General features: G+C 45.2%; 51 protein-coding genes and 1 pseudogene (1 of these 52 running past the window's edge). 37 read left to right on the top strand and 15 right to left on the bottom strand.

What is annotated here, in order from left to right; genetic code table 11:
• The 6 genes from AB4167_RS01845 to cyoE form a co-directional block, all read left to right on the top strand.
• Positions 1-1,843, top strand: partial view of an efflux RND transporter permease subunit gene (locus tag AB4167_RS01845; protein WP_372136035.1) — the 3' portion only. 1,256 nt of this gene lie to the left of the window's left edge; 1,843 of the gene's 3,099 nt are visible here — the last part of the coding sequence; the start codon falls outside the window, past its left edge; its stop codon occupies positions 1,841-1,843.
• Between the two features lie 733 nt (positions 1,844-2,576).
• A complete protein-coding gene (gene cyoA, locus AB4167_RS01840; protein ID WP_081228834.1) occupies positions 2,577-3,473 on the top strand; it encodes a ubiquinol oxidase subunit II in 897 nt (298 codons plus the stop codon).
• A 5-nt stretch (positions 3,474-3,478) separates the two neighbouring features.
• Positions 3,479-5,566 (top strand): cytochrome o ubiquinol oxidase subunit I, encoded by a 2,088-nt coding sequence (gene cyoB / locus AB4167_RS01835; protein ID WP_372136034.1) that lies wholly within the window; start codon positions 3,479-3,481, stop codon positions 5,564-5,566.
• Positions 5,556-6,173, top strand: a complete 618-nt coding sequence (cyoC, locus tag AB4167_RS01830; protein ID WP_010439790.1) for a cytochrome o ubiquinol oxidase subunit III — start codon at positions 5,556-5,558, stop codon at positions 6,171-6,173. Before cyoB ends, cyoC begins: the two co-directional genes overlap by 11 nt.
• Positions 6,173-6,484, top strand: coding sequence for a cytochrome o ubiquinol oxidase subunit IV (gene cyoD, locus AB4167_RS01825; RefSeq protein WP_004736302.1), 312 nt, complete (start codon positions 6,173-6,175; stop codon positions 6,482-6,484). Before cyoC ends, cyoD begins: the two co-directional genes overlap by 1 nt.
• A gap of 8 nt (positions 6,485-6,492) precedes the next feature.
• Positions 6,493-7,365: a heme o synthase gene (gene cyoE, locus AB4167_RS01820; RefSeq protein WP_004736301.1), complete on the top strand. Its 873-nt coding sequence runs from the start codon at positions 6,493-6,495 to the stop codon at positions 7,363-7,365.
• Positions 7,366-7,442: 77 nt separating this feature from the next.
• Here cyoE and AB4167_RS01815 read toward each other — a convergent pair whose 3' ends face one another.
• The 4 genes from AB4167_RS01815 to AB4167_RS01800 form a co-directional block, all read right to left on the bottom strand.
• Positions 7,443-7,931, bottom strand: a complete 489-nt coding sequence (locus AB4167_RS01815; protein ID WP_372058576.1) for a hypothetical protein — start codon at positions 7,929-7,931, stop codon at positions 7,443-7,445.
• A gap of 166 nt (positions 7,932-8,097) precedes the next feature.
• Positions 8,098-10,074, bottom strand: a complete 1,977-nt coding sequence (locus tag AB4167_RS01810) for an alkyl sulfatase dimerization domain-containing protein (RefSeq protein ID WP_372136033.1) — start codon at positions 10,072-10,074, stop codon at positions 8,098-8,100.
• 310 nt (positions 10,075-10,384) lie between these two features.
• Positions 10,385-11,374, bottom strand: a complete 990-nt coding sequence (locus AB4167_RS01805) for an efflux RND transporter periplasmic adaptor subunit (RefSeq protein WP_136982250.1) — start codon at positions 11,372-11,374, stop codon at positions 10,385-10,387.
• Positions 11,374-11,985: a magnesium transporter gene (locus tag AB4167_RS01800; RefSeq protein WP_372136032.1), complete on the bottom strand. Its 612-nt coding sequence runs from the start codon at positions 11,983-11,985 to the stop codon at positions 11,374-11,376. The genes AB4167_RS01805 and AB4167_RS01800 overlap by 1 nt, the downstream gene beginning before the upstream one ends.
• Positions 11,986-12,758: 773 nt before the next feature.
• Between AB4167_RS01800 and AB4167_RS01795 the strand changes: the two genes are divergently transcribed.
• The 5 genes and pseudogenes from AB4167_RS01795 to AB4167_RS01775 all read left to right on the top strand — a co-directional run.
• The gene (locus AB4167_RS01795) at positions 12,759-13,694 is read left to right on the top strand and encodes a LysR family transcriptional regulator (protein ID WP_136982252.1); all 936 of its coding nucleotides are present in this window, start codon (positions 12,759-12,761) and stop codon (positions 13,692-13,694) included.
• Between the two features lie 236 nt (positions 13,695-13,930).
• Positions 13,931-14,308, top strand: coding sequence for a lactoylglutathione lyase (gene gloA, locus AB4167_RS01790; protein WP_017084654.1), 378 nt, complete (start codon positions 13,931-13,933; stop codon positions 14,306-14,308).
• Positions 14,309-14,322: 14 nt separating this feature from the next.
• Positions 14,323-15,420 carry an alkene reductase gene (locus AB4167_RS01785; RefSeq protein ID WP_017065285.1) on the top strand — a complete coding sequence of 366 codons (1,098 nt, stop codon included), beginning with the start codon at positions 14,323-14,325 and terminating at the stop codon, positions 15,418-15,420.
• 110 nt (positions 15,421-15,530) lie between these two features.
• Positions 15,531-16,397 (top strand): DMT family transporter, encoded by an 867-nt coding sequence (locus AB4167_RS01780; protein WP_017060207.1) that lies wholly within the window; start codon positions 15,531-15,533, stop codon positions 16,395-16,397.
• A gap of 42 nt (positions 16,398-16,439) precedes the next feature.
• Positions 16,440-16,556 (top strand): annotated as a pseudogene (locus AB4167_RS01775) (cytochrome c); the annotation flags it as partial.
• A 130-nt stretch (positions 16,557-16,686) separates the two neighbouring features.
• Here the strand turns inward: AB4167_RS01775 and AB4167_RS01770 are convergent.
• A complete protein-coding gene (locus AB4167_RS01770; RefSeq protein ID WP_017060208.1) occupies positions 16,687-17,181 on the bottom strand; it encodes a peptidylprolyl isomerase in 495 nt (164 codons plus the stop codon).
• 123 nt (positions 17,182-17,304) lie between these two features.
• Entirely contained in the window at positions 17,305-17,913 is a 609-nt protein-coding gene (locus AB4167_RS01765) for a TetR/AcrR family transcriptional regulator (RefSeq protein ID WP_136982254.1), read from the bottom strand.
• A gap of 167 nt (positions 17,914-18,080) precedes the next feature.
• Between AB4167_RS01765 and AB4167_RS01760 the strand changes: the two genes are divergently transcribed.
• A complete protein-coding gene (locus AB4167_RS01760) occupies positions 18,081-19,067 on the top strand; it encodes a glycosyl transferase family protein (RefSeq protein ID WP_081325165.1) in 987 nt (328 codons plus the stop codon).
• A gap of 98 nt (positions 19,068-19,165) precedes the next feature.
• Here the strand turns inward: AB4167_RS01760 and AB4167_RS01755 are convergent, their stop codons facing one another.
• Together AB4167_RS01755 and AB4167_RS01750 are read right to left on the bottom strand one after the other, a co-directional pair.
• Positions 19,166-19,462, bottom strand: a complete 297-nt coding sequence (locus AB4167_RS01755; RefSeq protein WP_029235295.1) for a hypothetical protein — start codon at positions 19,460-19,462, stop codon at positions 19,166-19,168.
• Between the two features lie 167 nt (positions 19,463-19,629).
• Positions 19,630-19,863, bottom strand: coding sequence for a hypothetical protein (locus AB4167_RS01750; protein ID WP_372136031.1), 234 nt, complete (start codon positions 19,861-19,863; stop codon positions 19,630-19,632).
• 302 nt (positions 19,864-20,165) lie between these two features.
• Here AB4167_RS01750 and AB4167_RS01745 point away from each other — a divergent pair, with 302 nt between their 5' ends.
• From AB4167_RS01745 to udp, 4 genes are all read left to right on the top strand, one after another.
• Positions 20,166-20,582 carry a CBS domain-containing protein gene (locus AB4167_RS01745; RefSeq protein ID WP_017060213.1) on the top strand — a complete coding sequence of 139 codons (417 nt, stop codon included), beginning with the start codon at positions 20,166-20,168 and terminating at the stop codon, positions 20,580-20,582.
• 179 nt (positions 20,583-20,761) lie between these two features.
• Positions 20,762-22,225: an MATE family efflux transporter gene (locus AB4167_RS01740; protein WP_136982255.1), complete on the top strand. Its 1,464-nt coding sequence runs from the start codon at positions 20,762-20,764 to the stop codon at positions 22,223-22,225.
• 153 nt (positions 22,226-22,378) lie between these two features.
• Positions 22,379-24,736: a zinc/cadmium/mercury/lead-transporting ATPase gene (locus AB4167_RS01735; protein ID WP_372136030.1), complete on the top strand. Its 2,358-nt coding sequence runs from the start codon at positions 22,379-22,381 to the stop codon at positions 24,734-24,736.
• A gap of 282 nt (positions 24,737-25,018) precedes the next feature.
• Positions 25,019-25,777, top strand: coding sequence for a uridine phosphorylase (gene udp, locus AB4167_RS01730; RefSeq protein WP_017065292.1), 759 nt, complete (start codon positions 25,019-25,021; stop codon positions 25,775-25,777).
• Between the two features lie 213 nt (positions 25,778-25,990).
• On the opposite strand, the gene AB4167_RS01725 is transcribed toward udp, so the two are convergent.
• Both AB4167_RS01725 and AB4167_RS01720 read right to left on the bottom strand, forming a co-directional pair.
• Positions 25,991-27,157 carry a DUF1887 family protein gene (locus AB4167_RS01725; RefSeq protein WP_017060218.1) on the bottom strand — a complete coding sequence of 389 codons (1,167 nt, stop codon included), beginning with the start codon at positions 27,155-27,157 and terminating at the stop codon, positions 25,991-25,993.
• A 197-nt stretch (positions 27,158-27,354) separates the two neighbouring features.
• The gene (locus AB4167_RS01720; protein ID WP_102321272.1) at positions 27,355-29,346 is read right to left on the bottom strand and encodes a methyl-accepting chemotaxis protein; all 1,992 of its coding nucleotides are present in this window, start codon (positions 29,344-29,346) and stop codon (positions 27,355-27,357) included.
• 277 nt (positions 29,347-29,623) lie between these two features.
• Here AB4167_RS01720 and hinT point away from each other — a divergent pair, with 277 nt between their 5' ends.
• The 7 genes from hinT (at position 29,624) to AB4167_RS01685 (ending at position 36,232) form a co-directional block, all read left to right on the top strand.
• Positions 29,624-29,974, top strand: coding sequence for a purine nucleoside phosphoramidase (gene hinT, locus AB4167_RS01715; RefSeq protein WP_017060220.1), 351 nt, complete (start codon positions 29,624-29,626; stop codon positions 29,972-29,974).
• 296 nt (positions 29,975-30,270) lie between these two features.
• Positions 30,271-31,662, top strand: a complete 1,392-nt coding sequence (locus AB4167_RS01710; RefSeq protein ID WP_017065296.1) for a COG3014 family protein — start codon at positions 30,271-30,273, stop codon at positions 31,660-31,662.
• A complete protein-coding gene (locus AB4167_RS01705) occupies positions 31,662-32,045 on the top strand; it encodes a YcfL family protein (protein ID WP_017060222.1) in 384 nt (127 codons plus the stop codon). Before AB4167_RS01710 ends, AB4167_RS01705 begins: the two co-directional genes overlap by 1 nt.
• A gap of 86 nt (positions 32,046-32,131) precedes the next feature.
• A complete protein-coding gene (lpoB, locus tag AB4167_RS01700) occupies positions 32,132-32,722 on the top strand; it encodes a penicillin-binding protein activator LpoB (RefSeq protein ID WP_017107631.1) in 591 nt (196 codons plus the stop codon).
• A 205-nt stretch (positions 32,723-32,927) separates the two neighbouring features.
• A complete protein-coding gene (locus AB4167_RS01695; RefSeq protein WP_372136029.1) occupies positions 32,928-33,782 on the top strand; it encodes a phosphotransferase in 855 nt (284 codons plus the stop codon).
• Between the two features lie 108 nt (positions 33,783-33,890).
• Positions 33,891-34,430 carry an alpha/beta hydrolase YcfP gene (gene ycfP / locus AB4167_RS01690; protein ID WP_009847155.1) on the top strand — a complete coding sequence of 180 codons (540 nt, stop codon included), beginning with the start codon at positions 33,891-33,893 and terminating at the stop codon, positions 34,428-34,430.
• 512 nt (positions 34,431-34,942) lie between these two features.
• Entirely contained in the window at positions 34,943-36,232 is a 1,290-nt protein-coding gene (locus AB4167_RS01685; protein WP_009847154.1) for an NAD(P)/FAD-dependent oxidoreductase, read from the top strand.
• A gap of 111 nt (positions 36,233-36,343) precedes the next feature.
• Here the strand turns inward: AB4167_RS01685 and AB4167_RS01680 are convergent, their stop codons facing one another.
• From AB4167_RS01680 to AB4167_RS01665, 4 genes are all read right to left on the bottom strand, one after another.
• Positions 36,344-36,889: a GNAT family N-acetyltransferase gene (locus AB4167_RS01680; protein ID WP_372136028.1), complete on the bottom strand. Its 546-nt coding sequence runs from the start codon at positions 36,887-36,889 to the stop codon at positions 36,344-36,346.
• Positions 36,890-37,026: 137 nt separating this feature from the next.
• Complete coding sequence (locus tag AB4167_RS01675) at positions 37,027-37,794, bottom strand: peptidoglycan binding protein CsiV (protein WP_017065298.1); 768 nt, start codon at positions 37,792-37,794, stop codon at positions 37,027-37,029.
• A gap of 63 nt (positions 37,795-37,857) precedes the next feature.
• Complete coding sequence (gene mfd / locus AB4167_RS01670; protein ID WP_372136027.1) at positions 37,858-41,319, bottom strand: transcription-repair coupling factor; 3,462 nt, start codon at positions 41,317-41,319, stop codon at positions 37,858-37,860.
• A gap of 6 nt (positions 41,320-41,325) precedes the next feature.
• Positions 41,326-41,895 (bottom strand): hypothetical protein, encoded by a 570-nt coding sequence (locus tag AB4167_RS01665; RefSeq protein WP_017065300.1) that lies wholly within the window; start codon positions 41,893-41,895, stop codon positions 41,326-41,328.
• Positions 41,896-42,122: 227 nt separating this feature from the next.
• Between AB4167_RS01665 and lolC the strand changes: the two genes are divergently transcribed.
• Genes lolC through lolE form a run of 3 tightly spaced genes read left to right on the top strand, consistent with a single transcriptional unit; the run spans position 42,123 to position 45,261 of the window.
• Positions 42,123-43,331, top strand: coding sequence for a lipoprotein-releasing ABC transporter permease subunit LolC (lolC, locus tag AB4167_RS01660; RefSeq protein WP_372136026.1), 1,209 nt, complete (start codon positions 42,123-42,125; stop codon positions 43,329-43,331).
• Positions 43,324-44,016 carry a lipoprotein-releasing ABC transporter ATP-binding protein LolD gene (gene lolD, locus AB4167_RS01655; protein ID WP_017060230.1) on the top strand — a complete coding sequence of 231 codons (693 nt, stop codon included), beginning with the start codon at positions 43,324-43,326 and terminating at the stop codon, positions 44,014-44,016. The genes lolC and lolD overlap by 8 nt, the downstream gene beginning before the upstream one ends.
• The gene (gene lolE, locus AB4167_RS01650; protein WP_017060231.1) at positions 44,017-45,261 is read left to right on the top strand and encodes a lipoprotein-releasing ABC transporter permease subunit LolE; all 1,245 of its coding nucleotides are present in this window, start codon (positions 44,017-44,019) and stop codon (positions 45,259-45,261) included.
• Between the two features lie 205 nt (positions 45,262-45,466).
• On the opposite strand, the gene AB4167_RS01645 is transcribed toward lolE, so the two are convergent.
• On the bottom strand, positions 45,467-45,979 hold the full coding sequence (locus tag AB4167_RS01645; RefSeq protein ID WP_017060232.1) for a DUF2062 domain-containing protein: 513 nt from the start codon (positions 45,977-45,979) through the stop codon (positions 45,467-45,469).
• A 17-nt stretch (positions 45,980-45,996) separates the two neighbouring features.
• Between AB4167_RS01645 and AB4167_RS01640 the strand changes: the two genes are divergently transcribed.
• The 11 genes from AB4167_RS01640 to pyrF all read left to right on the top strand — a co-directional run bounded on the left by AB4167_RS01640 (position 45,997) and on the right by pyrF (position 57,594).
• Positions 45,997-48,321 (top strand): DNA internalization-related competence protein ComEC/Rec2, encoded by a 2,325-nt coding sequence (locus tag AB4167_RS01640; protein WP_372136025.1) that lies wholly within the window; start codon positions 45,997-45,999, stop codon positions 48,319-48,321.
• 31 nt (positions 48,322-48,352) lie between these two features.
• Entirely contained in the window at positions 48,353-50,101 is a 1,749-nt protein-coding gene (gene msbA, locus AB4167_RS01635; protein ID WP_017060234.1) for a lipid A ABC transporter ATP-binding protein/permease MsbA, read from the top strand.
• Positions 50,102-50,114: 13 nt separating this feature from the next.
• Entirely contained in the window at positions 50,115-51,122 is a 1,008-nt protein-coding gene (gene lpxK, locus AB4167_RS01630; RefSeq protein ID WP_372136043.1) for a tetraacyldisaccharide 4'-kinase, read from the top strand.
• Complete coding sequence (locus AB4167_RS01625) at positions 51,103-51,282, top strand: Trm112 family protein (protein ID WP_004736429.1); 180 nt, start codon at positions 51,103-51,105, stop codon at positions 51,280-51,282. The genes lpxK and AB4167_RS01625 overlap by 20 nt, the downstream gene beginning before the upstream one ends.
• Positions 51,282-52,028 carry a 3-deoxy-manno-octulosonate cytidylyltransferase gene (gene kdsB / locus AB4167_RS01620; protein WP_372136024.1) on the top strand — a complete coding sequence of 249 codons (747 nt, stop codon included), beginning with the start codon at positions 51,282-51,284 and terminating at the stop codon, positions 52,026-52,028. Before AB4167_RS01625 ends, kdsB begins: the two co-directional genes overlap by 1 nt.
• Positions 52,029-52,320: 292 nt before the next feature.
• Positions 52,321-53,001, top strand: a complete 681-nt coding sequence (gene cmk, locus AB4167_RS01615; protein WP_017060237.1) for a (d)CMP kinase — start codon at positions 52,321-52,323, stop codon at positions 52,999-53,001.
• A 106-nt stretch (positions 53,002-53,107) separates the two neighbouring features.
• Complete coding sequence (gene rpsA / locus AB4167_RS01610) at positions 53,108-54,778, top strand: 30S ribosomal protein S1 (protein WP_010439921.1); 1,671 nt, start codon at positions 53,108-53,110, stop codon at positions 54,776-54,778.
• A gap of 121 nt (positions 54,779-54,899) precedes the next feature.
• Positions 54,900-55,184, top strand: coding sequence for an integration host factor subunit beta (gene ihfB / locus AB4167_RS01605; protein WP_010439923.1), 285 nt, complete (start codon positions 54,900-54,902; stop codon positions 55,182-55,184).
• A gap of 129 nt (positions 55,185-55,313) precedes the next feature.
• Positions 55,314-55,586 carry a LapA family protein gene (locus tag AB4167_RS01600; protein WP_017060239.1) on the top strand — a complete coding sequence of 91 codons (273 nt, stop codon included), beginning with the start codon at positions 55,314-55,316 and terminating at the stop codon, positions 55,584-55,586.
• 12 nt (positions 55,587-55,598) lie between these two features.
• The gene (gene lapB, locus AB4167_RS01595) at positions 55,599-56,774 is read left to right on the top strand and encodes a lipopolysaccharide assembly protein LapB (RefSeq protein WP_017060240.1); all 1,176 of its coding nucleotides are present in this window, start codon (positions 55,599-55,601) and stop codon (positions 56,772-56,774) included.
• Positions 56,775-56,898: 124 nt separating this feature from the next.
• Complete coding sequence (gene pyrF, locus AB4167_RS01590; RefSeq protein WP_017060241.1) at positions 56,899-57,594, top strand: orotidine-5'-phosphate decarboxylase; 696 nt, start codon at positions 56,899-56,901, stop codon at positions 57,592-57,594.
• Positions 57,595-57,671 lie beyond the last annotated feature (77 nt).

The following is a 57,671-nucleotide window of genomic DNA, read 5'->3' as shown; positions in this document are numbered from 1 at the left end:
ACAGCGCGCTGAAGCGACCATGAATGCGTTGAAGCATTTATGGGTGCCGTTATTAGGCTCAACCTTAACTACCGTGTTGGCGTTTGCCCCGATTATCTTGATGCCGGGTGCATCAGGTGAGTTTGTGGGGGGAATTGCGATTACCGTTTCTTTCTCATTGATCGGCTCTTACATCATCTCGCACACCTTAATTGCGGGCTTAGCGACTAAGCTACTGCCGAAACAACTCAGTGATGTCGACAAGAAAGGGCAGCACCATTGGTACATGACGGGTTTGAGAATCCCGGCTTTGACGCGCTGGTTCTCATCTTCTGTCCGCTTTGGTGTCACGCATCCAATCATCACGATTGCTTTGGTGTTATTGGTACCGTTTACCGGTTACTGGAGTATGTCTCAGCTGACTGAGCAATTCTTCCCGCCATCAGACCGAGACATGTTTGAGATTCAGGTGTATATGCCACCTCAAGCGAGCATTTACGCCACTAAAAATACTTCTGAAAAAATCGACGATATCATTCATCGTTACCCTGAAGTGGAGCGTATCGATTGGCTCGTGGGTGCAAACTTCCCATCCTTCTATTACAACCTGCAAGCAAGGCAAAATAACGCGCCGTACTTCTCGCAAGCCATGGTGAAAACAGAGAACTTTGATCAAGCCAATGCGCTAATTCCACAGTTGCAAAAGGTGTTGGATGAAGAGGTGCCGGAAGCACAAATCTTGGTACGTAAGCTTAACCAAGGGCCTCCATTTACCGCGCCCGTTGAACTGCGAGTGTATGGTGAAAACCTCGATACGTTGAAAGCGATTGGTGAGGATGTGCGATTGATTTTGGCGGGTGTTCCTCATGTGACGCACACAAGGGAAACGCTGCAACCAGGTACTCCGAAGGTGTGGTTGAAGGTCGATGAAGATACCGCAAAGCTGAATGGTATTTCATTGAACCAGTTCGCAGGTATGCTGCAAACTACGCTGACAGGTCGTGAAAGTGGCTCTGTGATTGAAGGCAGTGAGTCGGTACCAATCCGTGTTCGTGTGGCAGATGAGGCGCGTGAAAACTTGGCTCACTTAAGCAATATTCGTTTGCCAATCAGTTCTGATGTCTACTCAACGGGGATCAATGTTTCGACTCTGGCAGAACTGGAATTGACGACCAGTCGCGGTGCGATTACTCGTCGTAACGGGCAACGAGTGAACACCATTGAAGGTTACATTGAAGCGGGTGTTTTACCTCAAACCGTCCTTAATGAATTCCAGAAACGCTTAGCAAGCTATCAGATGCCATCGGGTTATACGATTGGTTTTGGTGGTGAATCCGCTGAGCGTGACAATTCAGTTAACAGCCTTATCTCGAATGTCGCCGTTGTGGTGGTATTGATGGTGTTGGTGGTGGTGATGTCATTCAACTCGTTCCGAATGAGCAGCATCATCTTCATGGTAGCAGGGTTGGCTGGTGGACTAGGGCTGTTGTCGGTATGGATCTTCGGTTATCCGTTCGGCTTTACGGTGATTATCGCCATGCTTGGGATTGCGGGCTTAGCGATAAACGCGGCCATTGTGATTTTGACCGAATTGAAACTCGATAAAGAGGCTTCCTCCGGGAATGTAGATGCAGTCGTTGAAGCTGTGATGTCGTGTACTCGCCATATCAGCTCAACCACGATAACGACTGTTGGCGGCTTTATGCCATTGATCATCGCTGGCGGTGGTTTCTGGCCTCCGTTTGCGGTCGCGATTGTTGGCGGAACGGTATTAACCACGCTTATCTCGTTCTACTTTGTACCTGTGGTTTATCACTTGATGACTCGAAATCAGCGAAAAACCATCGCGACTCAAGCGGCATAACTGTTTTTTAATTTAACTGCTTTTCAATTGCCCATAATCGAGCCGTATCTGGCTCGATTATGGTGTTGTTATTCTCGATAAATTCATCCCAATTCCTACCATTGTGTTGTTCTTTTCACCGCTATAACGTTCTCAATTAGTCAAATTATCCTTTCTGTTAGTCATAATATTCTTTCAATTCGTCACAGTAGTACATCGATGAATGCTTGGTTATCTTGCTGGTGAATGAGTGGGTATTTTGAATAATCTAACCAGTGAATACCTTGTAAATGGTATGTGAATTCACAATCTTGATGGGCGTCACACTTCTATTTATTCGCTCTTTCTAATGTACCTTGAACTTGCCCTGAGCAGTGGTGACGCGCGAGTGTTTATCTACTTTTTCTAAATCCCTTGTCAGTACTGGCTCCATCTGTGTAGCACGCTATTGATGTGTGTCTTAATCGCTTACTGCTTCTTAGTTTTCGTCTTCATAAATGGAAGGTTAGTTTCCAAGTTTGTTTGGTGAGCTTTCAATTTCAACTCTTCATAATGCGCCAAATGTAACAATGTATTTCAAAGTGTAACAAATAAGTCATGTTTTCTGTGTGGTTTTAACTCAGCAGTAACGAACCTTATTGCATTGCTTTTTGAGATGCGGCGTTTCACATGCTCAACACATAAATATTCTAATGATCATGACAACCAGTACTCAGACGTTCGTTCTGAGGCTGGATAACCATCGAGAAAGTTAATGGAAGCTTCAAGATATAAACGCATTTTATCGAGGACAAGTTTGTCGAAGATTGGTTTGCTGGGAACCATTCTGATGCTCGAAGGGTGTAACTCCGCATTGCTCGACCCAAAAGGTAGCGTTGGCGTTCAGGAAAAAGAGCTGATTATTACGGCTCTGTTGCTGATGTTGATTGTCGTCATCCCAGTAATTCTGATGACCATCTACTTTGCTTACCGATACCGCGAAAGCAATACCACGGAAGAGTATGCACCAGACTGGGCGCACTCAACCAAAATTGAAATAGTGGTATGGACAATTCCAATCATCATTATTGCGATTCTAGCCACCATCACTTGGCGAACAACTCACGAACTGGAGCCATCTAAGCCTCTGGAAAGTGACGTTAAACCTATGGTGATCGAAGTGGTCTCTCTGGACTGGAAATGGCTGTTCATCTATCCGGAGCAAAACATTGCGACGGTTAACTATGTTGCGTTCCCAAAAGATGTTCCGGTGACGTTTAAGCTGACTTCAGACAACATCATGAACGCGTTCTTTATCCCGCGTCTTGGTTCGCAGATCTACGCGATGCCGGGAATGGTGACTAAGTTGAATTTGATTGCAAACCACGAAGGCGACTTCAAAGGTTTTGCTTCGAACTACAGTGGTAAAGGGTTCTCTCAGATGAAATTCACCGCATCGGCCATGCCTGATCAAGTGGCGTTTTTAAATTGGGTAGAGAAAGTGAAAGCAAGTCCTGATCGCATCGAAGATTGGGAGCAGTTCCGTTCATTGGCCGCGCCAAGTGTGGCTGAGCCTGTGACGCTGTTTTCAAGTATCCCACCATTTTTATTCACTGATGTCGTGACCCAGCACCCTGGTTCAATGAACTGTTTGCCGGAAACCCAAGGATAATCGTCATGTTTGGAAGATTAACTCTAGACTCAATTCCCTACCACGAGCCCATTATTTTGGTCACGTTAACCATGATCGCTTTAGTGGGCAGTTTAGTGGTGTACGCGGTAACCAAAGCCGGTAAGTGGCAATACCTTTGGAATGAATGGTTTACGTCGGTAGACCACAAAAAATTGGGCTTCATGTACATTGCTGTTGCGATGGTGATGTTAGTTCGTGGCTTTGCTGATGCGGTCATGATGCGTAGCCAGCAATTGCTTTCTGCAGCCGGTGAAACGGGCTATTTGCCGCCACATCACTACGACCAGATCTTCACGGCTCACGGCGTGATCATGATTTTCTTCGTAGCGATGCCTTTGGTTATCGGTTTGATGAACATCATCGTGCCGTTGCAAATCGGTGCTCGTGATGTTGCATTCCCTTATCTGAATAACTTGAGCTTCTGGCTATTTGTGGTGGGTATTATCCTAACCAACATGTCGCTTGGCTTAGGTGAGTTTGGCCGTACGGGTTGGTTGGCGTATCCGCCTTTGTCTGGCATTGAGGCGAGCCCGGGAGTCGGGGTCGATTATTGGATATGGGCGCTGCAAATATCCGGTGTGGGTACCACGTTAACGGGTGTGAACTTCTTCGCGACTATTTTGCGCATGCGTACTCCTTCTATGCCAATGATGAAGATGCCAGTATTCACGTGGGCGTCTTTGTGTGCCAACATCCTGATCATCATCTCTTTCCCAATCCTTACGGTAACCATCGCGTTACTGACTTTGGATAGATACATCGGCACGCACTTTTTCACCAATGACCTTGGTGGCAACGTGATGATGTATGTGAACCTGATTTGGGCATGGGGACACCCTGAGGTGTACATCCTAATTTTGCCTATCTTCGGTGTGTTCTCTGAAGTGACTGCAACCTTCTCACGTAAAAAACTGTTTGGTTATACCTCGCTGGTATGGGCGACGGTGGCTATCACCATCCTTGCGTTTGTGGTTTGGCTGCATCACTTCTTTACTATGGGTTCAGGCGCAAATGTGAATGCCTTCTTCGGCATCGCAACCATGATTATCTCTATCCCAACCGGGGTTAAGATCTTCAACTGGCTGTTCACCATGTACAAAGGTCGCATCCGTTTCACAACACCTATGCTGTGGACAGTTGGTTTCCTTATCACCTTTACCGTGGGTGGTATGACGGGCGTATTGATGGCAGTTCCGGGGGCAGATTTCATTCTGCATAACTCGGTATTCCTGATTGCTCACTTCCACAACGTAATCATCGGTGGTGTTGTCTTCGGTTGTTTTGCTGCGATTGGTTACTGGTTCCCGAAAGCGACCGGTTTCACTCTGAACGAGCTTTGGGGCAAACGCGCATTCTACTGCTGGATCATCGGTTTCTTGATGGCGTTCTTGCCGCTTTACGCTCTGGGCTTTATGGGCATGACACGTCGTTTGAGCCAAGACATCAACCCTGAGTTCTTCCCACTATTGGCGGTTGCGGCTGCAGGTACGGGCGTGATTGCGATGGGTGTGGTGTGTCAGTTCGTTCAGATTTACGTGAGTGTTCGTGACCGCGACCAAAACCGAGATCTAACCGGTGACCCTTGGGGCGGACGTACATTCGAATGGGCGACATCGTCACCACCACCGTTCTATAACTTTGCAAAACTGCCTAAGGGCGATGAGATCGATTCGTTCTGGTATCAAAAGCAAAGTGGCGAGTTTGATCCAACTCAGGAAGAAGAATACGAACGTATTCACATGCCGAAGAACACACCGACAGGCATTTATGTGTCTGCATGGGCGTTGGCATTTGGCTTCGCAATGATCTGGTACATCTGGTGGCTAGCGGCTGCAAGCTTAGTGGGCATCGTGGTGACGTGTATTCAACACAGCTACAACGACGATGTGGACTACTACGTGGAAGTTGAAGAGATCAAAGCGATTGAAGCGGCTCGACGTGCGCAGCTTGCAGAAGCGAAAAAACAGTCAGTGAAAGGCGATCATTCTGGTCGTGGTAACAGCGCTGACGGTGATGCTGATAGTGATAATAACGACAATAAAGATGACTTGGAGACGACGTATGCAAGCTAATACTCCGTCACACACTTATGATCTTGCACATTCGCATGATCATCACCACGAAGCTGCGGGCAACAAGTTGTTTGGCTTCTGGGTTTACTTGATGAGTGACTGTGTCCTGTTTGCCACGCTTTTCGCGACTTATGCCGTGCTTGAGAGTGGATCAATTGCAGGGCCGACAGGTAAAGACATCTTTGAACTGCCGTTCGTGTTTGTCGAAACCATGATGCTGCTGTTCAGTAGTATCACATTCGGTTTTGGCATGATTGCGATGAAGCGCAAAGACGTGACCGGACTGAAGCGCTGGATCAAAGTGACTTTCGTATTGGGCTTAGCCTTTATCTGTATGGAAGTGTATGAGTTCCATCATTTGATTGCAGAAGGTTATGGCCCTCAAGAAAGTGCATTCCTTTCTGCGTTCTTTACCTTGGTTGGCACACACGGTTTGCACGTAACGTTTGGCCTGATTTGGATGGCGGTGGCGTACCACCAACTTTCAACCAAAGGCTTGAACGACAACATGTCGATGCGCTTCCAGTGCTTGAGCTTGTTCTGGCACTTCCTTGATATCGTTTGGATTTGTGTATTTACCATCGTGTACTTAATGGGGGTGATGTAATGGAACAGCATCTAGACAGTGGTGCAACGGATTATGTGAAAGGCTTTATTGCGTCACTGATTCTCACCATTATTCCGTTCTACATCGTGTGGGCGCATGTGTTACCAAGCACAGAAACGTACGTGATCTTGTTCGGCTGCGCGTTGGTGCAAATTTTTGTCCACTTTAAGTACTTCTTACATATGGAAGCGAAATCTTCCGATGGGCGTTGGAACTTGGTGTCACTGATGTTTACCGCCATTGTTGTATTGATTCTTATCGCTGGCTCGGTATGGATCATCTACAACATGAACGTCAACATGAAGTTGTAGGCTAGGGTATGCTGAAAAGATATCTGTCTATCACCAAACCGGGCATCATTTTCGGCAACCTGATTTCTGTTGCGGCGGGGTTCTTCCTCGCCGCAAAAACAGAACCAGCCAGCGCGATGTTGTTACTGACAACATTAGCGGGTGTGGGACTTGTGATTGCATCAGGTTGTGTTGTGAACAACATCTTTGATCGAGACATCGACCAAAAGATGAAGCGCACACAAAATCGAGAATTGGTTCAAGGAAACATCAATACAGACGTCGCGTTCGTCTATGCCTTGGTTTTACTGCTGGCAGGCACAGCGCTACTGTTTCAGTTCGCTAATCCGATCTCTGCGGTCATGGTGTTGCTTGGCTATGTGTTTTACGTCTTTTTCTACACCATGTGGTACAAGCGTACATCGGTTTACGGCACTTTAGTCGGCAGTATTTCGGGCGCCGTTCCACCATTGGTTGGTTACTTGGCGGTGACTAATTACATTAGTTTGGAAGCGGTTTTGTTGTTCGCGATGTTCTGCTTATGGCAAATGCCACACTCGTACGCGATCGCGATGTTTCGCCTTCAAGATTATCGAGATGCAGGCATTCCCGTGTTACCGGTGAAAGAGGGCGTCGACAAAGCGCATCAGCACATGAAAGCCTATGTGGTGGCGTTTGGCGCAGTCTCGTTGGCGCTGTTCCTACTCGGAGAAGCGGGCTACGAATACCTCGCGGTGTCGGCGGCAGTCTGTTTTATGTGGACTAAAGTGACGTTTCGTAAGGTTGATTGCCTAAACTACATCCAGTGGTCAAAGACGGTGTTTAAGGTGTCCCTGCTGGTGGTCATGAGCATCAGTGGTGTGCTGGGGCTGGAGTTGATTCCGTTGCCTACTCTTTTTTGATTTAAGTTTGTCGTTGAACCCTCAATGTTCTGAAGTCCGAGGGTTTGACGACTTTTTATCTGTCCCGCTTTAAGCTATTACCCTTCAAAAATATCACTAAGCCAATCTTCAAGCTGCTCTCGTTTATCTTGTGGGCCATTGATGATCACTAAGCCGTTTAGTGTCGCGTGATCCCAAGAGATGGTGCCAGTTGCTAGCGCATCGAACACATCGAGTTCCGTAATCAGTAATAGATCTTCCTCGGTAGGCAAAGTATCTCTGCCTGAGACATCGACCCCCTTCTCAAATTTCACTTGGCTGTAATGACCTTTGATTGCTTCGAACAAGTTGAACTCAATTTTGCTTGGGTGGGGTTTCGCAAGCGCAGCCTTGATGGCAAAGAGTCGAAAGTGATCTGGCTTATTGAGGTTGTTGAATTCATTGTCTTGTCTGGCTGTGATTACGTTGCCAAACACCTCTAGTGAACCGGGCTCTGTCACCAAACTAAACCCGGTATCTTGATGAAGGCCGCAAGCAAAAACCAAAGATGAACTGAGTGAAAGTAGCAGAGCGAAACGTTTTAGCATCTAGAAACCTTGAGTCGAACGTATATATTTCACATCACGCCATCAGTAAAGTTGATGTGAGCGGAGGAGTTTGAATTATATAATAAGCAAAAGATAAAGGGACCGCGAAGGGTCCCTATGTTTATCCGTTTGCTATCCTAGCGAGCCCTTAACTAACGTGAGTCAGTTAACGAACGATAAGCATCAGCTCTTCAGGGGAAAGAGGCTTATCGAAGTAGCTCATGAATAGACCAAAGGCTTGAATGTCGCCATTCGAGAACTTAAACGCACCAGACTGCATGTTGGTACCAATCACTTGTTGAGCGTTTGGACCAGCCATCAAGATTTGGTTCAATACTTGACGAGAAGTGTTGATTTGAATATCAGCGCCTTCTAGTGCCGTTTCATGAAGCTGAGCAATACCGTTACGCACTTCGATAGTGAATGACTCGTTGGTATCAGAGAAGTTGTAAGTTAGCGCAGTGTTCACATCTAGCGTGTTCTCTGCGATTAACGTCGATGTCATCATATCGAAGATTTGTTTACTTGGTAGGGCAGTTAGAACGTCTACAGAAGCAAAACTGATCATGTTAGAGAAGTCACGATTACCTTCTAGTTCAGCTGCAGCATTCAACGCCCAGTTACGCCAGTTGATGTTCACTTGATCGGCAGACCATGCTTTGTAAGCTTGTGCCTTTAGTAAGCGCGCTTCCATGTCATCTTTGTTTACCGTGATAGGGTAAGAAAGAATCTCCGCTGCAAAAGTGTAGTTCTCTGCTTTCATCGCTGCTTTTGCTGTGTCGATGATGTTATCACGGCCGCCCATGATTTCTACGAAAGCTTTAGCACGCTGCTCATAAGCCATTGGCTCTAGTTGCCACGGATCGGCTTCGAAGAAACCGTTGTAGCCTACGTAAATTTGGCGAACAGCGTGTGCAACAGTACCATAATGCTCACCCAACCAAGGGTGTTCTGCAAGGTGCTTAGGAAGTTTAACCACTTCAACTAGCTCGTCTGGCGTCATACCTTTGTTCATGTGACGAATCGTTTGGTCGTGTGTGTATTGGATTGCATCACGGTAAGCCGTTAGTACATCCGCTACCGCTTCTTTGCCTTCAACAGGACGACCATGCGAGTTGATCATGATTTCTGTATCGAATTGACGCATAACGTCGATGCCCTTGAACCACATGCTTGGATCACGGAATTTCGTACCGCGAATTGTGTGTAGGTTCGGGAAGTTTTCGCCTTGTAGAACCTCTGCTGCGTGCAGGATTTTTTGTTCTGGGAAGTAAACCACTAACTCATCTTTAGTTTCAGATGGCACGTTCTCGATGTGCATTTTCACGCCAGAAATTTCGATTTCGATGTGGCTTTGGCTTGGTACAAGCAGGTTTGGTTCGATGAACGAGATAGCACCTTGCATGAAGCGTGGACCAAGGCCGTCGTTTACTGTGCCGTGCTCGCCTTCTTCTACGTGCTTAGCACCTGTGTAAGAAGTACGGTGACCAAATAGAGTACCTAGGTTTGAAGACCAGTTAGCCACTGCAGCGGTTAGGCCTTCTTCAGCGATGATTTTTACTTCACCTGATGCCACTTCTTCGTCAGTCACCCACGCACGCACACCAGAGATGTGGTCGATGTGGTTGTGAGAATAAATGATTGCTTTAACCGGCTTGTCGGTGATTTGACGGAATTGCTCTTTAACCGATTGAGCCATTTCTACCGACTCGCCTGGATCAACAATGATGATGCCGTCCGTACCTTCAATCATGACGGGTGTATCTAGACCGAAACCGTAACCAAGATATACGTTGTCATCTACTTTGATGATTGCTTGGTCCATTTTACGACCATGCTTGGTGAGGATTGGGTGAACATGGTCAGACTCAGCAGTGTAAGCTAGAGAATCGCCTGTTTTAGAAACAACTTGAATACGTTCGCCTTTTCCCCAGAACATGTTTGATTTGTGTTCGAATAGAACCTCGCTCTTGTAGCGAGCATCAAGATCAATGTTTTGGTATTGCGCAGCATTTGCCGTCTGAAGTTCTTGGCCGACTTTCGATGTCGCTTCTACAGTTGGCGTTGCAGATGCAAAACCAGAAGCAAGTAGAGTGCTCGCAATAGCAACAGGAAGCGCCATTTTTTTGAATGTATTAGTCATGGTAGTGACCTTATATTTGGATACAGGAATTGGATTTCTTGAGCCAAATGATAGAGGTGGGGGAGGTCGCTATCTACGCGCTAATAATATTTCAATCTATCGTTTTTTCGATGATTTGTTTGATAAACGATTGTATTAGCGATTAATTTTGATCTAAATCAATTAGTAAATGAGCTTGCAACAGATACAAAAATGCCCTGAAATTCAGGGCATTTGTTTTACAATTAGTCGCTAGTTCATGAGTGGCTGTGATACGAGTGAATAACAGCCAAATCATTGAATATTTAATTGCTTATCAAGAGCTAATCGTTTACCAAGCACCTAAGTATGACTTGTAAGATTGTAGGCGAACCGTTGCTGCACCGATTACATCGATGAAGCCCCAGAACGGATGTGGCTTCTCAGCCGAGATCCAAGCCGCGCCAGTTGAACCAATAGGGATGTTGTAACCTTCTGGTTCAATGATCTCAAGTACGATAGTACGACCTAAACCATTGCCGTTTCTTACCACGTGTTGACCGACGCTTTGTGGCCCCTGAAGTGGAGAAATACTCGACTCACCGGTACCGGCATTAAAGCTGTGTACTTTTGCTCGGAACACGTGGCCTGGGTATGCATCAACGAAGAACTCAGCGAAGTCTCCTACTTGAACATAGCCATAAGTTTGGTCTGAAATACGCATCTCAAGAAACTTTTTGCTGGTGTTGTAGAGGTGCATATTACCCATTACAGAACCTTCAGCAATGTTCACTATCGATACCTGACCGTCAAACTCAGCTTTAATGGTTTTCTTCTCTTGCGCCCAATTTACTTTTTGTAGATCGGCTTTTAGCGACACCAGTTCAGCGTGCAGTACTCGAAGATCTGAGTCGTACTTTTCTACGTCACGCATATTGAAGATTTCAGGTGACGTTTCAGCACGCTCTAAATCGCGATCCATCTGCTTGATTTGTTCTTCTTTCTGAACAATTGAAGATTCGATCTTGGCTTTATCTGCGGCAGAATTGATGTCGACGAGAGTGTAGATTATGTCGCCTTCTTTAACCATTTGGTTGTGCTCAACAAGCACTTGGTCGATCTGCTGACCAAAGATAGGTGACATCACCGCGTGTGGTGCTTTGACTGTGGTTGAGTTGGTTAAATCAACGGGTGCCCACAAGCGAGAGATTACTGCTAATACTGCAAGAATCGTTACACCCCCAATGGCAGCCCAGGTGTAGTTCTTGAAGTTCTTCTTAAGTGCGCCTGTCGCAAACAGTGACCATACAATTAGGATGTATGGAATCATCATCTCTTTCATTATGCGACCTCTTTTTCTGTAGCGGATGGTGTTGTTGGAGTCTTTTCTTCTGAAGCCTGTTCTTTTGAAGATTGCTCTACTGAAGACGGCTCTGTTACCGGTTGTTCAGGTGATACGTGGACTACGGAGGCCTCTGTATTAGTCGCGTCTCGTTTAGGTTGTACACCACGGCGAATCACATCACTCAGTGATTGACCAATATGTTTCCAGTTCGCTAGCGCGATAACCAAGGCGATAACCCAGAATGTTTTGCTGATGAAGAGTCCGCAAAGTGACAGTGCAAACACGATTTGTACGTGAGCGCTTTTGTGTTCTTTTGCTTTATGCACACCCAGTTCATGCAACTGCCACATGCCGTAAACACCGGCTAATACCACAGCAATTGTCACTGAGAACAAGTAGCCAGAGAAGTACTCCATCTGGAAGAAGTTCATCATCATTTCATTGGGATGATTGTTGAATTGAGACATGTCGATGTCTTTAGAATGGATTGTGCCTAATGGTGCAAGAGCCCATGCTCCCGCAAACATCACTGCCATAAACAGGCAGAATTTAATCAAGACCATCACAACGGCCCAGATTTTCTGGAAAACGATTTTTATAAAGTTCATATCTCAACCTAAATAAGGAGAGAGAAAGTGCAGCCTTGGTACAAGACTTTTAGAAGACATCTGAAAGAGGTGTTGAACTCACGTAACCGTATAGACCTACTGAGTCAAAAGTACTAGATGACAATTAAAAATCGCTTTGACCACGTAGACAACGCATTCTCGCGAATAGAGTGTTAAAAACACCTGGCGAAATCATTCTTAAGTAACGTCTACCATTGATAGGTTCGTTTGCTGCATTGGGTTTTAAGGCCGTCTTCCGTGATGTGTGCAACACCATCATCTACACATTTTTAGGTTTTCTGTTTAGGTTAAGAATTGATTTGTTGGCGAAATAATAGGAAGTGTAACTGGTGCTATCTACGCATTATTGCGATATTGAATTATCGTAATTACGATGAATTGAGTGGTTGCTTAAACGTGAGGTGGGTTTATTTGAACAGGCTCAAACTCGGCTTATAAAATATGTCTATTTAATTAGCCTGGATCATAGAAGTGGCTATAAAAGTATCAATAAGGCAGGACGGAAATATTGAATACTCCGACCAGTCTAGGGTGAGTTTGGGTGGATTAAGCGTTACTGGCACAGCGAAGAGATTTAGATTCCAATCTGGCGAATGTGGCAGCTATTCGAAAGAGTGAGTTGTTCTGACATTTTTGCTCTTTACCATATGATGCTTCCTTCTCAGTTTTGTTTTCTCAATGAGCATCCGTTGTTTCATTCTATCGCTTTTACGATAAGATAATTAAATCTATCGCCAAATGAGCACTGAATCATGAGTAATGACATTCCGAATTTTAACTTATTGGCTGTGTTTTCAGCGGTGATGGAGCAGGGCAGTTTGAGTAAGGCTGCCGATCATTTGAATACCAATCAATCGACGATCAGCACCGCGTTAACTCGTCTAAAGAAAGAGATTGGCCAAGAGCTTTTTGTTCGCAAAGGAAGAGGTGTTGCGCCTACGTCTTATGCGCAAAGTTTGTATGAACAAATTAAAGCGCCGATCAATGAACTCAATGGCGTGTTTCAGTCGATGGCTAATTTTGATGAGCAATCCTCTGAGCGTAAGTTTGTTATTTCTGCACCTGAGCACTTACAGTGGGTACTTCTCAATAGTTTCGCGGCGCTTCCTAATCAAAACTTGTCGCTGGAAGTCTTTGATCAACCAGACAGTGATGAGCGCATTTATGAAGATCTTTTGACTCAAGAGTTCGATGCGATGATCGATATTGTGGTGCCTGAACACCCAAGTATCGTCAGTGAAACACTTTATGAAGGCGAGTTTGTGATCGTGTGTCGAGCTGATCATCCACGGATTCAAGGTGAAATCAGCGAAGCTCAGTTCCTAAGTGAAAAGCATGCTGTATTAGACAGAACACGACGTAAAGTTCGCAGTTTGAATCACTACACTTCTTTGGATCTGTCCCAGCGTAAAATCGTGTTTCACGGGCGCTCGCTGTTCAGTAATATTTTGCTGTGTAGCCAATCCGATTACATCACTGTCGTGCCTTTATCTATGGCCGTGCAGTTCCAAGAAAAGTTAAGTTTGCAGCTGTTCAAGCCGCCCTTTGAATATCAGCCGATATCTCATTACCTGATTTGGTTGAAGAAGCAGAACAGCGACCCCGCTCATAAATGGTTCAGAGAACAAGTCATCAATACATCAGATTCAATGTCGAAGGCGCTTAAAGATAGGCGGTTGCGATTTTAATTGAGAGTCTAAATCTAAGGGGAGTATTGGCTTCCCTTTTTTGTGTCGCTTAGTTGGTACTAGACAATATGTTAATAACAAAAAATTATTAAAATGAGAATATTTAATAATTTCACTGATTTGTGTGTGTTCAGTAATATACCTAGCAACAGAGAAGTAGGTGGCCTCAAGGTCAACCTAAACGAACATTACTTAGCTTCTGAACGAGGCTGAGATTAAAGTATCAAGGGCGAAATATGAAATTCCTACACACAATGATCCGAGTTACTGATTTAGACAAGTCTATCGAGTTCTATACCAAGGTATTGGGAATGAAGGAACTTGAACGCCATGAAAACAAAGACTACCGCTACACATTGGTTTTTGTTGGCTATGAGCAAGGCGGCACGACTATCGAGCTAACGTACAACTGGGATACGAATGAGTACGAGATGGGCAGCGCGTTTGGTCATCTGGCATTGGGTGTAGAAGATATTTACGCAGCATGTGACAAAATCAAATCGCTAGGTGGCAACGTCACTCGCGAAGCGGGTCCAGTGAAAGGCGGCTCAACTCATATCGCTTTTATTACTGACCCAGACGGCTACCAAATCGAACTGATTCAACTAGGTTAATCGAGGATATAACAATGACAAACGCACTATTTCAACCAATTCAACTTGGTAATATCGAGCTTAAAAACCGTATTGTTATGCCACCGATGACGCGTTCTCGCGCAACGCAACCTGGTAATTCAGCAAACGATATGATGGCGGCTTACTACGCTCAGCGTGCTTCTGCAGGTTTGATTATTGCTGAAGGCACACAAATTTCACCTATGGGTCAAGGCTATGCTTGGACTCCGGGTATCTATTCTGATGAGCAGATCGCTGGTTGGAAAAAAGTGACTGATGCCGTACATGAAAAAGAGGGCGTTATCTTCGCTCAACTTTGGCATGTAGGCCGTGTAACACACCCAGACAACATTGGTGGTGAACAGCCAATCTCGTCTTCTGCACTTAAAGCACAAAACGTAAAGGTATTCATCGATAACGGTACTGATGAACCGGGCTTTGTTGATGTGGTTGAACCTCGTGAAATGACGAAACAAGACATCAAAGAGGTGGTTGAACAGTATCGCCAAGCGGCTTTGAATGCGGTTGAAGCAGGCTTTGATGGTATCGAACTTCACGCAGCGAATGGTTACTTAATCAACCAATTCATCGATTCTGAAGCAAACAACCGCACTGACGAATACGGTGGTTCAATTGAAAACCGTTTACGTTTCCTAGGCGAAGTGGTTGAAGCTATGGTTGAAGCGATTGGTGCTGACCGTGTTGGTGTCCGCCTTGCTCCGTTCACATCGTTGAATGGTACGGTTGACGCTACACCAGTAGAGACTTACACAGCGGCGGCAGCACTACTTAACCTATACAAAATTGTTTACCTACACATTGCAGAAGTTGATTGGGACGATGCACCTGAAACGCCAAAAGCATTTAAAGCAGCAGTTCGTGAAGCCTACGAGGGTGTCCTTATTTATGCGGGTAAATACGATAGCGAGCGTGGCGAAAAAGCCGTTGCTGAAGGCGTAACTGACATGGTTGGTTTTGGTCGTCCATTCGTTGCGAACCCAGATTTACCAGCTCGTATTCAAAATGGTTACCCACTTGCAGCGCACGATCCAAACACATTGTTCGGTGGTGCTGAAAAAGGTTTAACGGATTACCCAGAATACGCAGGCTAAAAACAGCTGCCTGAAGCAGAGTATTGAGATAGTATCTCGATCCTGTTGAATGTTTATAAAAAGCAACCTTGCAGAGTCGGGTTGCTTTTTTTGTTATTGGACTAAGTAAAATGATGAACGTGAAAGCGATGCGCGGAGAGCTTTACCTTCTATTTGCCACCCTGCTAGCTGGGGTGGGATGGATTGCATCTAAGCTGGTGGTATTAGAAATGCCTGGGCCAGTGTTCATTGGTGTGCGATTCCTCGTCGCGAGTCTTATTCTTCTGCCATTTTGTATTCACCATATTCGTAAGCTTTCGTTTAAGCAGATTCTGTCTCTTTGCGGCGTGGGTTTGTTGTTGTCTGCCTCATTGCAGGTATGGGTGTTTGCAGTTTCGGTGACTGAAAGCTTGTCGGAAGGGGCATTCATCATGAGCTTAGCCATGATCATTGCACCGTTTGTGTCTTGGATTTTGTTTCGAGTTAAACCTAATCGTGCGTTTTGGATGTCTTTCCCTATCGCGATTATCGGCATGCTGTTGCTGACTTTGGGTAACGGCTGGCATGTTGAGCAGAGTCAGATTTATTTCTTACTAGCATCGATGTTGTTGTCTGTTCACTTTGTTATGAACAAGCGTGTGATTACCAATATCAAGCCTATCGCATCAATCTGTGTGCAACTGTTTGTGGTGGGTGTGAGTGGTTTAGCCTTTGCTTCTATGACAGCTCAGCCGGAGTTCGAAATCACCAAAACCTTAGTCTTCTGGTTTATTGTCTCTGCGGTGATCGCAACGTCTATTCGTTACTTGCTACAAACGGTCGGTCAGCACTCCGTGAACATGGAAGTGGCGGCATTGATCATGATTCTTGAGCCTGTGTGGACGCTGCTGTTAAGTGTGAGTGTGCTTGGCGAAAGTGTAGAGATGCAGAAGCTGCTCGGTGGGGCGGTGATCATTGCTTCACTATTTTGCTATATCAAATGGTCGAGACGAAAATAAAACACTCGGCGCAAGGCCGAGTGTGGGTTGTTCTTCAAGTGCTTTTCTGAGCCTTATCAGGCGAGTGTTGAACAAGACTTGTCGAGTGCAGAGCAAGGGTTAAATTCTGCGAATAAGACGTGCAAAGGGTGTCACCGTACTTATCGTTCTCGCTGGTAACTATTCTAACAACGAGCTTTGAATACAGGTGGTAAAGTCGAACCCTTACCACCATAGTCCTATCGCACAGCCTTCTTTTCTTTATGCCATCAATTCGAATGCACTAGGGGCGGGAAAGGACGTGAATGAATTAGTCTCGAATAGTGACTTTTGTAATCACAATATCTTCGCAAGGCACATCTTCGTGTCCCCAGCGAATGGTTGTTGGTGCTTTCGCAATTTTGTTTACCACATCCATACCTGCTGAAACCTTACCGAATACCGCGTAACCCCAGCCAGCATTGGTTGTTGAGGTGTGATCTAGGAAATCGTTGTCATCAAGGTTGATGAAGAACTGCGCCGTTGCAGAATGTGGTGCATCAGTCCGAGCCATTGCCACAGAACCAATCACATTCTTCAAACCACGGTTTGCTTCGTTGACGATTGGGGCGCGAGTTGGTTTTTCTGTCATGTCGATAGTGTGACCACCACCTTGAATCATGAAACCTTCAATAACACGGTGAAATGTCGTGCCTTCGTAGAAACCGTCTTGGCAGTATTTAAGGAAGTTTTTCGACGTTACTGGCGCTTTTTCAAGGTTCAGTTCAATCTCGATATCGCCAAAGTTGGTGGTGAAAGTAATCATAGGGCTACCTAAAGTTGAAGTTTTACTGAGTCGTAATGACGAAAGTGGGTTGCAGTATAGGGAAAATAACAGCGGATACCAGTGATGGTTTTATTGTGGTTGAATTCTCGTCAACCACCAAAATCACGCCTGATATTGTTTAAGGAACATCTCGACACTTGAAGTAATGAGCACTTGCTTGTGTGCAGCACCCGGTGACGGCACATGACCAATGATTTGCGGCCAAAACGCAAAAGACTTAAGCAGACCAATGAACTGCGTGGAGGCGAATTGTGGGTCTAGTTCTACTAAACGACCGTCTGCCAACGCGGCTTTAATCCAGGTTGTAAGTCCACTTTCTGCTTGGGAATATTTTTCCATCGCTTGATGCGCCAGTTCTGCGTTATGGAAATACTCTGAGAACAAAACGCGTGACAGGTCGATGAAGCCTTCAGACTCAAGTAACTCAAGCTCTTGATTGGCTATCGAGGAAAGCTGTTCTTCAAGTGGCAGTTCTGCTTGATATGGGAAATGCGTTGCGGCCAGAGTTTTGCTCCAAATGCTGTCTAGAATCTCATCTAAAAGCAGTTCTTTGCTGGCAAAGTGATTGTATACGGTGCGCTTTGATACTTCTGCGCGACTCGATATTTTATCCATGCTGGTGGCCTTGTAGCCATGCTTAGTAAACTCTGCGATAGCAGCGGCAACGATCGATTCACGTTTTCTTTGGCTTAGCGTTTTTTTTACAGTCATCGGGATACTACTCAATATGTCGCGGTTAGCATTACATACGCTAATTTTACACCAGTAAGTTTACTTTTAGAACACCAATCCGCGTATTGGTAATTCGGTCGAGAGCAACTGAATCGCTTTGCAATGCACGGTGGGTATCATAGAATCGAAAGTGTATTCGAATTTTATTGATATCAACGGAAGAGAATAAACAATCAATGAGTAGTATTTTAGAGTGTATTCGTACAGTTGGACGAGGAGAAAGAGGGCGTAAGCCTTTATCGTTCGAACAAGCCTACCGCATCATGGATGAGTATTTAAGCGGAGAAGTCGGTGACGACCAAATGGCTATGCTACTGATGTTGATTCGTGTGCAGAATGAAACCAATGAAGAGATCGCTGGCTTTGTAAAAGCGTTTCAATCTCGAGTGCCAGATTTAGGCGCTGATATTGATTGGCCGTGTTATGCAGGTAAGCGTAACGATAACGCCAGTGGCAAGCCTTGGAACTTGTTGGCGGCAAAAATCTTAGCTGACAATGGCTATAAAGTGTTAATGCATGGCTATATGGATAAGCCGAGCGGTAGGACGCACGTTGAAAGCCATTTGCAAGATGTCGGTGTGCAAAGTGCTGAGAGCCCTGAACATGCTAAGTCGATTCTTGAACAAGACGGCATTGCTTATTTACCGCTAGCTAACTTTGCGCCCGAAGCACAAACCATGATTGGTTGGAAACACCGCTACGGTTTGAGAACACCAATTAACACGGTAGTTCGAGCATTGAATCCTGGTGGTGGCCGTTTAGGTCTGCGTGGCAGTTTCCATCCTGGCTTTCCACAACTTCATGCGGAAGTTGAGCATGTTATCGGAAATAAATCCCACTCGGTGATTTCATTCAAAGGGATGAACGGTGAGTCGGAATATAATCCTAAAGTTAGCCAAACGGTATGGATGAGCTCTCCTGACAAAGTCGAATCGTTCTACTGGGAAGAGATGATGAACCTAGAGCTGCCACTTCCTAGTCAATGTGTACTTGGCACATCGGCTGAAGAGATGGCGCTAATGGCGAATACCGTTGTCGACAGCATGACAGCTATTCTCTTTGCAGAAACGCACGATAAAACTGAGGCATACCAGAAAGCGGTGCGCCTGTGGCATGAGTATTGTGCGCGTTAGATGGTGGTTTGTAATCAATGAGAGAAGGTCAGCGAGCGCTGGCCTTTTTTATGCTTAATTTCTAGTAATGGCTTTTCGTACGTGCCCAAACAATAGAGCTACTTCACTCGCATCAAGCGATGCATTTTGTCTTCGAACTGAATCTCAATCACCTGTGAGATTTTCATCTTATCAACACGATCAAGCATTCTCGCTTGGTAATCACGTTTTTTCATCCACTCTAGCGGTTCTTTAAAGCCATCTTCATTAATCACAAACGACTGATCGGTAATAGAGTCTTCAAAGATATGAACCACCCAAATGCGTGATTGGAAATCCAATAACTCACTAAAGTAGCTTTTTAACTTAGATAAGGAATTCGTTAGATACGTTTTAGGTGGGGTTTGGGAAGACATAGTAAACCGTATTTGGACAATGAAAATCGGCAAGGGCGCCGTCTGATCATTATAGCCTTTACCCGTTAGGCTTGTCAGGTCGAATTCGGCAGCCATTCACGGCTATTGCGCTTGCTAATGCTACTATGGCTGCCAGTTAGAGATTAACCAAATCAGTGTCGGATTCACTATTTAACGAATAAGCCGAAGTCGATCTCTTGTTCTCTTTGATATTTCACCAGCTTCACTTTTAGGTCGTGTTTTACTGCTAAATCAATGGCTAAGCATGACATGCGTTTTATCTCATCAACGCAGCTTGATATCAGCGGTTTTTCTTGATTATCGATAGTGGCGATGAGTGTGTTTTCTGTGCCGTCGTTACCTGCGTAAATATACGCGTACATGTTGTTGTCGTGTTGCATAAACTTCCTAAAACGGGATTTCTAATTATTAGTGAGGTGAAGATTACAGGGTTTATTTAAGCAGGCTAGCTCGGCTAAGTAAGGTTAAGCAAGGGAAAGTAAGGCTTTGTAAGGGCTCTTTTTTTTCTTTTTTCTGGCGTTCGAAAACGTGCTCAACCCTTTGTTTGTCTCACTTTTTTGTCTTGTTAGGTTTTGCCTATCAATAAAATTGTTGAAATCCATTTAGTAAAATCAAGATTTTAGACAACAATTAACTTAACAAGATAGAAAATATATGACGCAAAGTATTTAGGGAGAACGCAATGCATTCTATTAAAGTGAAAGATTACATGACGCAGCAGGTTGTGACATTTACTCCTGATATGCCGTTAAGTCTAGCGTTAGACAAAGTGATGCGTAGCCACCATATGGGTGGGCCCGTAATCGATGATAATGAACAAGTGATTGGCTTCCTTTCAGAGCAGGATTTACTCGAGAAACTTGTGAAGGTCAGTTACTTCTGCCAAGACACACACCTTGTGGGTGACTGTATGTACCAAGAAGTGCTGTCGGTGTCACCTGACTTATCCATTATTGAATTGGCGGACATGATGCAGGTTGGAAAACCTAAAGCATACCCTGTGATCGATAATCGAAAACTGGTGGGTATTATCACCAGAACTGATGTTTTGAGAGCAATTGGCAAGAACTTGGAAGAATGCTTCAAACATCAGGTATAGTAGCGTGTTAAGAACGATTATTTTTCTCAATACTCTCAATTGAAAAAAGGCGCACTAGCGCCTTTTTTCTGTATAGCGCTTTTCTTGGTCGATCCTCTCTTTGTGGATCCCGAGCCTGTTGAACAGTTGAACAGCTAATTGGGCTTTAGCTCTTGGGTATTCCAACTTTTGGAGGTTTCATGTCAAATCAAACGGCAAAGTTTGTTGAAGGTTCAACGATGCGCCACATATTGGTGATGTCGGGGGCTGGCTCTGTCGGTTTGATGGCGTTATTTGTGGTCGACTTACTCGACATGCTGTTTATCAGTATGCTCGGACAGGTCGAATTGGCTGCTGCGGTAGGCTTTGCAGGTACGCTGACTTTCTTTTCTACCTCCGTTTCTATCGGTACTTCCATTGCCATGGGCGCATTAGTGTCCAAAGCCATCGGCTCAAAGAATCAAGAGCACGCTCGAAACCTAAGCACCAGTATCATGCTGACTGCGTTTGTTATCAGTTCGACCATAACTGCAATCATGTTCGCTTATATTCCAGAGCTGCTAGCCGCGATAGGCGCCAAAGGGATTGCGGCCGAGCGTGCTCAAGCTTACCTACAGATTTTGCTACCAAGTGGTCCATTTTTGGCGTTAGCGATGGCGGCGGGTGCGGGCTTAAGAGCGGCAGGCGATGCCAAACGTTCGATGTGGGCGACTTTGTCGGGCGGCATTGTTAACGCGATTCTCGATCCTCTGTTTATTTTTGGTTTTGGTTGGAACATCGAAGGGGCGGCTATCGCTTCGGTTGTCGCTCGTTTCTCGGTGCTATTCTTTTCGCTTTATCCTCTTATTCGCAGCCATCAGCTGGTGGCTCCGCCTTCTTTGGTGCAATGGCGCCTTAATATTCGACCAATATTGGCGATTGCGCTGCCTGCGATTATCACCAATACCGCAACGCCTATCGGTAACGCGATTGTGACAACGGGTATCGCACAATATGGTGAGGACTTTGTCGCGGGCTTTGCGGTGATAGGTCGTCTGACGCCAGTTTGTTTTGCGGTTATCTTTGCCTTGTCAGGCGCTGTGGGGCCAATTATTGGTCAGAACTTTGGTGCAGAACGTATGGACAGAGTAAAAGAAACACTCAATAACTCACTGCTGGTTACTACGGCATACACCATCGCTGTTTGTATTCTGTTGTACTTCGTTCAAGGTTATGTCATTCAAGGCTTTAGCTTACAAGGTGATGCAGCAATCATTGTGGCGGCTTTCTGTACTTATGTGGCGTTAACCTTCACCTTTAACGGCGCGCTATTTGTTGCCAACACCTCTTTTAATAACCTAGGTAAACCGCTTTACTCGACAGCACTGAATTTGGGTAAAGCCACGTTAGGTACTCTGCCGTTCGTCTATCTAGGTTCGGAGTGGTATGGCGCTTTGGGTGTTCTCTATGGTCAAGCTTTGGGTAATGTTCTGTTCGGGATTTTAGGTATCTTGGTGCTTCGACATCATATCGCTGAGCTGATGCAAGGCTCTCAAGTCGACCCAGTGGAAGATGATGTGTCGATTGTCAGCTTGAACACACAGCCATTCTGTTCACACGATGCGGTGCTTATTGATGATGTATCGGCTAACCGTGAAGAGTGTGCGGAGCTTAAATCTCATTAAGGCATCGGCGCTGGCATAATATTTTTGTTTTCTTGAAAACTTCTTCTTGACCTTGGAGTAACCTCCAAGGTTTATACTTTTGATGAACTTAAGGTTCTGTTGCTCGTGAGTTAGCAACAACCTCAAGGCTTTTGAGTATTAAGGAGATACATTATGTGCGCAAAACATGCAGCGTGCCGCTCAGCAAAAGTGGACGTTCAACCTCAAGCGGCAGGAGCAAGTTGCTCTAGCCCTAAAATTTCAAGCATCACAGCAGCTAGCGTTTCGTCAGGATGTTGCAGCTCTTCTGTAGCGGCGTCATCGTCTGGAGATGATTGTTGTAGTTCGTCGGATAGTGGAGAAGAAGACAGTCAGCCCTCAACTTTATCTCTCGATGCCCAATTTTCCAAAAGTTGGTTGGTTGCCGGAATGGACTGCCCAGCTTGTGCAAGAAAAATAGAAAACGCGATCAGTAACATTGACGGTGTGATTCAAGCGAAGGTTCTCTTTGCTACCGAAAAACTGGTTGTGAAATTCGATAATGAAAGTCTTGCTAACACCATTGAACAAGTCTCTATCAAAACCGGCTTTCCATTAACGGAAGTGGGTTCTAAGAAAGAAAAACAACAACCAGAGACCTTTTGGCAAGCTCATATTCAACCCAATTTACAGATCATAGCGATTGCAGCCGCAATGCTGTTCGCTGCGCTTCTGAAAAGTACTTCTCCTCAATTAAGTGAAGGCTTATTCACTGTCACCTGTTTACTCGGTTTATACCCGGTAGCTAAGAAAGCCGTGCAATTGGCTCGCTCGGGTACGCCTTTTGCCATCGAAACCTTAATGAGTGTTGCCGCGCTGGGTGCTTTGTACCTTGGCGAAACTGCGGAAGCAGCGATGGTTCTATTGTTGTTCTTGATTGGTGAGCGCTTAGAAGCGTTTGCTTCATCAAGAGCAAGAAGTGGCGTTCAAGCGCTAATGGCATTGGTACCAGAAAACTCGACTAAGATCATCAACGGCGAGCGTGTAGAAGTAGCAGTCAGTGAACTGGTTCCAGGTGATGTGATTGAAGTGGCCGCGGGCTCTCGTTTACCTGCTGACGGCCAATTGATTACAGACGCGGCAAGCTTTGATGAAAGTGCGTTAACCGGTGAATCTGTTCCTGTTGAACACATCGAAGGCAATAGCATCATGGCTGGCGCTGTGGTGGTCGATAAAGTGGTTCGTATCACCATCACTTCAAAACAGGGTGAGAACGCGATCGATCGCATTCTTCATCTGATTGAAGAAGCAGAGTCTCGTAAAGCACCACTAGAGCGATTCCTCGATAAGTTCAGCCGTTGGTACACACCGTTAATGATGGTAGTGGCTCTGTTGGTCATCATCACACCACCATTGTTGTTTGCGCAGCCATGGGAAACATGGGTTTACCGTGGCCTAGCGCTATTGTTGATTGCTTGTCCGTGTGCCTTGGTTATCTCGACTCCTGCAGCGATTACCTCTGGCTTAGCAGCAGCAGCGAAACGTGGCGCGCTCATTAAAGGCGGCGCAGCGCTAGAGCAGCTTGGTAAAATCCAAACCATCGCCTTCGATAAGACAGGCACACTGACCGAAGGTAAGCCTCAGGTTACGGATATTCAACCTCTATCGGGGTGGCAACAAGACGCGATGCTGCGTGTGGTTGGGGCGATTGAAGTTGGCTCTACTCACCCGTTGGCGCAGTCACTTGTCGCTAGAGTAAAAGACCTGAATATTGAGATTCCTGAATCACACAACAAGAAAGCGTTGATTGGTAGTGGTGTTGAAGGGGATGTTGATGGTGTTAAGTATCAGGTTCTGTCACCGTCTAAAGTCACGTTCGAACTTGGTGCCGATGTGGTTTCTCAGGTAGAAGCATTAGAAGGTGAGGGCAAGACGGTTGTGGTTGCTCTTGAGGTTAAAGATCAAGAAGAATCAACAGAGCAAGCTACGACGGTGATTGGTCTGATTGCTTGGCAAGATACGTTACGCAGTGACGCTAAGCTTGCGATTGAACGACTTAATGAATTAGGTATTCAATCTATCATGTTGACCGGCGATAATCCGCGCAGTGCAGCAGCGATCAGTAGCAAGATTGGTATGCAGTACAAGGCAAGCCTATTGCCAAGCGACAAGGTATCTTACGTTGAGGAGTTATCTCAACAGTCGCACGTGGCGATGGTCGGTGATGGCATTAATGATGCACCAGCAATGAAAACGGCGAATGTCGGCATCGCAATGGGTGGTGGTACGGATGTCGCTTTGGAAACGGCGGATTCAGCACTGACTCATAACCGTTTAACTGAGCTGCCAGCGATGATTGAACTGTCGCAAGCGACCATGAACAACATCCGTCAAAACGTAGCCCTTGCGCTTGGTTTGAAGGTCGTATTCTTGGTGACAAGCTTGTTAGGTATTACCGGTTTGTGGGTGGCAGTTTTAGCGGATAGTGGTGCAACTGCATTGGTGACATTGAACGCATTGCGTCTGCTTCGATTTAAATCTAAAGCGGACTAAATCGAGCTCACCGACATAGAGCATTCTTAATATAAAAGCGCCTTTAGCGGTAATACGTTAAAGGCGCTTTTTGTCTCATTAGTATGCAACATAGGCGTGCGGATTGCTTATTTTTGTGATGCCAATCGGTTTTTTGTGAAACTTGAATTATTGTTGCGATCATTCATGTGACATGTGTCACTTCATTTTGTAATGAGCTTGGTTAGAGTGTGTTCGTACCCCACGAATTTACTATGAGCTTAAATAAGGGTAAAAAGCCCAATAAGCCAAAAGGAGCGAACTATGTCTCAAGCTGTTTTCCACTTAGGTGTTACTGAAGCAGATCTTAACGGTGCTACTCTTGCGATCATCCCTGGTGATCCTGCTCGTGTGCAAAAAATTGCAGAAGAGATGGAGAACCCAGTATTCCTTGCTAGTCACCGTGAATACACGCTTTACCGCGCAGAGCTAGACGGCAAACCAGTTGTTGTATGTTCAACAGGTATTGGTGGTCCATCGACTTCTATCGCAGTTGAAGAGCTTGCTCAACTTGGTGTTCGCACTTTCCTACGTGTTGGTACGACTGGTGCTATCCAACCTCACGTAAACGTGGGTGACATGATTGTTTCTACAGGTTCTGTTCGTCTAGACGGCGCTAGCCTACACTTTGCTCCTATGGAGTTCCCAGCAGTGGCTGACTTTGAAGTTGCAACAGCAATGAAAGCGGCAGTTGATGAATCAGGTGCAACAGTTCACATGGGCGTAACGGCATCAAGCGATACGTTCTACCCAGGTCAAGAGCGTTACGACACGTTCTCTGGTCGCGTTGTTAAGCGCTTCCAAGGCTCTATGCAAGAATGGCAAGACATGGGCGTTCTAAACTTCGAGATGGAATCTGCAACACTGCTAACTATGTGTGCAAGTTCTGGTCTGAAAGCAGGTTGTGTTGCTGGTGTAATCATCAACCGTACTCAAAAAGAGACGCCTGATCACGACACTCTAAAAGTAACAGAAGCACGTTCAATCAAAGTGGTTGTAGAAGCCGCTCGTAAAATGCTTTAAGTCTTAAAGTGCTCTGAGTTTTAGAGAGCATTAAGTCTTCAAGTGACATTAAATTTTGAAAATGGCCGCATCGTATGATGCGGCCATTTTTTTGTGCCGTCTGAAAGTAATCAATAGAGAAAACAGACAACAAAAAAGGCGAGTGATTTAATCGTCATTCGCCTTTTTAACAATCTGCTTAAGAGCATTGAGCTCTCATGAGCTTATTGGTTTTTAGCACTCTAGATCTTCACTGCCACCCGCAGCTGTAAACCATGCCGTTAGGTGTGTTTTAAGATCTTTCAATTCGTCAGGGCCAATCAATGCAAGGCCAAGATCTTCAGCTCGTGTGATGTCGTTATGGCGAAGAGGGCGGAAGCTCACTAACATTGCACGTGCTTGTAGGCCACCTAGCAGGTCTCTAAGCGATTCCAGTTTGTACAAGGTGTCATCACCATCATCACGCATGCCTTTGGTCTTACATTCGATGATGTGCAGCTTATTGTTCACCACAGAGGCAACATCAAGCTCGTTACGAACCTCACGTTCACCCAGTTGACGGTATACCTGAACATTCAAAGAACGGTCTTGAATGGTCGGCATGTCATCTTGGATCTGCTTAACTGTGCTGTGAACCAATGTTTCAAGCCATTCACCGTTTGAGAAGCGGCGCGCGTCTTCGTTGGCAAAGGTCAAAATACCATTGTCGTAAGTCGCAATTTTAGCTTCAACCAAATCGCTCAACAGCATGTTGAGCTCGCGATAGCCTTGTTGCTTCTCAGATAGGCCTACATCAAGTTTTTGTTCTTTACGGCAGGTCGTTGCTAGGTAGTTCAATGTCGCAAGGCCAGGGCCTAGTTCGAGTGCGTTACTTGCCCAACGTTCACCCAGTTCATAAAGTTTCTGATCCAGTTGCGGAGACAGCTGAACATCGCTGAATTCACCGCGAGCACCGAACACAGTTAGGTAGTCGTCGATAGTGATGCGGTCTTGAACTTGTGCGTCTTCTTTACCATTAGGGTACAACCAGCAAAGCTTGTCGCTATTTGGTTCAACCACGAAGATTGGCCAGTGGTAAGTACGGAATACTTCGTACACAGAAAGTAGGCGGTGACGGAGGCCACAACTTGCGTTGAGCTTCACTTCTTGACCGCGTGCTTTGAGGTCTTCGGCAAGGGTTTGGATAGATTCTTTAATGACAGATGTATTTACGATGGTCGGAATTTCGAAAAACTCACTCGTAATGTCGCGCTTGTGCAAAACGCTGTCTAAACGTTTGTACATACTGACTTGATTTTTGTCACCGATAAACACGATGTGAGTGCTGACCGTTCGGTTATCAAGTAATGGGGTGAGCAAGCGAATGGGGTCTTGATCGATAATGCCAACATGAACAGCCATATAAATTCCTTAATAGCGGCTCGCTCATAAAGGTGAAAGAAAAAACGGGAAGCAGCAAGCCTTAATAATCATATAATGACAAAGCTCATAAAAAACAAGGGCAACCCTTGATAAAAGTTGCCCTAGCTCAATTAGTCACCACTATTGGGTAAGAAGTCTCAACAATCTCACTAAATATCTATCGATTCTTCATTTATCTATAGTTTGAATTGATGTACTAAATCACCTTGCTGATTCGCCAAAATTGTTAGGTTTTGGCTTGCCTCCGCAATTGAAGACATCGCTTGGTAACTCTTATCTGCGATGTGGTTGATGTCTTCGATGTTGCGTGCAATATCACCAGACGTTTCACTCTGCTCAGCGGCTGCTTGAGAGATGTGTGTACTCATGTGGCTGATCTCTAGAATCAAGGCTTGGATCTCTTCCATCGCACTGTTTGCACTTGAAGCTTGTTGAACCGACATGTCCATATCGCTCATACAGCTTTCAATTACGTTACTTGCAGTTTTCGAGCTTGATTGCAGATTGCTGATCATAGTCTCGATTTCAGAGGTTGATTGAGTGGTCTTCTGTGCTAGCACTCGTACTTCATCGGCAACGACTGCAAAACCACGACCTTGTTCACCTGCACGCGCTGCTTCGATTGCCGCATTAAGTGCAAGTAGGTTGGTCTGTTCAGCAATACCACGAATAACGTCAAGGATTGAACCAATCTGGCTACTCATCTGTTGTAGCTCGCCTACAGCGCCCACTGATTCAGTAAGGCGAACTTCAAGCTGATTAATGGTGCTGATGTTGGTGTTCATGATCTGACGACCAGACTCAGAAGCCGATTCTACTTGTTGAACCATGGTGAGTGAGCTTTGCGCGCTGTTCGCCACTTCTTGTACAGAATGAGACATCTCTGTCATTGCGGTCGCAACAGTCGCGGTTTGCTCACGTTGGCTGTTCAATTGAGCCTGCGTTTCAGATGACGTCTTCTGGTTGACGCTTGCAGTCTTAGTTAAGTCATCTGAAGCATCATTCAACTTCACAAGGATATTGTGCAGGTTGTCAGCCAAGGTGTTGATGTGACGGCTCACGCGGCTGAATTCGTTGTCGTAGCGAATATCGATACGCTGAGTCATATCACCTTCAGTTAGACCTTCTAATGTACCGAGGATGCGAGTTAATGGCTCTCGTACGCTGTGTGCAATGTGGTAACCAATCGCAGCAGCGAACACAGTCACAACAATGCCAATGGCAATCGCGTTGAATAGGCCTTTGTCGTAGATGCTGCTTGCGTCAGCGAGTGATGAGTTAAGTTGCTCTTCAGCGGTCACGTTGAATGAGTCCAAAACAGCCATCGCTTGGTCAACTTCTAGAGCTAGGTTAGCGATGTTCACGTACAACGCTTGTTTGGCTTGTAGGTAGTTGTTGTGTTTGTCTAGTACGCCACCTTTCTGACCAACGTCTTTGGTGAACTTCTGAACCGACTCATCGAAGACATTTTTAAGTGCTGGTAGTTGTGTTGATAGACTTCGATAAGCGTAGTTAAGATGAGTAACGGCCTTTTTGTTTTGGTTAACGGCTTTTTGAACGAAGGCAACATCAGAGCTAGCAAGTGCATCAGAGGTAATAACTTCTGCGTCTTGCAGTTTGATGAAGTAGCTCTTTGCCATCACTTTTACAGAGATGCTTTTTTGGTCGGCAACGTACTCTTTCATACCAACGGTTAATTCTGAATGTAAGCGTTGGAAGTCACGAGACGCTTTTTGTACTTGTTCTTGTGCTTCGAACATCGCGACGTAGTTGTTCATCGCTTCGTCAGCTTCGGCGAAGTAGCGTTCTTCCATTGCTCTTAATTGCGCGATACGTTCAACAAGTGAAGCATTGTTTTGGCTTGCCGCTTCTAAACTACCGAGAACTTCTGAAAACGAGTTTTGTGATGCAGCAAATTCTGTACGCATTGCAGACATGCGTTCAGCGTTTTGTGTGGTTAAGAAATCTTTGAATGACTTATCAGCAGAAAGCAATTGAACACTCGTTTGATTTGAAAGCGCGACAAGTGGTAATGAGGTTTCTGAGACACTCTCAAAATTGCTGTGTATCTGATTCATGCTGTTCATCATGATGGTTATCGTGACTGCGAACATGATGATGATCAGTGCGAAACCAGCGTACATACGCTTGATCACAGATCCCTTCATGGCTTTCTCCCTAAATAAAAATGCAGACCTAATGTCAGGTCAAAGTAAAACTAACAAAATTATCAGCATTCTATTGAGCTCGGCTTACGCATTTTATGACGCACACGTCAAAAATAGCACTCAGTTATAACCAACATGCCATTCTTGAGAGCTAAGGCTCGTTTTCTTTGATTTGAACGGTGTTTTTTATTATGCTTTAAAGCAGATTTATTGTGGTTTGATGCGGCATAGCGCATACTCAAAGCATTAAAAAATAAATGTTTTATCGGAGAGAAACATGGCTGAAGAAACCATTTTTACTAAGATCATCAACAAAGAAATCCCAGCAGATCTACTATACCAAGACGATTTAGTAACCGCATTTCGCGATATTAACCCTCGCGCGCCAAGCCATATCCTAATCATCCCAAACAAGCTGATTCCGACAACTAACGATGTTGAAGTCCAAGATGAAGCGATGATGGGGCGCATGTTTACTGTTGCTCGCAAGTTAGCAAAAGAAGAGGGCATTGCAGAAGATGGCTATCGTCTTATCGTGAACTGTAACTCTCACGGTGGCCAAGAGGTTTATCATATTCACATGCACTTGGTTGGCGGCCGTCCACTTGGCCCCCTATTAATGAGCTAATAAAAAGTTAATGAGCTAATGAAAAGCTAACGAGTTAATGAAAGCTAATGAGCTAGTTTAAACGCGCTCATTAGTGGGTTAACACAAGTAGTTAGTTGGAAAATTTGTAGTTTGTATGCCAACTTTAAGTTCTATCTGTTGTCTGAATATCGGCATCGCCTAGGCAGAGGCTAAATCAGTAGGGTTTCAACTGGCTTGAGATCCTTTTTACAACGCGTTTCGTTTTGATAATGAGACCATTAAAGGTCAGCAGACCCTAATAAAGTAGGCATTTTAAACATGCACGGAGACGATAAGTGAAGCAACAGTTTAGATTCGCTTCCATTGCCCTGTTATCGGCGTTGACCGTAGGTTGTGCGAGTATGTCTGCAGGAAGCCTGTTCAGTCATTACAGCGCACAAAACAAAGCGATCTACCAAGCCGTTAAATCTGGAGATTATTCAGAGGCTCAGCAAGAGCTACCAGATTACGCGGCAGGCGACATCCTTGATAACTTTGAAAGAGGCAGAATTAATCTGCTGGATCAAAAATACCCTGAGAGTAAGGCTTCGTTTGAAGTGGCTGATCAGGCGGTTACTGAGCAGCAACGCAAAGCCGTGATCTCAATCTCAGACAGTGCAACCAGTGTGGGTGCGTTGGCTGTGAATGACAATATTACCGAGTATGTGCCAGCCGATTACGAGTTGGGCTTTCTTCATCTGTATCTCGGTTTAAATTACCTCAAGAAAAACGATTTAGAAGGTGCGGTGATCGAAATGCGTCGCGCCAACCAAGTTCAAGAACAAGCGAAGAAGCAACGCGAGGCTGAGTTAGACAAAGCAGCCAGCGATGCGAAGAAGCAAGGCTTGTCTGCCAATGTGGGTAGCATCCTTGCCAATTACCCTGATGCGGGTAAGAAACTGCAGTCAGTACAGAATGCGTATCTGATGTTCTTGTCTGGTCTGCTTTATGAAGCGTCAAATGATTTAAACAGCGCCTACGTTGACTATCGTCGTGCTTTGGCTGTGATGCCAGATAACCAAGAAATCATCGATAGAACCATGGCAACAGCCGCTCGTTTAGGGATGCGACAAGATTTAGCAACATTAGAAAAACGCTATAAGCAATCTTCTAAACTTAGTGCAGGTGAAGGGCGAGTGATTGTTCTTCAAGAGCAGAGCGCTGTGCAAGCTATGGACAGTTGGCGACTGGATTTGCCTGTTTATGACAGTCGCGATCAGGGGGCAATATACTCTCTTGCGCTGCCATATTACCCAAGTCAAAACGTAGAGCGTTTTTCTGCCTTGCGAATCAGCGGACAGCCGCTACAAGAACATTTGATCACTGATGTAAACGCGATGGCGCAGAACGATCTATCGGAACGTATGACAAGCATTGTTATTCGCCAAGCGCTACGTGTAGTCGCGAAAGATCGCATTCGAAAAGAAGCAACCAAAGGCGATGATGTCGGTAATATTCTGTTCAACGTGTGGAACACACTGACAGAGCAACCAGACACTCGCAGTTGGCAATCATTACCTGCAGAGATTAAGAGCAGTACGTTTGTAGCAAATAGCGGTCAATATACGTTGGAAGCGGGCGCTAAAACGTACGACTTTGATATTCGAGAAGGGCAGACCACCTTGGTGTGGATTTCTCGACAAGGAAACAATGCAACAATGTGGCATAAACAGCTAGGGAGGCTGTAATGAAAAAGTGGTTAGTGAGCTTAGCAGCGGTTATGGCTCTGGCTGGTTGTGCTGATAATACAGCTGGCGTAAGGGTCGATAGTCTGACTCAGAACGTTTTCTTTGGTGACAAGGTATTGGGCAGCCGTTTACAGGTTGAAGATATTCGCACCGATCTGGTCGACGGTCATACGCGAGGAATCGTTCGTTTAAACAGTAACTATAAAGGCGATCAACATATTCTTTATCGTTTTTACTGGTACGACGATGCCGGGCTTGAGGTCAACCTTAAACAAGGTCCTTGGAAGCAAGCGATTGTTCGTGGTTTTGAAAGTATTTCGTTGTCGGAAGTGTCGGTAAACCCGAAAGCGACTCAGTTCAGAGTCCAGTTCCGAGAGCAGTAAGTTAGATTAAACGGGTCTCATGATTCGTAAATACAAGAATTTGAGAGTGTGGGTAACCCCGCTCAGTGATAAGTTGAGGAAACAAAATGAAAAAGAGTGTCATTGCGCTACTAGGTTTAGCGGTTATTTTAGGCGGTTGTTCAAACAAGGTAAGCTACGGTGATGCACAAGCAGTAGAAACCACGACAATCGATTTCGGTTCAACTGACCTTCAAACGATTGCGGGTGAAATGGTCGATAGCATGATGGCGTCTGGTTCTGTGTCTTACATTACTCGTGAACAGCGTCCAATCGTGTTTGTAGAGCGAATCAAGAACAAAACAAGTGAGCACATCGATACTGAGTCAATCACTGACACTATCAGTACTAAGATGCTGAACTCTGGTAAGTTCCGTTTCGTTGATATGGACCGTGTAGAGTCTGTTCGTGACCAATTGAACTTCCAAAACAACGATGAGCTTGTAAACCAAAGTTCAGCGATTCAATTCGGTAAAATGGTTGGTGCTCAGTACATGCTGTACGGCAACCTATCAAGCATCGTTAAGAAAGACGGTAGCGACGAAGACGTTTACTACAAAATGACGATGCGTCTAATGGATCTTGAGTCTGGCTTGATTGAATGGGCTGACGAGACTGAAATCCGTAAGCAACAATCTAAGAGCCTACTAGGCCTTTAATTTCGCTTACTTGCCAACTAAACGCAGCCAGTTTTGACAGCGTCTAGTCTTGGCAGCGCATAGCTTGGCCACACAGAGCTTGGTCACACGCCAATGCAGTGCATGATGTGCTGTTTATGAAGAGACACTGGCTTTTGGTCAGTGTCTTTTTTGTGGGGAAATGAAGACGTTTATAGGGCAGTTAAGACGTTTATAGGGAGTAAATATGGCAATTTTTTCTTGGTCTGAGGCTAAGCTTCTTGATACCAGTTTGAGTTCGCTTGATGGTTACTTTTCTGAGCCACCTGTTAGAGCTCAAACGCTGACCGGCGGGTTGACTAATCGATGTTGGAAGTTGGTGTTAGCCGATGGCACTGCGTATGTTTGGCGTCCAATCACTCCCATCACCAAAGCCTTCTTTATCTCTCGTCATGAAGAGTATCAAGTGCTTTCCGCAATTGAGCGTCTAGGTATTGGACCAAGTCCAATAGTGGTCAATGAGCAAGGCTTATTGGTTGAATGGATTGCGGGTGAGACGCTTTACGAAGGCTTAGAGCTTGATGATTTGTTGAAGACTCTGATCTCGGTGCATTTGGTTAATACCGCGCGATTACCACTCCAACCGTTCAGTTTCACAGCGCGAGTCGATCATTACTGGCTCCAACTTGATGCGATTCATAAGACTGAAACCTGCACCAAGATTTATCAAGAGTGGCGCGTGGCTCCAAGTATCCCAAATGTTGACCTGTCTTTGTGCCATTTTGATTTAGGTGGTTATAACCTAGTGAGAAATAGCGATGGGATTAAGATTATTGATTGGGAATATGCAGCATTAGCAGACCCTAGACTTGATCTTACGCTGACCATTGCTGTTGCAGGGTTACCGGTTGCTGAAGCCGTTAACAAGTACTGTCAGCTGCGAGGCATCCATGATGTTCAGCCTTGGCTCGATGGGGTAGAAGCATGGTTACCAAGAAGCCAGATGATGGCGATGCTATGGTATTTACTTGCTCATCAGCTCTGGGGCGATGAAAGTTATCTGCGTGAAGCAGAGGCGCTGAGTAACACTTTATGTAGCTAGGATCACGTTTAGGAAGTGAAAAATATAATTTCGTTCGTGTTCCCTTTAAAACCTTATTTTTCATGTTAGATTAATTAAAACGTACCAATATTCAACAAGGAGGTACTAATGATTATTTATCTACATGGCTTCGACTCAACTAGCCCGGGCAATCACGAAAAAATACTGCAGTTGCAATTCATTGATGATGACGTTCGTTTCATCAACTACAGTACTTTGCATCCAAAACACGATATGCAGCATCTGCTAAAAGAAGTGCATAAGGTGATAGAGCAATCCGATGATCCGCATCCCATTATTTGTGGTGTAGGTTTAGGTGGTTTTTGGTCTGAGCGTATTGGTTTCTTATGTGGGATTAAGCAGGTGGTGTTCAACCCTAATCTGCACCCTGAGAACAACATGGTAGGTCGAATTGACCGTCCAGAAGAGTACGAAGACATCGCAACTAAATGTGTTGCTCAGTACCGTATGAAAAACAAAGGACGCTGTTTAGTGGTGCTTTCTCGTGAAGATGAAATTCACGACAATACCAAAACAGCTGCCGCGCTAGAAGATTACTATGATGTAATCTGGGATGAGAAAGAGAGTCATAAATTCAAAAAGATCTCTCAACATCTTCAAGCAATGAAAGCGTTCAAAAACGCTTAATCAATCCAGATGTTTTATAAAAGCAGTGCTCAATGAGTGCTGCTTTTTCACATCTGAATCTTAGAGACTGGTATTGATAAAGTAGTTGTATATGTTTTATCGGTCGGTTTGTGCATTTATAGATCAGTTTGCGCAAACGTTAACTAATTAGTCGCGAATCCTCATTGAGGGTAAGGATTTTTTTGTTGCGGTCATCTTTTTGCTATATATAATGTTCCCAAGCAAAATATTTTGACAAATATCAAAAAAAATTGAGAGCGAGTGAAAAAACTTGCCCATAATTTGTGTTCTGCCTCTCAGGTAGTCACCTTTTATATCCACGTGAGCAAAGCAACAAACCATTATTTGTTGTTTGTAACCCCTCTAACTACTCGGTGAGCTGTCGTTATTCTTTTTCGCGGTAACCCAATTTGTAACAGCCTTCGCATTCAAGGCCGAGTAGATACATAGAATTTATCGGTTGGAGTAATCGAGCCGAACCCCATTTATTCATTTTGTAGAGGATTGTCATTGTGACAAAAATTATCGTAGTAGGCGGCGGTGCTGGTGGTTTAGAACTAGCAACTAAGCTAGGCCGCACTTTAGGTCGTAAGAAACGTGCCCAGATTACTCTGGTAGACCGTAAAGCAAGCCACCTATGGAAACCATTACTTCATGAAGTAGCAACGGGCTCACTGGATGAAGGTGTTGATGCATTAAGCTACCGTGCGCACGCAAAAAACCATTACTTCGATTTCCAAATGGGCAGCCTGAACGACATCGATCGTGAGCGTAAAGTGATTGCACTAAGCGAGCTTACAGACGAGCACGGTGAACTGCTGATGCCAAGCCGTGAACTTGAATACGATATTCTAGTGATGGCGCTAGGCTCAACGTCAAACGACTTCAACACTCCAGGCGTTCGTGACAACTGTATTTTCCTTGATAGCCCAGAGCAAGCACACCGTTTCCGTACAGAAATGAACAATCAGTTCTTAAAGCTTCACGCTAAGAACGGTCAAGGCACGGTAGACATCGCGATTGTTGGTGCTGGTGCAACTGGTGTAGAGCTTTCTGCAGAGCTACACAACGCCGTTAAAGAACTTCGTACTTACGGCTTCGGCGACCTAGATTCAAGCAAGCTGAACGTAAACCTAGTTGAAGCGGGTGAGCGTATTCTTCCAGCTCTACCTCCTCGTATTTCAAGTGCAGCACACTCTGAGCTAACCAAGCTTGGTGTGAACGTTCGTACGAATACGATGGTGACTCAGGCGGATTCTGACGGCCTAACAACCAAAGATGGTGACAAGATCCCAGCTCAAATCATGGTATGGGCAGCAGGTATCAAAGCACCAGATTTCATGAAAGATATCGGTGGTCTTGAAACCAACCGTATCAACCAGTTGGTTGTGAAGAACACGCTGCAAACAACACTGGATGACAACATCTTTGCAATCGGTGACTTGGCGCAATGTACACAAGCAGACGGTTCATTCGTTCCGCCACGTGCACAAGCGGCTCACCAAATGGCAAGCTGTGCATTCAGCAACATCATTGCTAAGTTGAACGGTCGTGACCTGAAAGACTACATCTACAAAGACAAAGGCTCGCTAGTTTCACTTAGCCGTTTCTCTACGGTAGGTAGTTTGATGGGTAACCTGACGAAAGGCTCGATGATGGTCGAAGGTCGTATTGCTCGTGTGGTTTACATCTCTTTGTACCGCATGCACCAGATGGCGCTTCACGGCTTAATCAAAACATCACTGATGATGCTGGTTGGTCGTATTAACCGTGTACTTCGTCCAAACCTAAAGCTTCACTAATCAGGTAAGCTTTCTCAGAGCATTACGCTGATAATAAAAAAGAGCTCTTCGGAGCTCTTTTTTGATCGTGTCGATTATGGATTATCGCAGGTGTTGAACTCATTTCTGCTGTTAAGACGTTGGAGGTAGCACAGAATAAACCACGCCATCTTTCGGCTTACCGTTAAACAGAAATCGATTCTGGGCAATGGTTTCTCGCTCAGCGCCACACTTCTCGATCAACTTTTGGCTGGGTAGGTTCTCGGTATCGCAGACAATCTCCAAACGCGTTAACTTGAGTTGCGCGAAACAAAATTCAAATAGGGCGAACATCGCTTCTTTGGCGATCCCTCTCCTTTGAAAGTCATCACCGACCCAATAACCTAAACTCGCCATATTAAAGGTGTGGTAAAGCTCATTAATGGCAACCATACCGACTAACTTATCGCTTTTTCGTTCAAAGATGCCAAAGCCAAACGCATCGGCTTTCACCCAGTTCAGGCGAGTTGCCAGAATAAATTTCTCGGCCTCGACGATAGAAAACTCTTTATGACGCCAGTCGACCCATGGCAGCAAGCTAGGGGAGGACTTAACCAGCTGAGAAAATTCTTGAGCATCTGAGGCCTCAATGATTTTAAGGCTAAGATTTTGTGTGTTGATCTGAAATTCAGGGCTCATAGAGCGTACCAAGTAACGTGTAAGTACTGAGCAAAGAGAGTCAGTACAGAATAAAGATAGATAGCACTTAATAAAACGCCCTCACTAGGAGGGCGGATTGAATTATTTATATAATTATAGCCGAATCGGCAAGTAATTTACTGCGCTACACGTCTAACTTGAATCACCATTCCAAGAAGTGGGTGGTCAAGGTAATGAGTTTCTGTACTGCGCATACGACGTTTTTGGTCCATGCGGTAGCTCTTAAGGAACTCTTGGACTTCAACCGTCGGAGAAATTTCAGTTAGATTGCCCACCTGGACGTTGCTTTCTGCGCCACTTACTGGTGAATCTAGCTCAATTTGTTGCTCTTGTAGAGTCACTTCACGAACGCTTGGCGCTTTTAAATCTAATGTCGTTTCAGCGTATAGGTAGTGCTGAACGTAGATTTGCAGCTTGCCGTCTAATTCGTAGAGTGGCTTATCAATGGTCTCTTCTTGGAACCCATCAGCGCTACCTGCAGTGATTGCGCCTTTTTCAGAGCCATCAGCATTAAACTGTTTAGAGAAATCTTTACCTGCTTGAATATGGAAAACAGGTGCCGAGCTCTTACCTTGGTCGCCTTGACGCCAAGCGGTATGCATCAGAACTTCAAAGCCAGCGTGTTTACGTAGCTTGTCTTTCTGAGGCGTTAACTTGTATTCCGAGTAAGGTAGCATTTGAACGCCTTTCTTTGCTCGGTATTGGGTATCTTGAAATGAACCAACGCGTTCAAGTGAAATCTTAGGCTGTGTATTTGGCCAAGATTCGTTCACCTTCTCTGCATCAACAGCGCGCTTAAAAATGATCACTTCTATATCAAATTGTCTCTGCGCCAAACTTGGCAGTGAGACGAACAATAGTAGCAGTGGGATCAGTCTTTTCATTTTTACTCCGTCTTCCAGCCGAACTACCGGCTGGATAATTTATATGTGCAAGTGGATTGGGTCTTATGCTGAAGGCAGCAAGTTTTGTCTGAATTCGCCCAATAAATCACTAACAAATTGAATTCGCTTCCGTCTGTCGACCAATGGTATCGTAAACTTGAACTTTGTTGGTCCTTCCATTGAAAACTTTTGCGGTTGAGATTGCAACAGTTTAACAAGGTAGGTCGGGTTTATGTCAGCATCCGGGTAGAATTCTAAGAATCCACCCTTATCGTGGGCTTCAATTTTCTTCGCTTTGATAGACGCTGCGGCTAATTTTAGCTCAGAAACTGATAACAAGTTCTTGGTTGCATCAGGCAGAAGGCCGAAGCGATCAATCAGCTCGACTTTCAACTCTGCCAATTCGTCGGTGTCACTCACACTCGCAATACGTTTGTATGTTGATAAACGCGTGTTGATGTCTGGAATATAGTCGTCTGGCAATAGTGCAGGCAGACGCATCTCAATTTCAGTTTGTTCACGCAATAGATCATCAAGCGAAGGCTCTCGACCTTCTTTCAACGCTTCAACCGCTTGTTCAAGCATCTCCATGTACAAGGTGAAACCAACCGACTGGATTTGACCACTCTGTTCATCACCCAACAGCTCACCCGCACCACGAATCTCTAAATCGTGAGTTGCTAGGGTAAAGCCTGCGCCCAAGTCTTCGAGCGAAGCTATCGCATCCAATCGCTTGATCGCATCTTTGGTCATTGCTTTAGGGTGTGGCGTTAACAAGTAAGCATAAGCTTGGTGGTGCGAACGACCTACACGACCACGTAATTGGTGCAGCTGTGCTAAACCAAGGTTATCGGCTCTGTCCATCAAGATGGTATTTGCCGTTGGTACGTCGATACCGGTTTCAATGATGGTTGTACACACCAGTAAGTTGAAGCGCTGGTGGTAGAAGTCATTCATGATGCGTTCCAGTTCGCGCTCTCGCATCTGGCCATGAGCTACAGTCACGCGCGCCTCTGGAATCAGCTTTTGCAATGACTCTGCTGTTTTCTCAATCGTGTCGACTTGGTTGTGTAGGAAGTAAACCTGGCCACCACGCATGATTTCACGCAGCACCGCTTCTCTGACGATGGCATCATCACTCTCGCGAACGAAGGTTTTAATTGCCAAGCGTCGTGCGGGTGGTGTAGCGATGATCGAAAGGTCACGCATGCCACTCATTGCCATGTTCAGCGTTCGCGGGATCGGTGTCGCAGTAAGCGTTAGAATATCGACATCCGCACGCATCGCTTTCACTTTCTCTTTCTGACGCACACCAAATCGGTGTTCTTCATCGACAACCAGCAAGCCAAGGTCTTTAAACTTAATATCACTCGAAAGTAGCTTGTGAGTACCCACTAAGATATCGACCTTACCGTCGGCGACATCTTGCATGATCAACTTCTGCTCTTTAGCTGATTTGAATCGGGATAGAACCTCAACACGAATCGGCAAGTTGGCGAAACGGTCACGGAAGTTCTCGAAGTGTTGCTGAGCAAGTAGGGTAGTAGGAACTAACACCGCCACTTGTTTACTGTTATCCGTACAAACGAATGCTGCGCGCATTGCGACTTCTGTTTTACCAAAACCAACATCACCACACACTAAGCGGTCCATGGCTTTTGCTTGGCACATGTCAGACATCACCGCATTGATTGCCATCGCTTGGTCATCGGTTTCTTCAAATGGGAAGCCAGATTTGAAGGTTGCGTATTGCCCGCGATCTAAAACAAATTTATAGCCAGGTTTAAGCTCACGCTTGGCGTAAACATCCAGCAGCTCTGCAGCAACGTCACGTACTTTTTCAGCGGCACGCTTACGCGCTTTTTGCCACGCCTCACCACCTAGTTTGTGTAGCGGTGCAGACTCTTCGGCGCCACCAGAGTAACGTCCAATAAGGTTCAAAGACGCAACGGGCACGTACAGCTTGGCATCGTTTTGGTACTCAAGTGTCACGTATTCGGTTTTCATGCCACCGGCTTCGAGTGTCTGCAAGCCGATGTAGCGACCAATACCGTGGTCAATGTGCACTACAGGTTGACCTGGTTTAAGTTCGGCTAAGTGACGAATGACAGTGTCGCTGTTAACACTTTTTTTGTCTTTCTTACGGCGCTGAACAACGCGATCACCCAACAGGTCGCTTTCACAGATAAGGGCGATGTTTTGCTCTTCATGGATAAAACCGTGTTCAGCAGAGCCAAGGATGAGGCTGAACTTGTCTTTGCCTTTAATTGAGGCATCGAGGTTTTCAACTTCGCTTGGTCGTACTTTAATACCACGAAGCAGTTCACTCAGCGCTTCACGACGACCTTCTGACTCAACTGAAAAGACGACTTTGCCTTCGAAGGCTTCAGTGAACTTTCTTAGGTTTGCGAGTGGCTCTTTATTCTGATGCTGAACACTGAGATCAGGAAGAGACACAACCGGAAGGTTGGTACGTCCAGCTTTCTCTTCAATTGAATCTAAGCTCAGGTTAACTTGTGGCTTCTGTTTGAAGTGAGCGAACAGCTCGTCTTTCTTCAACCACAGTTGTTCAGGCGTCAGCAGTGGCCGTAATGGGTCAACACCGCGCTGTTCGTATCGATGAGCAACGTCCGTTAGGAATGAGTCTACTGCAGTCTCGACATCACCTAGAATCAGCAGTTGCGCTTCATCGGCAACGTAATCAAACAAGGTTTCTGTGTGATCGAAGAACAGCGGTTGCCAGTACTCGATACCAGCAGGCCAAGTACCCTTAGAAACCTGCATATAAACCGATTCTGGTTCGCGGCGCGCATCAAACTGTTGGCGCCAACGAATACGGAAATCTTCAATCGCTGTTTCCGAGGTTGGGAATTCGTGAGCAGGCAGCAGGCGGATCTCAGAGATGTCTTCGATAGAACGCTGGTTTTCAGGATCGAAAGTACGAATAGTGTCGATTTCGTCATCGAAAAAATCGATTCGATACGGGTCTTTACTGCCCATTGGGAACAGATCGAGAATAGAACCACGACTTGCGTATTCACCGGGGCCAAACACTTGATCAACGTAACGATAGCCTGACTTTTCAAGCTGTAGGCGCAGTTTCTCAAGCGAGTAGAGATCGCCCGTTTTCACCATTAACGTGTGTTGTAGCAAAAAGTCTCGCGGTGACTGGCGTTGCAATAACGTGCTGATCGGAACGATCGTGATGCCATCTTTTAATGTTGGCAGTGCGTAAAGGCGTGCGATACGATCTGAGATGATCTCTTGGTGCGGCGAGAAGCTATCGTATGGCAGCGTTTCCCAGTCAGGGAATAATGCGACTTCATGTGCCGTAAACTGTTCAATTTCAGATTGAAGCTTAAGCGCCACTTGTGGGTCGGGTACAGCCAAGACGGTATGGCTGTTGTGTTGCTCTGCGAGTTTGGCAATGGCAAGAGCGAGAGACGAACCGACTAGGTTACCGATGTGCTTTTTGTCACCGGCACCTTTAAGTTTAGGTAGTGTAAATATGGATTTTTTGGTCATGTTAATTTACTTGTTATCTCGGTCTAGAGAGCGTTGACGCAAGAGTTTCTGTTGTTGATAAAGTGCCGCTTTAATTAGCAGGTCTTGGTCGGTATCGCGAAGATGAGCGTATTTAAATTTGATTTCGAAACCTGAGTCTTTCGCCTCGCTAGCAAATACTTCTGCGTAGCAATAAATGGCTGCAGCTGGGTGCTCTAGAAAAAGTTTGGCTTTTACTAAGCGACCCGGTTCGATGTCTGCTTTTGAAAAGCAGGAAAACTGACTCGCACCAAATGAATAGGTGTGAGTGCGAAATTTCTCATCATCTTGCTGCGATAACATAAAGCTCAACAAGAGGTTTAATTTTGAGTTTTGTGCATCCAATAAACTGGTGACATTCTTCAAGTCGCTGTTTTTCAGTTCCGCTCGAGCGCTGTCAGCTAACAGATCCAATTGGCTAAATTCACTTGCCACCACAAATGGTGCTGGGATCTCAGATTCGAATTGAATTTGAGAGGGTAAAGTGAAGCCGCTGTCCATTGGTTCAATATTAGCGGTAAGGCTATGGTGAACGGTGAAAAACTCTTGTTCTGTCATGCGTTAGTTCCTTGAAGTGATCTATTGATTATCGCTATGTGGCCGCAGTAATCAAGGTCAGTTAATTGAAAGTCTCAAATAGTTGTTTGAAATTTGGCAATTTGACAAGGTTCTGTTTTTCAAGCCTAACTAATTGAGTTAATTCACTCTATATTTTCAATTAACCCCTACACAGTAACAGCAATACCCGTTACATTAACCCGCATCCCCTTTAGATGGTTCAAAGTATGTTTCATCCTATTTCGTTGTTTGTTGGCCTACGCTATTTGAAAGGCCGTTCAGGTGATCGCTTTAGCCGTTTTGTTTCTTATATGTCGACGGCAGGTATCACCATTGGTGTGCTGTCTTTGGTTGCTGTTTTATCGGTAATGAATGGATTCGAAGCGCAGTTAAAAGACCGAATTCTTGGAGTTCTTCCTCAAGCGGTGGTTTATGAGCAAGGTGGCACCACTTCTCTTTTTGCCCAAGCGCCTAATTTTGCAGAGCAAATCTCGCTTAATGGTCACGTTGAACCGATTGTCCGCAGTGAGGCAGTGATTCAGAGTCCGGCTCAATTATCTGCGGGTTTGTTAATTGGCATTGAACCCAATTCAGATGACCCTCTTCAGAACCACTTGATTGCGGGCAGATTGTCTTCACTTAAAGCGGGTCAATATCAGTTGTTCCTCGGTCATACTTTGGCGAGAAATTTGAAGGTATCTATGGGTGACAAAGTTCGCTTGATGGTGACCAGCGCTAGCCAATACACCCCATTAGGTCGTATTCCAAGCCAACGAAATTTCACCGTTGCCGGTATTTTCAATACAGGTTCTGATATCGACGCTCAACTGATGGTGACAGACATCCAAGACGCTGGGCGTTTGATGCGTTATAAATCAGACACTATTTCAGGCTGGCGACTATTTTTTGAAGACCCGTTTGAAGTCGCAGAGTTATCAACTCAGCCATTACCGGAAGGTTGGTTGTGGAGCGACTGGCGAGACCAACGAGGTGAGCTATTCCAAGCCGTTCGTATGGAGAAAAACATGATGGGTTTAATGCTTGGGCTTATCATCGGTGTTGCTGCTTTCAATATTATCTCAGCACTTATCATGGTGGTGATGGAGAAGCAGTCTGAAGTCGCGATTCTTAAGACCCAAGGCATGACCGATGGTCAAGTCATGGGGATCTTCATGGTTCAAGGCGCAAGTAGTGGCGTGATTGGTGCGCTCTCTGGTGGTGTGTTAGGCGTTGCTCTAGCGATGAACCTTAATACTATTTTAGAGGCGATGGGTGTTGCTCTATTCTCGTTTGGTGGTCAGTTACCAATTTTGATTAACCCAATTCAAATCGCTGTTGTTGTGGCTCTGGCTATTGCACTTAGCCTGATTGCCACTGTATTCCCTTCTTATCGTGCATCGTCTGTGAAACCTGCTGAGGCCCTTCGTTATGAGTAATTTTCTTCAATGTAATGATATCCGTAAAACGTACCGTGAAGGCTCGTTAGATACTGAGGTGCTCAAGGGAGTCAGCTTTGACATCGAAAAGGGTGAGCTAGTAGCAATCATCGGTACCTCTGGCTCGGGCAAAAGTACCTTACTGCATATCTTAGGCGCATTAGACGATGCTTCTGCGGGCAGTGTGAGTTTTCTTGGTCAAGATTTAGCATCTTTGAGTTCGAATAAGCAGGCGAAGCTTCGCAACCAGCATCTTGGCTTTGTGTATCAGTTCCATCATCTTCTATCTGACTTTTCAGCTTTAGAAAACGTGGCGATGCCGTTATTGATTGGCGGCGAAAAGCCCGCTAAAGCAAAGCAAGAAGCACAACGTTTGTTGGACAAAGTTGGATTGAGTCACCGCGTGGACCACCGACCTTCAGAGCTTTCTGGTGGCGAGAGGCAACGTGTGGCGATTGCTCGTGCATTGGTGAATAAGCCTGCGCTAGTGTTGGCGGATGAACCAACCGGTAACCTTGACCATAACACCGCACTGTCTATTTACGACTTAATGCGTGAACTGAACCGTGAATACGATACTGCCTTTTTGGTCGTGACTCACGATGGTGAACTTGCCGGTAAGATGGATCGCCAACTTCACATGCAAGATGGTTTACTGGTCAACGTAGAAAAAGAGGAGAGCTAAGTGTTTTCCTCTTTATCTCTATTGATAGGCGGCCGATTTAGCCGTGCGAAACAACGAGACAAGATGGTGTCGTTCATCTCATTGTCTTCGACCATTGGTATTGCGGTTGGTGTCGCGGTGATCATTATCGGCTTATCTGCGATGAATGGCTTTGAGCGAGAGCTTCAATCACGAGTACTTTCTGTCATTCCTCATGGTGAATTTGAAGGCGTGAATGAGCCTGTGACTCGTTGGGAGCACGTGATTGAGGAGTCGGTTAAGCACGATAAAGTCGTTGCTGCTGCGCCTTATGTAAAAATTACAGCGCTTGCTGAAAAGGGCAAAGAACTCAAAGCAATTGAAGTTCGCGGCGTTGACCCACAACTTGAGCAACAAGTATCGAGCCTGTCGAGTTTTATCGATAAGCAAGCTTGGAGTGAGTTTAAAGCAGGGCAACAACAAATCATCTTAGGTTCTGGTGTAGCGAATGTGCTGGGTGCGAAAGTCGGTGATTATCTGACTTTGATGATTCCAGCGGTAAACGGTTCTGTGAAGGTTCAGGCGCCAAAGCGTGTTCGAGTGAAAGTGGTTGGCTTGCTGACGCTTAATGGCCAGATTGACCACAGCTTGGCTCTGATTCCGATTGGTGATGCTCAGGTCTACGCTAACTTAGGTGAGGCGGTAACTGGAGTCTCTTTAAAAGTGACCGATGTGCTGAACGCGAACTCTATTGTGCGTGAAGTGGGCAATCAGCTTGATGTGTATGTGTATCTACGAAGCTGGCAGCAGAAGTTTGGTTTCTTGTATCGAGATATCCAACTCGTTCGTACCATCATGTATCTGGTGATGGTACTGGTTATTGGTGTGGCTTGTTTCAATATTGTCTCGACGCTAATGATGGCAGTAAAAGACAGAGCATCAGAGATCGCGATTTTAAGAACCATGGGTGCATCAGACGGCCTTGTGAAGCGCATCTTTGTTTGGCAGGGCGTATTCTCAGGCGTGTTAGGCAGTTTAGTGGGCAGTGCAATAGGTGTGCTAGTCGCTCTTAATCTCACGACACTAATCAAAGGACTTGAAAAGTTGGTCGATCACCAGTTCTTGTCCGGTGATATCTATTTTGTCGACTTCTTGCCATCACAACTTGATATGACGGATGTTGTTGTGGTTTCCGGCACTGCGATTGTGCTGAGTTTACTGGCGACATGGTACCCAGCATCACGCGCGGCGAAGTTGAATCCAGCCTCAGTGCTGAGTTCTAAATAGCATTCGCCTAAATAACAGGCCGTCAGTTTTCAGTCGATACAAAAAAGGATCCCAGTGGGATCCTTTTTTATTGAATTCAATTCGTGTTCTTTACGACTTTCGTTACATGCCAATCTTGCAGAGGTAAGTAGCTCATCCGATTTTAACTTGTGTACGTTTTAAGTGAAGCGCATACAAGGTTAGATTGAATAACAAGAAATGGCGTTCAGTGCCTTGCTTGTCGCTTCTTCCAACTTCTTACTACTGAGTAGCGCCATAAACCGCGAATACCAAAGTAGCCAATCATTGCTGAAACCACGCCACAAATCAGACAACCCAATAAGAACGGAGGCCCTATAGTGCTCATTTGCGCCAAGATGAAGTCCCAAGACAATTCGAAATGGAAGGCTTGCGGTGGCACATGCATAACAAACGCCCCGACTTTATAAGCAAAGTAGAAGAGAACAGGCATGGTAACCGGGTTACTGATCCAAACAAGTGCGACAGCTAAAGGCAGGTTAACGCCACATGCGACAGCAAGGCCTGCAGACATAATCATTTGACTTGGTAGAGGGACAAACGCCATGAATAACCCAACAGCAAACGCGCCAGCCGCAGAGCGACGATTAAGGCACCATAAGTTGGGGTTGTACAAAACATTGCCAAAAACTTTCAATGCTTTCTGACGCTTGATTAGATCATGGTCAGGCATAAATCGTTTGATAAACTTTCTTGGCATAGGAGGAAGCTACTCTCTTGTTTAACACTTGGTTCTTGATTTCATTTGCTGCGACAGTTGTGTCTGCCAGCTTCTGGCCTGTGATGCCACATTGGGTTTGGGCACCATTGATGCTGTTGTTACTGCTAGCACCAACAAAGTATAGCGTTTTCCGGAGTGCAAGAGGTCCAGTAACAGCATTGATACTAGTTATCTGCCTAGGGAATGCGATTGAAATACAAACGAGTCGCTTATTCCAATCAGGGCAGAATACTACCATAAATGCGTCGGTTGTTAGCCTTTTTAGTGAAAATAGCCACGGTTTTGAAAGCGTAATAGTAGTCAGATCAATTGGCGGCGAAAAATTAATCTTTCCTCAATTGATAAAATTGCGTTTGTTTACTCCTTTTAAGCTAACGCTTGGGGATGATGTCTATTTATCGGCGTCAATAAAGCCGATATGGGGCAAACTCAATGAAGCCGGCTTTGACCTAGAAAAGTACTTGTTTAGTGCTGGCGTGGTTGCCAATGCAACTTACAGAGCAGAGACCAAATATCGAATTCACTCTAGCGCCAACTTGCGATCCCGATGGTTTGAAACCAGCCTTGAAAGGTTAAGTCTGCTGGCAAATCAAGACCTCATTATGGCTTTGAGTTTTGGATATCGAGACCTTATTCCGCCTCAGCGGTGGGATTTGCTTAAAAGCAGTGGCTTGATTCATTTGATGGCTATTTCGGGGCTGCATATCGGGATTGCCTTTGGTATAGGCTATCAAATTGGCAAGATATTCAGGCTACTTTCCCCTTCATTTCTTTGGTTACCTACAATATTCGGGCTCGGCTTGGCGTATTTCTACAGTTGGCTTGCTGGATTCACGCTGCCAACTTTGAGAGCCTTAGTGATGTGTGTCATCGCGAGTTATTTCTTGTGGCGTGGGCAAAATATCAGTTTGCTTCGGTATGTCGCTTTAAGTCTATGCGTGGTTCTGCTGATTTGGCCGTTTTCAGCCTTGTCGAGCAGCTTTTGGCTGTCCTTTGGTGCATTGGGCGCTGTTCTCTATATCGCGTTAAATACTCAGCGCTCAGCTTCTACACTTATCGACCGCGTACTCCAACCTATTAAGCTTCAACTGATGCTGACATTCCTGATTGCGCCTTTCTCGATGTTGTTTTTCAAAGGAGTCAGTTTAGTTTCTGTTTTCTACAACTTGTTCCTTTTGCCTTGGGTATCGATGGTGACGATCCCGCTGTTGTTTCTGGCAATGTTTCTAAGCTTAATATCGGAGTCAGTGTCTGGCGTGGTTGGTATAACAGCGCTAGACAATGATTTGGTCAGTCAGCTGTGGAAGTTGGTCGACTTATCGCTTGAGCCTCTCGTATTTAGTCTTCCTTTCTCTGAGCGATTTTGGATCCAAGTCGATAACCAGACGATTGAATTATCAGTATTCCTTATCTTGTTCTTGAGCTTTGTTAGTCGGTATTTCAAGCGAACATTATCGATATTGATAACGGCAGTGTTCGTGTTGTGGTGGGAGTTCGGTAAACCTCAGCAAGACAAGCTAACTATTGATGTCTTGGATGTTGGGCATGGGTTGTCCTTGGTCTTGGAAAAGAACAATCAGATTGTTGTTTATGATCTTGGTAATGCGTGGCCAGGAGGCTCGGTCGTTGAGTCCTTGTTGGTTCCTACTTTAAACCAGAGAGGGATTTATGAATTAGAAGGTGTGATTGTGAGTCATTTCGATTCTGACCATGCTGGTGGTTATCCGGCGTTACTTGAGAACTATATGCCCAATTGGATACGAACCAGTCAGAACATTATTCAAGAACGCCAATCTACCACTCAAGCCGCGTCTAATATTCAAACATGTACTATTGGAGAAGTTTGGAACTGGCAAGATGTTGTTTTTGAAGTGTTGTGGCCGCCTAAGCAAGTGAAGAGGGCGTATAACCCACATTCGTGTGTGGTCAAGATATCAGATCATAGTGCTGATTTCTCAATGTTGCTCACTGGTGATATTGAACTGGTAAGTGAGTGGTTACTTGCTCGTGAAGGAGAACAGCTAAGGAGTGATGTCATGTTGGTTCCGCATCATGGTAGCGATTCGTCATCGATTAAGTCGTTTATTGAGGCGGTGTCTCCACAGCTAGCGATAGCTTCTCTTGCTAAAGGCAACCAGTGGGGAATGCCGAGTGAGTCTGTTATTAGACGCTATCAGGAAGCGGGGAGTACTTGGCTTGATACTGGAGAAAGCGGACAAATAACCATCACTCTTAGCAAGGAAGGTTGGCAATATCATGCGATTAGAGAACAACAAGGCGGGCAGTGGTATAGGCAGATGCTTCGTAAGGGAGTAGAATAGATAGATTATTGTGAGAAAATTAAGCGATTCTATGTCAACACAAACAGATGAAACTACCTGGGTCACATTTAAAAGACTTTGGACTTATATTCGACTATATAAGGCCGGCCTAGGTGTTGCGGTAATTGCGCTTATTATAAATGCCGTTTCTGATACCTATATGATTTCCTTACTAAAGCCGTTACTTGATGAAGGCTTTGGCAATGCTGAATCTGACTTTTTACGTACACTTCCACTTATTATCTTTGCCATGATGTTCGTTCGTGGCGTCAGTGGCTTTGTTTCAACCTATTGCTTGAGTTGGGTCTCTGGCAATGTGGTGATGGAAATTCGTCGTAAGATTTTCAGCCATTTCATGCACATGCCTGTTTCTTTCTTCGATAAAGAACAGACAGGCGCATTGCTATCTCGAATTACTTACGATTCAGAGCAAGTGTCTGCAGCAACCAGTAAAGCGTTAGTCAGTATTGTCCGTGAAGGTGCAAGTATTATAGGCTTGTTGACGCTGATGTTCTGGAATAGTTGGCAGTTATCTTTGGTGTTATTTGCTGTAGCGCCTTTGGTTGCGTGGGCGATCAGTATCGTATCGAAGCGATTCAGAAAGATCTCTAAGAACATGCAAACTAGCATGGGTCACGTTGCTTCTTCAGCTGAACAAATGCTGAAAGGGCATAAAGTGGTTCTAACTTACGGTGGTCAAGATCTAGAAAAACACCGCTTTGATAAAGTTAGTAACCAAATGCGCCAACAAAGCATGAAGTTAATCACTGCTCAAGCGGCCGCTAACCCGATTATTCAAATGATCGCATCAGTTGCGATTGTTGTTGTTCTATTCCTTGCTAGTGTCGATTCTATTAAAGCCGAGCTTACTGCTGGTACGTTTACCGTTGTGTTCTCTGCAATGTTTGGTCTATTACGTCCGCTAAAGGCGTTAACTAACGTAACGTCTGAATTCCAACGTGGTATGGCTGCGAGTACGACTCTATTTGGCTTGATGGATCTAGATACCGAGCAAAACAAAGGGACGTTGAAACCTGAAACTGTAATGGGTGAAGTGGCTGTTAAAGATGTCACGTTTACTTATGACGGTGCAGAGAAACCAGCACTTGATAAGATCAGCTTCAATATACCGAAAGGTAAAACGGTTGCGCTTGTTGGGCGATCTGGCTCGGGTAAGAGTACCATTGCTAACCTATTCACTCGTTTTTATGACGTAGACTCTGGTTCAATTGAGCTTGATGGCCACGACATTCGTGATTACGAATTGAGAAATCTGCGTGAGCACTTTGCGCTCGTTTCTCAAAATGTACATCTGTTTAACGATACGGTGGCTAACAACATCGCTTACGCAGCAGAAGAACAGTATTCACGTGAACAGATCGAATACGCGGCTAAGCTTGCTCATGCAAGTGAGTTTATCGAAGGCATGGAAAATGGCATCGATACCGTTGTTGGTGAAAATGGCGCAAGCCTTTCTGGTGGTCAAAGACAACGTATTGCGATTGCACGTGCTTTATTAAGAGATGCGCCTGTGCTGATTCTTGATGAGGCGACGTCTGCACTGGATACTGAGTCAGAGAGAGCGATTCAATCTGCACTAGAAGAACTGCAGAAAGACAAAACAGTATTAGTTATCGCACACCGACTCTCTACGATCGAGCAAGCTGATGAGATTCTAGTGGTTGATGATGGTCATATTGTAGAAAGGGGCGCACATGCTGAGCTAATCGCGCATGATGGTGCTTATGCACAATTACACCGAATTCAGTTCAGCGGATAAATTAGGTTTTGTTGTGATCGAAAAGATTTGGTTTAACAATCACCCGTTGAAATATCTTCTCTGGCCGCTATTGTGGCCACTGAGTCTGCTGTTCAAATTGATTAGTGGTCAACGTCGTGACGCTTACCTCTCTGGGAAGAAAGAGACCTACCGCCCGCCTTTACCTGTTATTGTTGTGGGCAATATTACCGCTGGTGGAAATGGTAAAACCCCGGTTGTGATTTGGTTAGTAGAAATGCTTCAGGCTCACGGCTTTAAACCCGGAGTCATATCTCGTGGCTACGGTGCAAAAGCACCAAGCTATCCGTTGGTGTTGGATGAAAATACCCCAGCTGAGCATTCGGGTGATGAACCTCGCTTGATTCGTAAGCGAACTGGTGCGCCAGTCGCAGTCGACCCTGTGCGAGCTAACGCAGTGAAAGCATTGCTGAGCAAAGGCGTTGATGTGATTATCACTGACGATGGCCTTCAGCATTACGCGCTTGAACGCGACATTGAATTTGCAGTTATCGACGGCGCAAGACGCTTTGGTAGCGAATGCCTAATTCCTTTAGGCCCGTTAAGAGAGCCTGTATCTCGTTTAGATGAAGTCGACTTTTTGGTTAACAATGGCGGTAAAGCGCATGGGCGAGAGTTCTCGATGTCTTTGCTTCCAAGCCAAGCGGTTAACCTAAAGACTGGTCAGAAAAGGTCTGTGGCAGAATTACAGAAGCTGGTTGCTTTTGCCGGTATTGGCCACCCACCGCGCTTTTTTAAAACATTGGAAGATCTTGATGGTGATGTGGTTTTCACACAGGGCTTCGCCGACCATCAAGATTTTGATAAAGATGAACTTCATGCCTTAGCTAATAAAGGTATGAATCTGATTATGACAGAAAAAGACGCTGTAAAATGCGAAGAATATGCGCAAGATAACTGGTGGTATCTTCCAGTTTCTGCGCAGTTTGATGAAGATTCGCAACAGCAAATTTTAAAAAGAATAAAAGAGGTTATGGAATACTATGGATCACCGTCTACTTGAGATCGTTGCTTGCCCTGTATGTAAAGGTAAACTAACTTTTGACAAGGATAAGCAAGAGCTTGTTTGTAAAATTGATCGCCTTGCTTACCCAATTAAAGAGGGTATTCCTGTTCTTTTAGAACCTGAAGCTCGCACCGTTTCTATGGATGAGGGTAAGTAATGTCTTATACGGTTGTTATACCTGCAAGATACCAATCGAGCCGTTTACCAGGGAAGCCACTTGCTGACATTGGTGGAAAGCCGATGATTCAATGGGTATACGAACAGTCAATGAAAGCGGGTGCCGATAACGTTATTATCGCTACCGACGACGCTCGAGTTGAAAAAGCGGCTAAAGCATTTGGCGCGACCGTTTGTATGACATCACCGAATCACGAATCGGGCACTGAACGCCTAGCTGAAGTGATTGAAGTTATGAATATTCCTGATGATCATATTATCGTGAATGTTCAAGGTGATGAGCCACTTACCCCACCTTCAATCATTAATCAGGTTGCCAACAATCTTGCTAACAGTACAGCCCCGATGGCAACGTTAGGTGTGGAAATTACTCATGCTGATGAAGTGTTTAACCCTAATGCCGTTAAAGTTGTAACCGATAAAGACGGTTACGCCTTGTATTTTAGCCGAGCAACCATCCCTTGGGATCGCGATGCTTACGCGAACAACGGTACTGCAGCGGAATCTCCTTTGCTTCGTCATATTGGTATCTATGCTTACCGAGCGGGTTTTATCAATACCTACATTAATTGGGAACCAAGCACTCTTGAACGTATTGAGTGCCTAGAGCAATTACGAGTACTTTGGTACGGTGAAAAAATCCACGTAGACGTTGCGGCGGAAGCACCGGCTGCTGGTGTTGATACGCCTGAAGACCTAGAAGCGGTTCGAGCTATTATTGGCTAAGCTTCTTTGAGCGAGTTCTTCTTTGCTCTACAAAATGAAAAATCATGAGCCTTGCTTATTGCGAGGCTTTTTTCTATCTACCGAAAAGTGCGCTATCGAAAAGCGCGTGTGTGTCTTATTGACCTAAGCAAACGGATATTGGGATAGTTGCATTGGTTTATGCATCATCAACACGGAATTATCTGAGATTTACCTCGCTCGAGTTCCAATTTTTCTCTATAATATGCCGCCTATAAAGTAGTGGCGAATCGCTAGTACAGAATAAAACTTACGACAAAACGTGGAGTAAAAGATGCCTTCTCAAAGCCCAGTGATTACGGTTGATGGACCAAGTGGTGCAGGTAAAGGTACCCTGTGTATGTTGCTAGCAGATAAGCTAGGCTTTCATCTTCTAGACTCAGGCGCGATCTATCGCGTATTGGCTTTAGCGGCAATTCACCATGGTGTGGATACTGAATCAGAGGATGCTTTAGTACCGCTTGCTACACACTTAGACGTGCAGTTTATTGCTGAAGGCGACTTAGTTAAGGTTATCCTAGAAGGTGAAGATGTGTCTGGTGAACTTCGTAAAGAAGAGACAGGCATGGCGGCTTCAAAAGTTGCTGCTTTACCTCGCGTTCGCGAAGCACTGCTTCGTCGTCAACGTGCATTCAGCGCTGCGCCTGGTTTGGTTGCAGATGGTCGTGACATGGGAACGGTTGTGTTTCCTGAAGCTGAAGCGAAAATATTTTTAGATGCAAGTGCTGAAGAGCGTGCGAGTCGCCGCCTTAAACAGTTGCAACAGAAGGGGTTAGATGTTAAATTTGACGACCTTTTGAGCGAGATCCAAGAGCGAGACGACCGAGATCGTAATCGCCCAGTGGCGCCACTTCGCCCTGCAGAGGATGCTCTAGTGCTTGATTCCACCTCAATGAATATTGAGCAGGTAGTAGAAAAAGCACTACACTATATTGAATCGAAACTGGCTGGGTAATTTCGCCGAGCTAGTACGAACGTTGGTCGCAAGGATGATGACCGGCGAATTTATCAACCCCATGCGGTAGGATACCCATGGACGTTTAATTATTGAAGATTAAATAATGACTGAATCTTTTGCTCAACTCTTTGAAGAGTTTCTATCTGAAACTGAATTCCAACAAGGCAGCATCGTTAAAGGTACTGTAGTAGCTATCGAGAACGGTTTCGTTCTTGTAGACGCTGGTCTTAAGTCTGAATCTGCTATCCCTGCTGAACAATTCAAGAACGCTGCTGGCGAACTTGAAGTTGAAGTTGGTGCTGAAGTAGACGTAGCTCTAGACGCTGTTGAAGATGGTTTCGGTGAAACTCAACTTTCTCGTGAGAAAGCTAAGCGTCACGAAGCTTGGATCGTACTTGAGAAAGCTTGCGAAGAAGCTGAAACTGTTGTTGGTATCATCAACGGTAAAGTTAAAGGCGGTTTCACTGTTGAACTTAACGGTATCCGTGCTTTCCTTCCTGGTTCTCTAGTAGACGTACGTCCTATCCGTGACACTGCTCACCTAGAAAACAAAGAGCTAGAGTTCAAAGTAATCAAGCTAGACCAGAAGCGTAACAACGTTGTTGTTTCTCGTCGTGCTGTTATCGAATCTGAAAACAGTGTTGAGCGTGACGAACTTCTTGAAACTCTACAAGAAGGTACTGAAGTTAAAGGTATCGTTAAGAACCTTACTGACTACGGTGCATTCGTTGACCTTGGCGGTGTTGACGGTCTTCTACATATCACAGATATGGCTTGGAAGCGCGTTAAGCACCCATCAGAGATCGTTAACGTTGGTGACGAAATCCTAGTTAAAGTTCTTAAGTTCGATCGTGAGCGCACTCGTGTTTCACTAGGTCTTAAGCAACTAGGCGAAGATCCATGGGTAGCAATCGCTAAGCGTTACCCAGAAGGTCACAAGCTTTCTGGTCGTGTTACAAACCTAACTGACTACGGCTGCTTCGTTGAAATCGAAGAAGGCGTTGAAGGTCTAGTACACGTTTCTGAAATGGATTGGACTAACAAGAACATCCACCCTTCTAAAGTTGTTAATGTTGGCGACGAAGTTGAGGTTATGGTTCTTGATATCGACGAAGAGCGTCGTCGTATCTCTCTAGGTCTGAAACAGTGTAAAGCTAACCCATGGCAGTCATTTGCAGAAATGCAAGCTAAGGGCGACAAAGTTACTGGTAAGATCAAGTCTATCACTGACTTTGGTATCTTCATCGGTCTAGAAGGCGGTATCGACGGTCTAGTACACCTATCTGACATTTCTTGGAACGCTGCAGGCGAAGAAGCTGTACGTGAATACAAGAAAGGCGACGAAATCTCTGCTGTTGTTCTAGCAGTAGATGCAGAGCGTGAGCGTATTTCTCTTGGCGTTAAGCAAATGGAAAACGACCCGTTCAACGCATACGTTGCTGACAACAAGAAAGGTGTTCTTGTAAACGGTACTGTTACTGCAGTTGACGCGAAAGGCGCTACTATCGAGCTAATCGAAGGCGTTGAAGGTTACATCCGCGCTTCTGAAGTTTCTCGCGACCGTATCGAAGATGCATCTCTAATCCTAAGCGTTGGCGACAGCGTTGAAGCGAAGTTCACTGGTGTAGACCGTAAGAACCGCGTAATCAACCTATCTATCAAAGCTAAAGATGAAGCTGATGAGCAAGAAGCAATGGCTTCACTGAACAAGTCTGAAGAAGGCGCGTTCGGTAACGCAATGGCAGACGCATTCAAAGCTGCTAAAGGCGAATAATAGCTTCTCATTAAGAGAATTATAGCTATCTAGCCAAGAAAGGAGCCGTAAGGCTCCTTTTTTTTTGCTTATTTTTCCGATAGGTCTATAATTTCTAAAAAGAAAACCAACGAGGGTAACTATGACTAAGTCTGAATTGATTGAAAGACTATGCGCTGAGCAAACGCATCTTTCTGCAAAAGAAATTGAAGACGCTGTAAAAGACATTTTAGAGCACATGGCTTCAACACTAGAAAGTGGTGATCGAATCGAAATTCGCGGCTTTGGCAGTTTTTCTCTGCATTACCGTGAACCTCGTGTTGGACGTAATCCTAAAACTGGTGACAAGGTTGAGTTGGAAGGTAAATACGTTCCTCACTTTAAACCAGGTAAAGAGCTACGTGAGCGAGTAAACTCAGGACTGTAGCCTACTTATCGGAATTAAGAAAAGCGGCATACTATAATGTATGCCGCTTTTTTATGACCATAATATGGTGGTCTGATTAGTAATTTTCCTGCATAATCGTACAGCTAACTAACCAATGAGTGATGAACTATGAAAATTATAAAAATAGTCGCCGTTATCGCACTTTTCCTAATTGCACTGGCTTTAGGCTCTCAAAACCAAACGACGGTGAACTTTAACTATCTGCTAGCGCAAGGTGACTTCCACCTATCAAGTTTATTAGGTGTTGTATTCGTTTCAGGCTTCGCCCTTGCTTGGTTAGTCTTTGGTAATATGCACATGCGGTCTCAGCTAAAAATTCATCGCTTGAAGAAGCAACTCAATAAGCAATCAAAGCAGGTCCCTGCTGATACTAAAGCTTAAAGGCTATATTTGATGTTAGAGTTACTGTTCTTACTTTTGCCCATCGCAGCCGCTTATGGCTGGTATATGGGTAATCGTAACGCTCAGCAAGAAAAACAAAAGCAATCACACCAGATCTCCCGTCAATACGTGACGGGTTTGAACCTATTACTGTCAGATCAATCTGACAAAGCGGTTGATCACTTTATTGAACTGCTTCAAGTAGACAATGAAACCATCGATACTCACTTGGCTTTGGGCAACTTGTTCCGCTCAAGAGGCGAAGTCGACCGCGCTATTCGTATTCACCAAAATCTCATCTCTCGTTCGGGGCTTACCCTCGATCAGAAAAATCTCGCACTGCAACAATTAGCTAAAGACTACATGGTCTCTGGCTTCCTTGATCGCGCTGAAAAAATCTTTGAACAACTTGTAGAAGAACCTGACCATAAAGAGGGCGCTTTACAGCAGTTGGTGGCTATTTATCAGCAGACCCGTGAGTGGAACAAGGCTATCCATTACGGAAATATCTTAGTTAAGCTCGGCAAGAAAAAAATGAAGATGCGTGCCACAGTCGCGCATTTCTGGTGTGAGCTTGCAATGCAAGAACAAGCCGATGGTAATCGTTCTAAAGCGCTTCAGCATTTTAAGAAGGCGCTTTCTGAAGACCCTAAATGTGTTCGCGCAAGTATCGCACTAGGGAAGTTCCACTTAGCGAACGAAGATTACCAAAAGACAATTGATTGTCTTGAATCGGTACTTGAACAAGATATCGATTTTATCAGTGAGGTGTTGCCAACCCTTGCTGAGTGTTACCACAAGCTTGGACAAGAAGCTCAATTGGTCGAGTTCCTCAAAGCGTGTATTCAGAAGAAAGCCGGTGTATCTGCCGAACTGATGCTGGCGCAATTGGTTGCTCACCATGAAGATGTAGGCTCTGCTCAAGAGTTACTGACAAAGCAGCTTGTTAAAAATCCAACCATGAAAGGTTTTTATCGATTAATCGATTACCACCTAGCGGAAGCAGAAGAAGGCCGAGCAAAAGACAGCTTAACCACACTTCAATCTATGGTTGGTGAACAGCTTAAGGTTAAGCCTCATTACCGTTGTCGTCAGTGTGGTTTCTCGACACACTCTTTGTATTGGCACTGCCCTTCATGTAAAGGGTGGGGGACGATCAAGCCTATTCGTGGGCTTGATGGTGAATAGATTTGTGGTCACTTTAAGACCAAATTATTAATTGCAGCTTTCGGGCTGCATTTTTATGACTGTTATTTATCACCTGCTTAGGTGATTAGAAATTTTTAGAAAGTTAACTGCGTTAGGAGATGAAATGAACGACCAAAAAATCATTGTAGCCTTGGATTATGATAATCAAGCGGATGCGTTAGCCTTTGTCGATCGAATTGACCCAGCATCTTGCCGCCTAAAAGTGGGCAAAGAGATGTTTACCCTGTTTGGCCCTGAATTTGTTCGTGAATTACATAAGCGTGGTTTCTCAGTATTTTTAGACCTTAAATTCCACGACATCCCGAACACATGTTCAAAAGCAGTCCGTGCTGCCGCTGAACTGGGTGTTTGGATGGTGAACGTACACGCAAGTGGCGGTGAGCGTATGATGACGGCTTCTCGCGAAATCTTAGAACCTTATGGCAAAGATCGTCCACTGTTAATCGGTGTAACGGTACTCACCAGTATGGAGCAATCTGACTTAGCGGGTATCGGTCTGGATCTTGAACCACAACAACACGTGATGCGCTTGGCTTCTCTAACGAAAAACTCTGGCTTAGACGGTGTTGTATGTTCTGCACAAGAGGCTTCTTTGCTTAAAGGTGCACTTGGTCAAGAGTTCAAGCTAGTTACTCCAGGTATTCGTCCTGTCGGCGCAGATGTTGGTGACCAGAAGCGCATCATGACGCCTTCTAAAGCGATTGAATCAGGTTCAGACTACCTTGTTATTGGTCGTCCGATTACGCAAGCGATAGACCCTGCTGCTGTACTTGCAGAGATCAACGGTACGCTTGCTTAAGTCTATATTTGGATTGAGATATAAATAAAGAAGGCCAGCAAATTGCTGGTCTTAATTTTTGTGCGCCGAGCATGGCG

The organism is Vibrio sp. 10N.286.49.E11 (genome assembly GCF_041469505.1).
GTDB lineage: Bacteria > Pseudomonadota > Gammaproteobacteria > Enterobacterales > Vibrionaceae > Vibrio > Vibrio crassostreae_C.
This window is presented reverse-complemented; position numbering and strand designations above follow the sequence as displayed.

Bases quoted from the DNA above. Each gene is read 5' to 3' on its own strand.
- cyoA (WP_081228834.1), top strand. From the start codon at position 2,577: ATGGAAGCTTCAAGATATAAACGCATTTTATCGAGGACAAGTTTGTCG.
- cyoB (WP_372136034.1), top strand. From the start codon at position 3,479: ATGTTTGGAAGATTAACTCTAGACTCAATTCCCTACCACGAGCCCATT.
- cyoC (WP_010439790.1), top strand. From the start codon at position 5,556: ATGCAAGCTAATACTCCGTCACACACTTATGATCTTGCACATTCGCAT.
- cyoD (WP_004736302.1), top strand. From the start codon at position 6,173: ATGGAACAGCATCTAGACAGTGGTGCAACGGATTATGTGAAAGGCTTT.
- cyoE (WP_004736301.1), top strand. From the start codon at position 6,493: ATGCTGAAAAGATATCTGTCTATCACCAAACCGGGCATCATTTTCGGC.
- AB4167_RS01815 (WP_372058576.1), bottom strand. From the start codon at position 7,931: ATGCTAAAACGTTTCGCTCTGCTACTTTCACTCAGTTCATCTTTGGTT.
- AB4167_RS01810 (WP_372136033.1), bottom strand. From the start codon at position 10,074: ATGACTAATACATTCAAAAAAATGGCGCTTCCTGTTGCTATTGCGAGC.
- AB4167_RS01805 (WP_136982250.1), bottom strand. From the start codon at position 11,374: ATGAAAGAGATGATGATTCCATACATCCTAATTGTATGGTCACTGTTT.
- AB4167_RS01800 (WP_372136032.1), bottom strand. From the start codon at position 11,985: ATGAACTTTATAAAAATCGTTTTCCAGAAAATCTGGGCCGTTGTGATG.
- AB4167_RS01795 (WP_136982252.1), top strand. From the start codon at position 12,759: ATGAGTAATGACATTCCGAATTTTAACTTATTGGCTGTGTTTTCAGCG.
- gloA (WP_017084654.1), top strand. From the start codon at position 13,931: ATGAAATTCCTACACACAATGATCCGAGTTACTGATTTAGACAAGTCT.
- AB4167_RS01785 (WP_017065285.1), top strand. From the start codon at position 14,323: ATGACAAACGCACTATTTCAACCAATTCAACTTGGTAATATCGAGCTT.
- AB4167_RS01780 (WP_017060207.1), top strand. From the start codon at position 15,531: ATGATGAACGTGAAAGCGATGCGCGGAGAGCTTTACCTTCTATTTGCC.
- AB4167_RS01770 (WP_017060208.1), bottom strand. From the start codon at position 17,181: ATGATTACTTTCACCACCAACTTTGGCGATATCGAGATTGAACTGAAC.
- AB4167_RS01765 (WP_136982254.1), bottom strand. From the start codon at position 17,913: ATGACTGTAAAAAAAACGCTAAGCCAAAGAAAACGTGAATCGATCGTT.
- AB4167_RS01755 (WP_029235295.1), bottom strand. From the start codon at position 19,462: ATGTCTTCCCAAACCCCACCTAAAACGTATCTAACGAATTCCTTATCT.
- AB4167_RS01750 (WP_372136031.1), bottom strand. From the start codon at position 19,863: ATGCAACACGACAACAACATGTACGCGTATATTTACGCAGGTAACGAC.
- AB4167_RS01745 (WP_017060213.1), top strand. From the start codon at position 20,166: ATGCATTCTATTAAAGTGAAAGATTACATGACGCAGCAGGTTGTGACA.
- AB4167_RS01740 (WP_136982255.1), top strand. From the start codon at position 20,762: ATGTCAAATCAAACGGCAAAGTTTGTTGAAGGTTCAACGATGCGCCAC.
- AB4167_RS01735 (WP_372136030.1), top strand. From the start codon at position 22,379: ATGTGCGCAAAACATGCAGCGTGCCGCTCAGCAAAAGTGGACGTTCAA.
- udp (WP_017065292.1), top strand. From the start codon at position 25,019: ATGTCTCAAGCTGTTTTCCACTTAGGTGTTACTGAAGCAGATCTTAAC.
- AB4167_RS01725 (WP_017060218.1), bottom strand. From the start codon at position 27,157: ATGGCTGTTCATGTTGGCATTATCGATCAAGACCCCATTCGCTTGCTC.
- AB4167_RS01720 (WP_102321272.1), bottom strand. From the start codon at position 29,346: ATGAAGGGATCTGTGATCAAGCGTATGTACGCTGGTTTCGCACTGATC.
- hinT (WP_017060220.1), top strand. From the start codon at position 29,624: ATGGCTGAAGAAACCATTTTTACTAAGATCATCAACAAAGAAATCCCA.
- AB4167_RS01705 (WP_017060222.1), top strand. From the start codon at position 31,662: ATGAAAAAGTGGTTAGTGAGCTTAGCAGCGGTTATGGCTCTGGCTGGT.
- lpoB (WP_017107631.1), top strand. From the start codon at position 32,132: ATGAAAAAGAGTGTCATTGCGCTACTAGGTTTAGCGGTTATTTTAGGC.
- AB4167_RS01695 (WP_372136029.1), top strand. From the start codon at position 32,928: ATGGCAATTTTTTCTTGGTCTGAGGCTAAGCTTCTTGATACCAGTTTG.
- ycfP (WP_009847155.1), top strand. From the start codon at position 33,891: ATGATTATTTATCTACATGGCTTCGACTCAACTAGCCCGGGCAATCAC.
- AB4167_RS01680 (WP_372136028.1), bottom strand. From the start codon at position 36,889: ATGAGCCCTGAATTTCAGATCAACACACAAAATCTTAGCCTTAAAATC.
- AB4167_RS01675 (WP_017065298.1), bottom strand. From the start codon at position 37,794: ATGAAAAGACTGATCCCACTGCTACTATTGTTCGTCTCACTGCCAAGT.
- mfd (WP_372136027.1), bottom strand. From the start codon at position 41,319: ATGACCAAAAAATCCATATTTACACTACCTAAACTTAAAGGTGCCGGT.
- AB4167_RS01665 (WP_017065300.1), bottom strand. From the start codon at position 41,895: ATGACAGAACAAGAGTTTTTCACCGTTCACCATAGCCTTACCGCTAAT.
- lolC (WP_372136026.1), top strand. From the start codon at position 42,123: ATGTTTCATCCTATTTCGTTGTTTGTTGGCCTACGCTATTTGAAAGGC.
- lolD (WP_017060230.1), top strand. From the start codon at position 43,324: ATGAGTAATTTTCTTCAATGTAATGATATCCGTAAAACGTACCGTGAA.
- AB4167_RS01645 (WP_017060232.1), bottom strand. From the start codon at position 45,979: ATGCCAAGAAAGTTTATCAAACGATTTATGCCTGACCATGATCTAATC.
- msbA (WP_017060234.1), top strand. From the start codon at position 48,353: ATGTCAACACAAACAGATGAAACTACCTGGGTCACATTTAAAAGACTT.
- AB4167_RS01625 (WP_004736429.1), top strand. From the start codon at position 51,103: ATGGATCACCGTCTACTTGAGATCGTTGCTTGCCCTGTATGTAAAGGT.
- kdsB (WP_372136024.1), top strand. From the start codon at position 51,282: ATGTCTTATACGGTTGTTATACCTGCAAGATACCAATCGAGCCGTTTA.
- cmk (WP_017060237.1), top strand. From the start codon at position 52,321: ATGCCTTCTCAAAGCCCAGTGATTACGGTTGATGGACCAAGTGGTGCA.
- rpsA (WP_010439921.1), top strand. From the start codon at position 53,108: ATGACTGAATCTTTTGCTCAACTCTTTGAAGAGTTTCTATCTGAAACT.
- ihfB (WP_010439923.1), top strand. From the start codon at position 54,900: ATGACTAAGTCTGAATTGATTGAAAGACTATGCGCTGAGCAAACGCAT.
- AB4167_RS01600 (WP_017060239.1), top strand. From the start codon at position 55,314: ATGAAAATTATAAAAATAGTCGCCGTTATCGCACTTTTCCTAATTGCA.
- lapB (WP_017060240.1), top strand. From the start codon at position 55,599: ATGTTAGAGTTACTGTTCTTACTTTTGCCCATCGCAGCCGCTTATGGC.
- pyrF (WP_017060241.1), top strand. From the start codon at position 56,899: ATGAACGACCAAAAAATCATTGTAGCCTTGGATTATGATAATCAAGCG.